Here is a 55,796-nt window from a genome sequence, read left to right as displayed (position 1 = left end):
CTGCAACTGGTCGCAGGCGTCGTCGAGCGCCGACAGACCTTGCCGGTGCTCTCCAACGTATTGCTGGTAGTCGAAGGCCAGCAATTGTCTTTGACCGGTACCGACCTGGAAGTCGAGCTGGTGGGTCGCGTGCAGCTGGAAGAGCCTGCGGAGCCGGGCGAGATCACTGTGCCGGCGCGCAAGCTGATGGATATCTGCAAGAGCCTGCCCAACGACGCCCTGATCGACATCAAGGTTGATGAGCAGAAGCTGGTGGTCAAGGCGGGTCGCAGCCGTTTCACCCTGTCTACTTTGCCGGCCAATGATTTCCCGACGGTTGAAGAAGGTCCAGGGTCGCTGACGTGCAGCCTGGAGCAGAGCAAACTGCGTCGTTTGATCGAGCGCACCAGCTTCGCCATGGCCCAACAGGACGTGCGTTACTACCTTAACGGCATGCTGCTGGAAGTTTCCGAAGGCATCATCCGCGCCGTGGCCACCGACGGTCACCGTCTGGCCATGTGCTCGATGCGTGCCGATATCGGCCAGCCGGATCGCCACCAGGTGATCGTGCCGCGCAAAGGTATCCTTGAATTGGCGCGCCTGCTCACCGAGCCGGACGGCAACGTCAGCATCGTGCTGGGCCAGCACCACATCCGCGCGACCACCGGCGAGTTCACCTTCACGTCGAAGTTGGTTGATGGCAAATTCCCGGATTACGAACGCGTACTGCCTAAAGGCGGCGACAAGACGGTGATCGGTGATCGCCAAGCCCTGCGTGAAGCGTTCAGCCGTACCGCAATTCTGTCGAACGAAAAGTACCGTGGTATTCGTCTGCAACTGGCCAACGGTCAGCTGAAAATCCAGGCAAACAACCCGGAGCAGGAAGAGGCTGAAGAAGAAGTGGGCGTTGACTACAACGGCGGCTCGCTGGAGATTGGTTTCAACGTGAGCTACCTGCTCGACGTGCTGGGTGTGATGACCACCGAACAGGTTCGCCTGATTCTGTCGGACTCCAACAGCAGCGCCCTGGTGCAGGAATCCGACAACGACGACTCGGCTTACGTTGTTATGCCGATGCGTTTGTAATCATGCTCAGCAGAAGCTAGATGTCCCTCAGTCGCGTCTCGGTCACCGCGGTGCGCAATCTGCACCCGGTGACCTTCTCCCCCTCCCCCCGCATCAATATCCTCCACGGCGCCAACGGCAGTGGCAAAACCAGCGTGCTGGAAGCCATTCACTTGCTGGGGCTTGCTCGTTCGTTTCGCAGCGCCCGCCTTTTACCGGTTATCCAGTACGAACAATTGGCGTGCACGGTGTTTGGCCAGGTTGAACTGGCTGAAGGTGGGCACAGTGCCCTGGGCATATCCCGTGATCGCGGCGGCGAGTTCCAAATTCGCATTGATGGGCAAAATGCTCGCAGTGCAGCACAGCTAGCAGAAATTCTGCCGTTGCAACTGATCAACCCTGACAGCTTTCGGTTGTTGGAAGGCGCGCCGAAAATCCGCAGGCAATTCCTCGATTGGGGAGTGTTCCACGTGGAACCACGGTTTATGGCCACTTGGCAGCGCCTGCAGAAGGCCCTGCGGCAGCGGAACTCGTGGCTGCGGCATGGTACACTTGACGCCGCTTCGCAAGCGGCCTGGGACCGGGAACTGTGCCTGGCCAGCGACGAAATTGATGAATACCGCCGCGCCTATATCAAAGCCTTGAAACCAGTCTTTGAGCAGACCTTGAGTGAGTTGTTGGATCTCGAGGGCCTGACGCTGAGTTACTACCGTGGTTGGGACAAAGAGCGCGAGCTAAGTGCTGTGCTCGCCACGTCTCTGCAGCGGGATCAGCAAATTGGCCACACCCAGGCCGGACCCCAACGGGCTGATTTGCGTCTTAGATTGGGCGCACACAATGCCGCGGACATTTTGTCCCGGGGTCAGCAGAAGTTGGTGGTGTGCGCACTGCGTATTGCCCAAGGCCACCTGGTTAGCCAGGCCAGGCGTGGTCAGTGTATTTATCTGGTGGATGACCTGCCGTCCGAACTCGACGAGCAGCACCGTCGCGCGTTATGCCGCTTGTTGGAAGACTTACGCTGCCAGGTGTTTATCACCTGTGTAGACCACGAATTATTGAGGGAAGGCTGGCAGACGGAAACGCCAGTTGCTTTGTTCCACGTGGAACAGGGCCGTATCACCCAGACCCACGACCATCGGGAGTGAAGGCATGAGCGAAGAAAACACGTACGACTCGACCAGCATTAAAGTGCTGAAAGGTTTGGATGCCGTACGCAAACGTCCCGGTATGTACATTGGCGACACTGATGACGGTAGCGGTCTGCACCACATGGTGTTCGAGGTGGTCGACAACTCCATCGACGAAGCTCTGGCCGGTCACTGCGACGACATCAGCATCATCATCCACCCGGATGAGTCCATCACTGTGCGCGACAACGGCCGCGGTATTCCGGTAGACGTGCATAAAGAAGAAGGCGTTTCGGCGGCAGAGGTCATCATGACCGTGCTCCACGCCGGCGGTAAGTTCGACGACAACTCCTATAAGGTTTCCGGCGGTTTGCACGGCGTGGGTGTGTCGGTGGTGAACGCTCTGTCCGAAGAGCTGATCCTGACTGTGCGCCGTAGCGGCAAAATCTGGGAACAGACCTACGTGCATGGTGTGCCACAAGAGCCGATGAAAATCGTTGGCGACAGTGAATCCACCGGTACGCAGATCCATTTCAAGCCATCGGCTGAAACCTTCAAGAACATCCACTTCAGCTGGGACATCCTGGCCAAGCGTATTCGTGAACTGTCCTTCCTCAACTCCGGTGTGGGTATCGTCCTCAAAGACGAACGCAGCGGCAAGGAAGAGCTGTTCAAGTACGAAGGCGGTTTGCGCGCATTCGTTGAATACCTGAACACCAACAAGACTGCGGTCAACCAGGTGTTCCACTTCAACATTCAGCGTGAAGACGGCATTGGCGTGGAAATCGCCCTGCAGTGGAACGACAGTTTCAACGAGAACCTGTTGTGCTTCACCAACAACATTCCTCAGCGCGATGGCGGTACTCACTTGGTGGGTTTCCGTTCCGCACTGACGCGTAACCTGAACACCTACATTGAAGCCGAAGGGTTGGCCAAGAAGCACAAAGTCGCCACCACCGGTGACGACGCGCGCGAAGGCCTGACTGCAATTATTTCGGTGAAAGTGCCGGACCCTAAATTCAGCTCCCAGACCAAAGACAAGCTGGTGTCTTCCGAAGTGAAGACCGCAGTGGAACAGGAGATGGGCAAGTACTTCTCCGACTTCCTGTTGGAAAACCCGAACGAGGCCAAGCTGGTTGTCGGCAAGATGATCGACGCAGCCCGTGCCCGTGAAGCGGCGCGTAAAGCCCGTGAGATGACCCGCCGTAAAGGCGCGCTGGATATCGCTGGCCTGCCGGGCAAACTGGCTGACTGCCAGGAGAAGGACCCTGCCCTCTCCGAACTGTACCTGGTGGAAGGTGACTCTGCTGGCGGTTCCGCCAAGCAGGGTCGTAACCGTCGCACCCAGGCCATCCTGCCGTTGAAGGGTAAGATCCTCAACGTCGAGAAGGCTCGCTTCGACAAGATGATTTCTTCTCAGGAAGTCGGCACCTTGATCACGGCACTCGGCTGCGGTATTGGCCGTGACGAGTACAACATCGACAAGCTGCGCTACCACAACATCATCATCATGACCGATGCTGACGTCGACGGTTCGCACATCCGTACCCTGCTGTTGACCTTCTTCTTCCGTCAGTTGCCGGAGTTGATCGAGCGTGGCTACATCTACATCGCTCAGCCGCCGTTGTACAAAGTGAAAAAAGGCAAGCAAGAGCAGTACATCAAAGACGACGACGCCATGGAAGAGTACATGACGCAGTCGGCCTTGGAAGATGCCAGCCTGCACTTGAACGACGAGGCCCCGGGCATTTCCGGTGGTGCACTGGAACGCTTGGTTAACGACTTCCGTATGGTGATGAAGACCCTCAAGCGTCTGTCGCGCCTGTACCCGCAGGAGCTGACCGAGCACTTCATCTACTTGCCGGCCATCAGCCTGGAGCAGTTGGGCGATCACGCTCATATGCAGGATTGGCTGGCTCAGTACGAAGTACGCCTGCGCACCGTCGAGAAGTCTGGCCTGGTGTACAAAGCCAGCCTGCGCGAAGACCGTGAACGTAATGTATGGCTGCCAGAGGTCGAACTGATCTCCCACGGCCTGTCGAACTACGTCACCTTCAACCGAGACTTCTTCGGCAGCAACGATTACAAGACCGTGGTTACCCTGGGCGCGCAACTGAGCACTCTGCTGGACGACGGCGCTTATATTCAGCGTGGCGAACGCAAGAAGCAGGTCAAGGAATTCAAGGAAGCCCTTGACTGGCTGATGGCCGAAAGCACCAAGCGTCACACCATCCAGCGATACAAAGGTCTGGGTGAAATGAACCCGGATCAGCTGTGGGAAACCACCATGGACCCGGCTCAGCGTCGCATGCTGCGCGTGACCATCGAAGACGCCATTGGCGCAGACCAGATCTTCAACACCCTGATGGGTGATGCGGTCGAGCCTCGCCGTGACTTCATCGAGAGCAACGCCCTGGCGGTGTCCAACCTGGACTTCTGATCAGGTAGACCTGCTAAAACAAAAAGGCCAACGCTTAGCGTTGGCCTTTTTTATTGCGGGCTGTGGAGCATTTTTAAAATGCTCCACGTGGAACATCGATGTTTTCAGTTGTGTGAGGGCACCGTAACGCTTTCCAGGCGGTAGCCGTATCCGTAGATGGTCAGCAGTTGCCAACCCCGATCTGCGGTCAGCCCCAGCTTATTGCGTAGGCGATAGATGTGCGTATCCAGCGGCCGGGACGAAACCATTTCTTCATGGGTCCAGAAACGCTCGTAGAGGTACTCTCGGGAGAGCGGCCGTGCCAGGTTGGCAAACAGACAACTGGCCAGGCGATACTCGCGCTCGGTCAGGTTGATAGGTTTCCCGGCGCGGGTGACGGTCAGCTCCGCATCGTCGAATGTCAGGTCGTTAAAGCTTTGGACTTCGTGGGTTGCCGACTTGTGCAAACCGTGGCGGCGTAACACCGCAGTCACTCGTGCTTTGAGTTCGTTGGGGCGAAAGGGTTTGCTGACATAGTCGTCGGCGCCGCTGTTCAATGCCGTGACGATATCGCTCTCCGCATCGCGGCTGGTGAGCATGATGACGGCAGGGGGCGACTCCATGTGTTCGCGGGTCCAGCGCAGCAACGCGATACCGGTGATATCGGGCAGTTGCCAATCGAGGATCAGCAGGTCAAACGTTTCCCGGCGCAACTGGCGCAGCAGGTCTTCACCGCGTTCAAAACAATGCAGGGTCCAAGGCTGTTCGGCAGTGCTGGGGATTTGTCGCAGTGTCTGTTCCACCCGTCGTAATTCAGCAGGCTCGTCATCCAGTATTGCGACACGCATGTCGTGGGTCCTTCTACTAAAAATATGGCAGCCGACGGCCATCAATAAACGGCACATACTGCGCAGTTGCCGGCCACTGAATCTGAATAATTGTGGTCAGATTCAACGGCCCCTTGGATCTCTCTATACGCTGAAACCAGCGGGCGGTTAATCCATGAAAGACCTCTACACCCATGTGGGAAAGATACCGGCTCCCGACGGTAAGTAAAAGGATCAGCCGACACATGCGCTGCCGTAATCTCTCGTGCGCCGATATGGAATCGCCAACCTTGATCACTACCCAAGCCCTTTCTACCTCTCGCCTGCGCTACGCCCTCCCCTCGTTGCTGATCGTGGCGCTGAGTACTGCGGATGCATCTGCCAAAATCCGCCCGGCCTATATCGATGACAACCTGCTGTGTCGTGCGCAGCCATTGCCGGCGGTGGTCCAGCATCTCAGTGGCGAGGCCTGGAAGCTCGATCGCCAAGGTCAGGCAAGCGTCTTGAAAGAAGGCATGACCATTGACGAGCAAGAAGGCGTGAAGACCTCGCCGGATGCCTTTGTCAGCCTGCTGTTGGGCGACGGATCACGCGTTGTATTGCCCTCTGGTTCGCAGGTTAGGTTGCACGTGGCGCCTGAACGATCGGTTCCTCAGGTTACCCTCGAACAAGGCCAGGTCGAGGCGTACGTGATCAAGCGCACCAGTGAGCATGATCGCTTCCAGATCGTCACGCCGGTGGGCGTGCTGGGCGTGCGCGGTACGCACTTTCGGGTACACGACGACGGTGGGCAATCGGTGCTCGAGGTATTGGACGGCCAAGTCGCAGTCAAGCGCCAAACCAACGCTCGCCCAGCAGAGGACGAGGTAAAAGTGGGCGCTCGGCAGGGCCTGCTATTCAAGACCCAGGGTGCTCTGCAGCCTGTGGAACTGCTTGCAGCTCCCAAGCTGATTGGCCAGAACGGGCAAAAAGGCGAAGCGCCGGTATGGAGTTTGTACCTGCGGCCGCTGCCCGGTGCGCGGCGTTATCGTGCTCAGGTCGCTACCGATAAAAGCTTTATGAACATCCAACAGGAAAATTTTTCCACCGCGCCGAAATTGAGCTTCACTGGGCTCAAAGCGTCGTTCTATCACGTGCGTGTGTCGGCTTATGATGAGCACGGTCTGGAAGGGGAAACCGGGGTCTATGACATCTTCTACTACCCGCCAACTGCACAGGTGCGTTGAACCATGATGCTTTGGGGCAAGGCCGAAAAACGTCAACCCACGCATGCCCAGCGCCTGTTCCATCGCCTGGTGCGCGAGTGGCTGTGCATCGGCTTGCTGTTATTGCCCTTCACCACCTACCTGTCGTTGAGCCCTGGCCTGGCCTTGAACAACCCGCTGTATGACAGCCTGCGCCGCCTCACACCGCTGCCGGTGGACCCGCAGATCTTGCTGGTCACCATTGACGACGCCAGCCTCAAGAAACTTGGCCAGTGGCCCTGGCCGCGCAGTTTGCACGCTGACCTGATCGACCGCCTGAGCGCGGCGCAACCGGCCGGCATTCTGTTCGATGTGATCTTCAGCGAGCCCGGAGACCCCGCAAACGACAAACGCCTGGCCGACGCGGTGTGCAACGCCGGCAATGTACTGTTGCCACTGGTGCGTGAGGGCCCTGCGAGTTACAGCCAAGCGGGCGCACAAATGCTGCCCCTGCTCAAATGTGCCAAGGGGGTCGGTCATATCAATGTCGAAGCAGACAGCGACGGCGTTGTCCGCAGCCTTTATATGCGTGAAGGCCCGCCCGATGCCACGGCCCCGCAATTGGCGTGGCTGGCCTATGAGATGAGTGGCCAACCTGCAGAGATGCCTGGGGAGCCTCGGCAATCGACCCCGCCAGCCTGGCACCGGGAGCATGCGATTCGTATCCCGTTTATCGCGCCCCATACCCACTTCCCCAGCGTGTCGTATGTCAGTGTATTGCGCGGTGAAGTGCCGCCTGAGCGGCTGCGCAACCGTCTGATTTTGGTCGGCGGCACTGCCTCTGGCATGGGTGATCGTTTTGTCACACCGCTCTCCTCCACGGTCGGCACCACGGCTGGTGTAGAAATCCAGGCCAACGTACTCAATGGGTTGCTGCAGGGGCGCAGCATTGTCGACCTGCCCGGATGGCTGGCGGCATGCCTGGCCACCTCGCTGGTGGCGGTGCTGTTGGGCTTGCTGCTCTATCGCCCACGTTATGCACTGTGGATGACTTTGGGCTGCATGGTCGCGGCGCTGTTCGGCTCATGGATGTTGTTGCGCCTGGGCCACTGGTGGTCGCCTGCTGCCTGCCTGATCGGCCTGCTGCTCAGCTACCTGATCTGGAACTGGCGCCGCCTCAGCGTGATCCTCGCCTACTTTGGCTGGGAACTGGCGCGCCTGGATAACGAACCCAAAGTGCTGCCCGAGCGCCGCCGTGCACCGGCCAGCAAAGGCGATGTATTGCAGGGGCGCATCTTTGCCCTGGAGCAAGCCGTCAGCCGCACACGCGATACCCGCCGCTTTATGGCCGATGGCCTGGAGTGCCTGCCGGTGGCAACGCTGATCACCGATCCCAAGGGCAATATCCTGCTGGCCAACCGGATTGCCCGGGAGGTGTTCGGCAATCAGCTGGTCAACCACAACCTGCTGGAGCAATTGGCCGACCTCGGGTACCCGCCCCTGCACAACGGTGTGCGCCCTGCCCTCTCGGCACTGCAGTTGGTTGAGTTCCGTGATATCCACCAACGCAGCCTGCGCATGGAGCTGGCGCCCTTGCTTCCCGCTGAAGGCGATGTAGCACTGGGCTGGCTGCTGAGCCTCACCGACCTGAGCAAGGAGCGCGAGGCTCAGCAGCATCGGGAAACCATGCTGCGTTTCCTCTCCCATGACCTGCGCGCACCGCATTCGGCGATCCTTGCACTGCTGGATGTGCACAATGGCGAGTCAGCGGTCTTTACCCAGATCGAGCAGCAGGTGCGTCGCGCGTTGAGCCTTACCGAGTCGTTCGTGCAACTGGCGAAGGCCGAGGCCGACGGTTACCAGTTTCAGCCGACGCTGTTCGCCATGCTGGTGATGGATGCGTTTGACCAGGTGGCGGTGATCGCTCAGCTCAAGGGTATCCATCTGGTCCACGACCTGGATGAAGCCGATGAGGGCATGGTGTCAGCCGACCAATCGCTGCTGACCCGTGCGCTGTTCAACGTGTTGGAGAATGCGGTCAAGTATTCGCCCTCTGGCACGACGGTGCGCCTGCGGCATGACACCCTCGACGGCTGGCTGCATTGCCACATCAGCGACCAGGGCCCGGGGATCGCTGAGCAGGATTTGCCGGAACTGTTCAGCCAGTACAAGCGCTTCGATTCTGCTCAGGGCAGCGATGGGCTGGGGTTGGGGTTGACCATGGTCAAGGCGGTTGTGGAGCGCCATGGGGGGCGCATCAGCTGCGAGAGTACGCTGGGCAAAGGCACTACGTTTACCCTGCAGTTGCCTGTGCTGGAGGAGTGAAAAAGCCGACGTTTTCGCTGTGTATAAAAAACCGGTCTCAAGGACCGGTTTTTTAATGCGGAAAAAACTTATGCACCTTTTTCGCGATTTTATCAGCTTGGGAAATATGTAAGTAAATCAGTTTCTTACAAGCCAAAATCAGCAATTCGCCAACAAACCGTACACAGGTTATCCACAGATCCTCAGATCACCGGCGTGTCCACTACAACCGGCTCAGGGGGCAGCGAACCCATGGCTCGCTGCTGCGCTTCGTTCCAGGCCTGGGCACGCTCATTCAGCGCGGCAATGGCGCGGGGGCCCTCGCCTTGAGCGTACATCGGTTCGCCAATCACCACCGTGATGGTGCCTTTACGCTTGGCCCAGCCGGTCTTGGGCCAGAACTTGCCGGCGTTATGCGCAATCGGCAACACCGGCAGGTTGGCATTGACTGCCAACGCGGTGCCGCCGCGCGAGAACTTGCCTACGCTGCCGTACGGTACACGGGTGCCCTCGGGGAAGATCAGCACCCAAACGCCATCCTTGAGCAGCTCGTCACCCTTCTTGGCCACGTGCTTGAGCGCCGCCTTGGGGTTGTCACGGTCAATGGCGATCGGCCGCAACATGGCCATCGCCCAACCGAAGAACGGCACGTACAGCAGCTCACGCTTGAGCACCTGGCTCAGGGGCGAGAAGTACGCCGACAGAAAGAACGTCTCCCACGTGCTCTGGTGGTTCGACAGAATCACGCAGGGCTGCTCAGGCACATTCTCGGCGCCCTTGATCTCGAAACGAATACCGAGGAACACTTTGGACAGCCACAACGCGCAGCGGCACCAATAGACATTGATAAAGCGATAGCGCGCCTTGAACGGCAAAAAGGGCGCGATAAAAAAGCTCAGGGTGCACCAGAGGAAGGAACTGGTGCCCAACAGCAGGTAAAAGAAAAAGGTTCTGATGGCCTGCAAAATCGACATGGCGGCATTTACCGTTGCGGGACAAGGCCCGCCTGTTAAAAGCGCACTCCCGAACACTCCTTGGCCAGGAAGTCGAGGGCGGCTAGTTGTTGATAAGTTCTGCGGCAATCGCCGCTAGATCGTCAAAAATCAAGGTGCCTACCGGCAGGTTTTTCGCCTGGGTCTTTTCGCCTTTCCCGGTCTTTACCAAAACTGGCTGAGAGTCGACGGCTTTGGCCGCCTCCAGGTCACCGAGGCTGTCCCCGACGAACCATATCCCAGCCAAGGGCACCTTGTAATGTTCTGCAATGGTTTTCAACATGCCCGGTTTGGGTTTGCGGCAATCGCAGCCCTCATCCGGTCCGTGTGGGCAATACACCACCAACCCCACCTCACCGCCCTGCTCGGCCACCAACGTGCGCAAGCGCGCGTGCATGGCGTCCAGGGTGGCGATGTCGTAATAGCCGCGGGCGATGCCGGACTGGTTGGTGGCAATGGCCACCGTCCAGCCGGCTTTGCTCAACTGCGCGATGGCCTCGATCGAACCGGGCAGTGGAATCCACTCCGCCACCGACTTGATGTAAGCGTCGGAGTCGTAGTTGATCACCCCGTCCCGATCGAGAATCAGCAGTTTCAACATGGTCAGCTCAGGGTCGAAATGTCGGCGATGTTGACGAACAAGCCGCGCAGACGCGCGAGCATGGCGTAGCGGTTTTTGCGCACGCCGGCATCTTCGGCATTGATCATCACGGCTTCGAAGAAAGCATCCACCGGCTCACGCAGGGTGGCCAGGCGCGCCAACGCTTCGGCATAGTTGCGCTCGGCGATCAGCGGCTTCACGGCGTTTTCAGCCTTGGCGATGGCCGAGTTCAGCGAGAACTCCTTGGCATCGGCAAACAGGCCTGGGTCGACGTCGGCGTTGCCCAGGCCTTCAGCCTTGCTCAGCAGGTTCGACACACGCTTGTTCACGGCGGCCAGGGCGTCGGCTTCCGGCAGTTTGCGGAACGCCTGTACGGCTTGTACGCGCTGGTCGAAGTCCAGCGCCGAACCCGGCTGCAGGGCGCGTACCGACAGGTACACCGACACGTCCACGCCTTCGTCTTCGTAACGCGCACGCAGGCGGTCGAACACGAACTCCAGCACCTGCTCGGCCAAACCGGCTTGCTTGACCTTGGCACCGAACTGGCCGACGGCAAACACCACGGCCTGGGTCAGGTCGAGGTCCAGCTTCTTGTCGATCAGGATGCGCAGCACGCCCAAGGCCGCGCGGCGCAGGGCGTACGGGTCTTTGCTACCGGTAGGCAACATGCCGATACCGAAGATACCGACGAGGGTGTCCAGCTTGTCGGCGATGGCCACGGCCGCACCGGTCAGGGTGGTCGGCAACTCGGCGCCGGCACCGCGCGGCATGTACTGTTCGTTCAATGCCAGGGCGACGTCATCGGCTTCGCCATCGTTGAGGGCGTAGTAGTAGCCGGCAACGCCTTGCATCTCAGGGAACTCGCCGACCATCTCGGTGGCCAGGTCGCACTTGGACAGCAAGCCCGCACGCGCAGCCCAGGCGGCATCACCGCCAATGCGTGGCGCAATGTAGGCGGCCAGCTTGGAAACGCGCACGGCTTTGTCGTAGACGCTGCCGAGTTTTTCCTGGAAAACCACGTTTTGCAGGCGCAGGTTGAAGTCTTCGAGCTTCTGCTTCTTGTCTTGCTTGAAGAAGAACTCGGCATCGGTCAGGCGCGGGCGAACGACTTTCTCGTTACCTTCGATGATCTGCTGCGGGTCCTTGCTCTCGATGTTGGCCACGGTGATGAAACGCGGCAGCAACTTGCCATCCACGTCCAGCAGGCAGAAATACTTCTGGTTGTCCTGCATGGTGGTGATCAGCGCTTCTTGCGGCACGTCGAGGAAACGTTCCTCGAACGAGCACACCAGCGGCACCGGCCATTCAACCAGTGCGGTCACTTCGTCCAGCAGGCTTGGCGGCACGATGGCGGTGCCTTCCTGCAGGCGGGCCAGCTCTTCGGTGCGCTTGCTGATCAGCTCGCGACGCTCGTTGGCATCGGCCAGCACGTAAGCCGCGCGCAGGTCGGCAGCGTAGTTGGCCGGCGAGGTGATGCGCACCGCTTGCGGGTGGTGGAAGCGGTGACCACGGGAATCACGGCCAGCTTTCTGGGCGAGGATGGTGCAGTCGATGACCTGGTCACCGAGCAGCATCACCAACCATTGGGTTGGACGTACGAACTCTTCCTTGCGTGCACCCCAGCGCATGCGCTTGGGAATTGGCAGGTCGTTCAGCGAGTCTTCAACGATGGTCGGCAACAGGCTGGCGGTCGGCTTGCCAGTGATGACCTGGCTGAAACGCAGCTTGGGGCCGCTCTGGTCGATCTCGCTCAGTTCCACGCCGCACTTCTTGGCGAAGCCAAGGGCCGCCTGGGTCGGGTTGCCTTCGGCGTCAAACGCGGCTTGGCGTGGCGGGCCGTCGAGGTTGATGCTGCGGTCCGGCTGCTGGGTTTCCAGCGCGGTCAGCAACACGGCCAGGCGACGTGGCGCGGCGTAGACCTTCTTCGCTTCAAACTTCAGACCCGCACTGTGCAGGCCTTTTTCGATACCGGCCAGAAACGCGTCGGCCAGGGTATTGAGCGCCTTGGGTGGCAGCTCTTCGGTGCCCAGTTCAACCAGGAAATCTTGAGCACTCATTGTGCAGCCTCCAGCTTAGCCAACACTTCATCACGCAGATCCGGGGTTGCCATCGGGAAGCCCAGCTTGGCGCGAGCCAGCAGGTAGGCTTGGGCGACGGAACGCGCCAGGGTGCGTACACGCAGGATGTATTGCTGGCGCGCGGTTACCGAGATGGCACGGCGGGCGTCCAGCAGGTTGAAGGTATGGGAGGCCTTCAACACCATTTCATAGCTCGGCAGCGGCAGCGGCTGGTCGAGTTCGATCAGGCGCTTGGCTTCGCTTTCATAGAAGTCGAACAGTTCGAACAGCTTGTCGACGTTGGCGTGTTCGAAGTTGTAGGTGGACTGCTCCACTTCGTTCTGGTGGAACACGTCGCCGTAGGTGACTTTGCCGAACGGGCCGTCTGCCCACACCAGGTCGTAGACCGAGTCCACGCCCTGCAGGTACATGGCCAGGCGCTCGAGGCCGTAGGTGATCTCGCCGGTCACCGGGTAGCACTCGATGCCGCCCGCTTGCTGGAAGTAAGTGAACTGCGTCACTTCCATGCCATTGAGCCAGACTTCCCAGCCCAGGCCCCAGGCGCCCAGGGTCGGCGACTCCCAGTTGTCTTCAACGAAGCGAATGTCGTGGACCAACGGGTCCAGGCCGACATGCTTGAGCGAGCCCAGGTACAGTTCCTGGAAGTTGTCCGGGTTCGGCTTCAGTACCACCTGGAACTGGTAGTAGTGCTGCAGACGGTTCGGGTTTTCGCCGTAGCGGCCGTCAGTCGGGCGACGACTGGGCTGCACATAAGCGGCGTTCCAGGTTTCCGGGCCGATGGCCCGCAGGAATGTAGCGGTGTGGAAAGTGCCGGCGCCTACTTCCATATCGTAGGGCTGAAGTACCACACAACCTTGCTCGGCCCAGTATTGCTGGAGGGCGAGGATCAAGTCTTGGAAGGTACGCACGGCTGGCGTAGGCTGGCTCACGAAATTCACCTGTTACTTGGGCTGCGATTTAAAGAGCGGGAGTATACCCGATTCGGCCGCGCCACCATCCCCTGGAGCCTTATGCCACGCTGCTTTTGGTGTTCTGAAGATCCGCTGTACATGGCTTATCACGATCAGGAGTGGGGAACGCCGCTGCGCGATGCGCAGGGCTTGTTCGAGTTGCTTTTACTCGAAGGGTTCCAGGCGGGCCTGTCCTGGATCACCGTTTTACGCAAACGCGAGCATTATCGAAAGGTCTTGTTCGGCTTTGATGCGCAGAGGCTTGCGCGGTTGAGCGACGCTGAAATCGAAGCGCTGATGCTTGACCCGGGTATTGTGCGCAATCGCTTGAAGCTCAACGCCACCCGGCGCAATGCCGCCGCCTGGCTGGCGCTGGAGGACCCGGTGGGGTTGCTCTGGTCGTTTGTCGGCGGCGTGCCCAAGGTCAATCACTTCAAGGACCGCAGTGAGGTCCCGGCGATTACGCCGGAGGCCCAAGCCATGAGCAAAGCCTTGAAAAAAGCCGGCTTTACCTTTGTCGGCCCGACCATCTGTTACGCGTTCATGCAGGCCTCGGGCATGGTCATGGACCACACTCAGGACTGCGACCGTTACGCGGACCTGGCCAACGCCGGTTAGAATGCCGGCTTTGCGCACCACACACGATCAGGAGTGACCTGTGGAAAAGTTTAAAGGCGCCTTGCTGGTAGGCGCTCTTAGGTTGTTTGCCCTGCTGCCATGGCGCGCCGTCCAGGCCGTCGGTACGGCCATCGGCTGGATTATGTGGAAGACCCCCAACCGCTCTCGCGACACGGTGCGGATCAACCTCTCCAAATGCTTCCCGGACATGGACCCGGCCGCCCGCGAGCGCCTGGTCGGCCAAAGCCTGATGGACATCGGCAAGTCCCTCACCGAAAGCGCCTGCGCCTGGATCTGGCCAGCCCAGCGTTCCATTGACCTGGTGCGCGAAGTCGAAGGGCTGGACGTGCTGCACGACGCCCTGGCTTCGGGCAAAGGCGTGGTTGGCATCACCAGTCACCTGGGCAATTGGGAAGTGTTGAACCACTTCTATTGCAACCAGTGCAAACCGATCATTTTCTACCGCCCGCCCAAGCTCAAGGCGGTGGATGAATTGCTGCGCAAGCAGCGCGTGCAACTGGGTAACCGTGTGGCCGCGTCCACCAAGGAAGGCATCCTCAGTGTGATCAAGGAAGTGCGCAAAGGCGGCCAGGTGGGCATCCCTGCCGACCCGGAGCCGGCGGAATCCGCCGGGATCTTCGTGCCGTTCTTCGCCACCCAGGCGTTGACCAGCAAGTTTGTGCCCAACATGCTCGCAGGCCACAAGGCCGTGGGCGTCTTCCTGCACGCCCTGCGGCTGCCGGACGGCTCGGGCTACAAAGTGATCCTGGAAGCGGCGCCGGAAGATATGTACAGCACCGACACCGCCACGTCCTGCGCAGCGATGAGCAAGGTGGTGGAGCGTTATGTGGGGGCTTACCCGAGCCAGTACATGTGGAGCATGAAACGCTTCAAGAAACGCCCGCCGGGTGAAGAGCGGTGGTACTGACTTACTGCTGCCTCAAGACCAATACAAAACCAATGTGGGAGGGGGCTTGCCCCCGATGGCGGTGGTTCAGTCAAAGAGGCATCGACTGACACTCCGCTATCGGGGGCAAGCCCCCTCCCACATTTGGTTCAGATCAGGCTTGGCGGTCGAGTTTCTTCAGGAACACCGTCATCTCTTTTTCGGCCTGCTTGTCGCCATGGGCCTGGGCCGCTTCGATGCCCTTTTCCCACGCCTGCCGCGCGGCGGCGCTGTCACCCTGAGCTTGGTGCGCCTTGCCCAGCAACTTCCACGCCGCCGAATATTTCGGGTCGAATTCAACGCACTTCTGCAAATGCTCCGCCGCCTTGGCGTTGTCCTTCAAGTCCAGATAACCCTTGCCCAAGCCAAAGCGCAGCAGTGAATTATCCACACCCTTGGCGAGCATTTTTTCCAGGGAATCGAGCATTTATTGTCACCTTGAGCGAAGTAAGGCTGTTGTGGCGAGGGAGCTTGCTCCCGTTGGGCTGCGCAGCGGCCCCAAGCATTTTACGAGCGCTTCGCACTCGAATGGAGGCAAGCCCCCTCGCCACACTGGAATGTTCACACTTAGAAAAAACTTAGGCCCACGTGGAACAGTTTCTCCACATCGCGGATATGTTTTTTATCCACCAGGAACAGGATGACGTGGTCACCGGTAGCGATCACCGTGTCGTCGTGGGCAATGATCACTTCTTCATCGCGAATAATCGCGCCGATGGTGGTGCCCGGCGGCAGGCCGATATCGCGGATGGCCTTGCCGATCACCTTGCTCGACTTCGAGTCACCATGGGCAATCGCCTCGATGGCTTCCGCCGCGCCCCGGCGCAGGGAGTGCACGCTGACGATATCGCCACGCCGCACGTGGGCCAGCAAGGTCCCGATGGTTGCCAATTGCGGGCTGATGGCGATGTCGATATCGCCGCCCTGGATCAGGTCGACGTAGGCCGGGTTGTTGATGATGGTCATCACCTTCTTCGCCCCCAGCCGCTTGGCGAGCAACGACGACATGATGTTGGCTTCGTCATCGTTGGTCAGGGCCAGGAAAATATCGGCGTCGGCGATATTTTCTTCCAGCAGCAGGTCACGGTCCGAGGCACTGCCTTGCAGCACCACGGTGCTGTCGAGGGTGTCGGACAAATGCCGGCAACGCGCCGGGCTCATCTCGATGATCTTCACCTGGTAACGGCTTTCGATGGCTTCGGCCAGGCGTTCGCCAATCTGCCCGCCGCCGGCAATGACGATACGTTTATAGGTTTCGTCCAGTCGGCGCATTTCGCTCATTACTGCACGAATATTCGCTTTGGCGGCGATGAAAAACACCTCATCGTCGGCCTCGATCACGGTATCGCCCTGGGGCAGGATCGGCCGGTCACGGCGGAAAATCGCTGCGACGCGGGTTTCCACATTCGGCATGTGCTCACGCAGCTGCCGTAGTTGCTGGCCCACCAGCGGGCCGCCGTAATAGGCCTTTACCGCGACCAGTTGCGCCTTGCCGCCGGCAAAGTCGATCACCTGCAAGGCGCCGGGAATCTCGATCAGGCGCTTGATGTAATGCGTCACGACCTGCTCGGGGCTGATCAGCACATCCACCGGAATCGCGTCGTTGTCGAACAGGCCGGCGCGGGTCAGGTACGCGGCTTCGCGCACACGGGCAATCTTGGTCGGGGTGTGGAACAGGGTGTGAGCGACCTGGCAGGCGACCATGTTGGTTTCATCGCTGTTGGTCACGGCGACCAACATGTCGGCATCGTCGGCGCCGGCTTGGCGCAGTACCGTAGGAAACGACGCCCGACCTTGTACGGTGCGGATGTCCAGACGGTCGCCCAAATCGCGCAGGCGCTCGGCGTCGGTGTCGACCACCGTGATGTCATTGGCTTCGCTGGCCAAATGCTCGGCCAGCGTGCCACCCACCTGCCCTGCCCCAAGGATGATGATTTTCATCCGGTCACTCCCTTAAACCCATTCAGCCGCGCGCGGCGGCAATCTTGATCAGTTTGGCGTAGTAGAAGCCATCGTGTCCGCCTTCTTGCGCGAGCAACTGGCGGCCATGGGGCTGCTTGATACCGGCTGCCGTGGCGAGGTCCAGTTCGCGTGCACCGCTGGTGCGTGCAAGGAACGCCTGAATCACCTCGGTGTTTTCGGTGGGCAAGGTCGAGCAGGTGGCGTACAGCAGGGTGCCGCCGACTTCCAGGGTCGGCCACAGGGCGTCGAGCAGCTCGCCTTGCAGCACGGCCAGGGCGGCGATGTCGTCGGGTTGGCGGGTGAGCTTGATGTCCGGATGGCGGCGGATCACACCCGTGGCCGAACACGGCGCGTCCAGCAGGATGCGCTGGAACGGCTTGCCGTCCCACCAGGTGGCGGTGTCGCGGCCATCGGCGGCAATCAGCTCGGCGCTAAGGCCCAGGCGCGCGAGGTTTTCCCGCACGCGCACCAGGCGCTTGGCCTCCAGGTCGACTGCGACCACAGTGGCCAGGTCTTTTTCGACTTCCAGAATGTGACAGGTCTTACCGCCCGGCGCGCAGCAGGCGTCCAGTACCCGTTGGCCGGGTGCCAGGTCGAGCAGGTCGGCAGCCAGTTGCGCCGCCTCGTCCTGCACGCTGATCCAGCCCTCGGCGAAGCCCGGCAGGCTGCGTACGTCGGCGGCCGCTTCGAGCACGATGCCGTCGATGCTGTACACGCACGGTGTGGCGCTGATGCCGGCATCGGCCAGCAATTGCAGATAGGCGTCACGGCTGTGATGGCGACGGTTGACCCGCAGGATCATCGGCGGGTGTGCGTTGTTGGCCGCGCAAATGGCTTCCCACTGCTCAGGCCAGAAGGCTTTCAAGGATTTTTGCAGCCAGCGCGGGTGGGCGGTACGCACCACCGGGTCATGTTCCAACTCAGCCAGCAGCGCCTCGCTCTCACGCTGGGCGCGGCGCAGTACCGCATTGAGCAGGGCTTTGGCCCACGGCTTTTTCAGCTTATCGGCGCAACCGACCGTCTCGCCGATCGCGGCGTGAGCGGGTACGCGGGTGTAGAGCAACTGGTAGAGACCCACCAGCAGCAGCGCTTCCACATCGGCGTCGGCCGCCTTGAATGGCTTTTGCAAAAGCTTGGCCGCCAGCGCCGACAAGCGTGGTTGCCAGCGGGCAGTGCCAAACGCCAGGTCTTGGGTGAAGCCGCGATCACGGTCCTCAACCTTATCCAGCTGGGTCGGCAATGAACTGTTCAGCGAAGCCTTGCCGTTGAGCACGGCGGCGAGTGCCTTGGCGGCGGCCAGACGTGGGTTCATTGAGCGAGCGCCCCGAGAACCGTGCCCGAGGCAAATTTCTCACGACGACTGTTGAACAAATCGCTGAAATTAAGCGCCTTGCCACCGGGCAATTGCAGACGGGTCAGACACAGCGCCTGATCACCGCAAGCGACCAACAGGCCGTCTTTGCTGGCGCCGATGATTTCACCCGCAGCGCCCTTGCCCTCTGCGAGGGTTGCGGCCAACACTTTCAAGGCTTCGCCATTGAGCGTGCTGTGGCAGATCGGCCACGGGTTGAAGGCGCGCACCAGGCGTTCCAGCTCCACGGCCGGGCGGCTCCAGTCGATGCGTGCTTCGTCTTTGTTGAGCTTGTGGGCGTAGGTGGCCAGGCTGTCGTCCTGCACTTGGCCTTCCAGGGTGCCCGCAGCCAGGCCAGCGATGGCCTCGATCACGGCGGGCGGGCCCAGTTCGGCGAGGCGGTCGTGGAGGCTGCCACCGGTGTCAGCGGCGGTGATCGGGGTGGTGACCTTGAGCAGCATCGGGCCGGTGTCCAGGCCTGCTTCCATGCGCATTACGGTCACGCCGCTTTCGCTGTCGCCAGCTTCCACAGCGCGCTGGATCGGCGCTGCACCGCGCCAGCGTGGCAGCAGCGAGGCGTGGCTGTTGATGCAGCCCAGGCGCGGAATATCCAACACCACTTGCGGCAGGATCAAGCCATAGGCCACCACCACCAGCAGGTCCGGTTTCAGCGTGGCCAGTTCAGCCTGGGCCTCGGTGTTGCGCAGGGTCGGCGGTTGCAGCACGGGAATGTTGTGCTCAAGCGCCAATTGCTTGACCGGGCTCGGCATCAGTTTTTGCCCGCGACCGGCCGGACGATCCGGCTGGGTGTACACCGCGACGATGTCGTAAGGGCTGGCAAGCAGCGCCTTGAGGTGTTCGGCGGCAAATTCGGGAGTGCCGGCAAAAACAATGCGCAATGGCTCGGTCATGGGAGTTCTCGGTTAAAAGCAGTCACAAAAGAAAAAGGCTTGCCGCAGCAAGCCTTTGGAAGAGGGCATCAAGCTTGCTGGCGATGCTTTTTTTCCAGCTTCTTCTTGATCCGGTCGCGCTTGAGCGTCGACAGGTAGTCGACAAACAGCTTGCCGTTGAGGTGGTCGCATTCGTGCTGGATGCACACCGCCAGCAGGCCTTCGGCAATCAGCTCAAACGGCTTGCCGTCGCGGTCCAGGGCTTTGATCTTCACGCGCAGCGGGCGCTCGACGTTCTCGTAGAACTCCGGCACCGACAGGCAGCCTTCCTGGTATTCGCCCATCTCCTCGGTCAGCGGTTCGAACTCCGGGTTGATGTACACCATCGGTTCGCTGCGATCTTCCGACAGGTCCATGACCACGACACGCTGATGCACGTTGACCTGGGTCGCGGCGAGGCCGATGCCCGGGGCTTCATACATTGTTTCAAACATGTCATCGACCAACTGACGAACCTTGTCGTCCACTACGGCCACCGGTTTGGCGATCGTGCGCAGGCGCGAGTCGGGGAATTCGAGGATGTTCAAAATAGCCATAAGCGTAATTGCTGCACATGTGAGGTAGAGGCAAATCGGCGTTGGGATGCACCCATAGCGCCGGTGTGAAAGGCTCGAAAGCCGCGAGGGCCCTGGCATTTCACGCGAACGCACATAATAAAGGAGATTGCCCCCATGAGGAAATCGCTACTCGTCTTGCTGCAGTGGGCCCCGTTTGCGGTTGGCCTGCTTCCCCCGCCGGCCAATGGCTCGGCGTCTTCAAGACTGGCGGGGGTGGGCAGTCTGGAGACGGCTCGTCAACGGTAATACATAGCCTGCTAAATAAGTTACCAACAGAGTTATCCACAGCTTGTTCCGATCAAGGATGATCAGATGTATCCGATAAACAGCAACGAAATTTCCCCGGCAGAACTGGAAGCCCGGCTACGCTTGCACAGGCTGCCAGAAGTGGGCCCCAAGCGTTTTCGCCTATTAATGGAAGCATTCGGTAGCGCCTCAAAGGCCATCAGTGCGCCTGCCAGTGCCTGGCGTTCACTCGGGTTGCCAGCCATCAGCGCGGATGCCCGGCGCAGCCAGGAAGTGCGCGACGGCGCCAGCCACGCATTGGCCTGGCTCGCACGTCCGGCCCAGCATTTGCTGATGTGGGACCAGCCTGAGTACCCCGCGCTCCTCGCTGAAACCGACGGTGCGCCGCCGCTTTTATTTGTCGCCGGCGACCCTGCGATCCTGGAAAAACCGCAACTGGCGATGGTCGGCAGCCGTCGCGCTTCCCGTCCTGGCATGGACACCGCGGCGGCTTTTTCGCGCAGCCTGGCGAGCGCGGGTTTTGTGATCACCAGTGGTCTTGCATTGGGCATCGACGGTGCTGCCCATCAAGCTGCGTTGGATGTGGGAGGGCAGACAGTTGGCGTGCTCGGCACCGGGCTGGAAAATTTTTATCCACAGCGCCACAGAACCCTCGCCGCCGCGATGATTGCGCAAGGCAGCGCGGTGGTTTCCGAGTTCCCGCTGGACGCCGCGCCCCAGGCCGCGAATTTTCCACGGCGCAACCGGATCATCAGCTGGCTGTCCCTTGGCGTGCTGGTGGTGGAAGCCAGCATGGCCAGTGGTTCGCTGATCACGGCGAGGCTGGCGGCTGAACAGGGCCGCGAGGTGTACGCGATACCGGGCTCTATCCACCACCCTGGGGCCAAAGGTTGTCACCAGTTGATCCGCGACGGTGCCGTGCTGGTGGAAACCATCGAGCATATTCTGGAGGGGCTGCGCGGCTGGCAGGCCTTGTCGCGCCCGGCGCCGATAGCGGTCACCCACCCGCTGGTGGCGCTGTTGCACGCGGCGCCCCATACCAGCGAGGCCTTGGCGATTGCCAGTGGGCGGCCGCTGTCTCAGGTGCTGGCGAACCTGACCGAGCTGGAGCTTGAAGGCTTGGTGACCTGCGAAAGCGGGCGCTGGCTGGCGCGCTGCCGGCTTTTGTAACTAGGTTTTGTAAAGAACATCGGTAAACTGCGCAGAGCTTTAGTCCGGAGAGTGAGTAATGGTCAACAGGTGGCGTGTGCTGGAAACCGCACGGGAAATTCGCGCAGGCGCAGTGATTGCCTATCCAACCGAGGCGGTTTGGGGCTTGGGCTGTGACCCGTGGAATGAAGAAGCAGTGGACCGTTTGCTCGCGATCAAGAACCGCTCGGTGGACAAGGGCCTGATCCTGGTAGCGGATAACATTCGCCAATTCGATTTTCTTTTCGAAGACTTCCCGCAGGACTGGATCGACCGCATGGCCAGCACTTGGCCTGGGCCCAATACCTGGCTGGTGCCCCATCAGGACCTGTTGCCGGAATGGGTCACCGGCGTGCACGACACGGTCGCGCTGCGAGTGACCGATCACCCATTGGTGCGGGACTTGTGCTCGCTGGTCGGGCCGTTGATTTCCACCTCGGCCAACCCCCAAGGCCGCCCGGCTGCGCGCACGCGGATTCGCGTGGAGCAGTATTTCCGTGGCCAGGTGGACCTGGTGCTGGGCGGCGCCCTGGGGGGGCGCAAGAACCCGAGCCTGATTCGCGACTTGGTGAGCGGCGAGGTGGTGCGGCCTTCTTGAGAGCGCGTCGCGGCCATCGGGGACAAGCCCCCTCCCACACTTGACCGAGTTTCTCCAGTTGGAACCCGATCAAACTGTGGGAGGGGGCTTGCCCCCGATGAGGCCTTTAAGGCAACAGAATTGTAGAGCCAGTAGTCCGCCGCCCCGACAACTCCGTCTGCGCCTTCGCTGCATCCGCCAGCGAATACCGCTGGTTGATATCAATGCGCACCTTGCCGCTCTTGATCATCGAGAACAGGTCGTCAGCCATCGCTTGCAGGTTCTGCGCATTGTTGGCGTAAGTCGCCAAGGTCGGCCGGGTGACATACAGCGAGCCTTTGGCCGACAGAATCCCCAGGTTCACGCCATCCACTGCGCCCGAGGCATTACCGAAACTCACCACCAGCCCGCGTGGCGCCACGCTGTCCAGGGAGGTCAGCCAGGTATCCTTGCCGACACCGTCGTACACCACCGTGACTTTCTTGCCGTCGGTCAATTCCAGCACGCGCTGTGCGACGTCTTCCTTGCTGTAGTCGATGGTTTCCCAGGCGCCGAGGGATTTAGCCAGCGCGGCCTTTTCCGGCGAGCTGACGGTGCCGATCAGCTTCACGCCCAGGGCCTTGGCCCATTGGCAGGCCAGGGAGCCCACGCCACCGGCAGCGGCGTGGAACAGAATGGTTTCGCCACCCTTGAGTTCATAGGTCTGGCGCAGCAGGTATTGCACGGTGAGGCCCTTGAGCATGGCACCGGCGGCTTGTTCGAAGCTGATGTCGTCCGGCAGGTGCACCAGGTTGGCCGCAGGCAGCACATGCAGCTGGCTGTAGGCACCGAGTGGGCCGCTGCCGTAGGCCACGCGATCGCCGACTTTAAATTGCGTGACCTCACTGCCCACCGCATCCACCACCCCGGCACCCTCGGCGCCCAGCCCCGATGGCAGGGCCGGCGGCGCGTACAGGCCGCTGCGGAAATAGGTGTCGATGAAGTTCAGGCCAATGGCCTCGTTGCGCACCCGAACCTGCTGCGGGCCCGGCTCTGCCGGTGTGTAGTCGACATATTCAAGTACTTCAGGGCCGCCGTGGGCGCTGAACTGGATACGTTTGGCCATCTGCATTTCTCCTGGGTTCGAATTGCGTAGCCCCCTATCCCACTCCTAAGCTTGATCTTCGTCAACTGCGGCGCAGCGGGGTGCGGTGGTATCCTGTGCGCCCATTTGCCGCCGACGCCCAATGGCCTCGTGTAGCTTTGCCCGATTCAAGGTGATGCCATGACTACCCGCACCGAGGCTGTAAAGGCCTACCTGCTTGACCTGCAAGACCGCATTTGCAGCGCCCTGGAAACCTTCGAGACGGACACTCGCTTTATCGAAGACGCCTGGACCCGGCCTGCCGGCGGCGGCGGTCGCACCCGTGTGATCGAAAACGGTTCGGTGATCGAAAAAGGCGGGGTTAATTTTTCCCACGTGTTTGGCAGCGGCCTCCCACCGTCCGCCAGTGCTCATCGCCCCGAGCTGGCCGGTCGCGGGTTTGAAGCCCTGGGCGTGTCCCTGGTGATCCACCCGCACAATCCACATGTGCCGACTTCCCACGCCAACGTGCGCTTTTTCATCGCCGAGAAAGAAGGCGAAGAACCGGTATGGTGGTTTGGCGGCGGCTTCGACCTTACGCCCTACTATGGCAATGAGGAAGACTGCGTCCATTGGCACCGCGTGGCCGAACAGGCCTGCGCGCCGTTCGGGGCGGATGTGTATTCACGCTACAAGGCCTGGTGCGACACCTACTTCCACATCAAGCACCGCAATGAGCCGCGTGGTATCGGCGGGCTGTTCTTCGATGATTTGAACGAGTGGGATTTCGACACCTGCTTCGCCTTCATCCGTGCTATCGGCGACGCCTACATCGACGCCTACCTGCCGATCGTGCAGCGCCGCAAAGCCCAGGCTTACAGCGAGCAGCAGCGCCAATTCCAGGAGTTCCGCCGTGGCCGCTACGTGGAGTTCAATCTGGTCTACGACCGTGGCACCTTGTTCGGCCTGCAATCGGGCGGGCGTACCGAGTCGATCCTGATGTCGCTGCCGCCGCAAGTGCGCTGGAGCTACGACTGGAAAGCCGAGGCCGGCAGCGAAGAAGCGCGCCTCACCGACTACTTCCTGCAAGACCGCGACTGGCTCGGCCTGGCTGCGCCCAAGGCGGTTGTCTGATGGACCGTTATGTCGTCTTCGGCAACCCCATCGGCCACAGCAAGTCGCCGTTGATTCACCGGATGTTCGCCGAGCAGACCGGCGAACAACTGGACTACAGCACCTTGCTCGCACCGTTGGAGGATTTCACCGGCTGTGCCCGTGAGTTTTTCGAGCAAGGCCGTGGTGCCAATGTCACCGTGCCGTTCAAGGAAGACGCCTACCGCCTGGCCAACACGTTGACCGACCGCGCCCAACGCGCAGGCGCGGTGAACACCCTGAGCAAGCTGGCCGACGGCACCTTGCTGGGTGACAACACCGACGGCGCCGGCCTGGTGCGCGACCTCACGGTCAACGCCGGGTTGAGCCTGCAAGGCAAGCGCATCCTGTTGCTCGGCGCCGGTGGCGCGGTGCGTGGCGCCCTGGAGCCCTTGCTGGCCGAGCGGCCGGCCTCGTTGATTATCGCCAACCGCACCGTGGAAAAGGCCGAGTTGCTCGCCGAGTTGTTCGACGACTTGGGCCCGGTGTCTGCCAGCGGTTTCGACTGGCTGCGTGAGCCGGTGGACGTGATCATCAATGCCACGTCTGCCAGCCTGTCAGGCGATGTACCGCCGATTGCCGGCAGCCTGATCGAGCCGGGCAAGACGTTTTGCTACGACATGATGTACGCCAAGGCGCCCACCGCGTTTTGCCGCTGGGCCACCGAGCAAGGGGCCGCCGTGGCGATGGATGGTTTGGGCATGCTGGTGGAGCAGGCGGCGGAAGCCTTCTTCCTGTGGCGCGGTGTGCGCCCGGACTCGGCGCCGGTGCTGGCTGAGTTGCGTCGCCAGTTGGCCTGACACAAATCCAATGTGGGCACAGTCAGGGTGGGAGCGGGCTTGCTCGCGAAAGCGGTGGGTCAGTCAGCTCTGTTTAAGCTGATACACCGCTTTCGCGAGCAAGCCCGCTCCCACATTTTTACCCGTATTCAGTCTTGGAAATGGATGGGGCACTTGTCGGCCCCTTCCAGTTTCTTCAGCTCCTCCACCACCTGCGGCCTGGCCCCGCGCAACGTCAAGCTACGCCCTACCCCGCGCAACCGCCGCGCCTCCTGATGCAGCATCTCCACCCCGGAATAGTCGATGAAGTTGATCTGCTGCGCCTCGATCACCACGCGCTCACCCGACAGGCGTTGCAGGCGCACTTGCAGGTAATGGCTGGCGCCGAAAAAGATCGAGCCGCCGACCCGCAACACATCTTCGTCGCCGTCGCGCCATTGCTGCACCCGAGGTTGCGAGGTGCGCTTGAGGTAGAAAAACAACGACGCAAGCACCCCCGCATAAATCGCCGTTTGCAGCTCCAGCAGCAGGGTCGCGACGCAGGTCAGGCTCATCACCACAAACTCGGCGCGGCTCACGCGAAACAGCGCGCGGATGCCGCGATGATCCACCAGCCCCCAGCAAATCAACAGGATGCTGGCGGCCATGCTCGGGATCGGAATATGCGCGATCAAAGCCGCGCCAAACAGGGCGAACAGCGCCACCCACAGCGCGGAAAACACCCCGGCCAAGGGTGAGCAGGCGCCCGCCTCATAGCTGAGGCCCGAGCGGGTAAACGAACCGGCTGACAGGTACCCGGAGAAAAATCCGCCAACGATATTGGATAAGCCCTGCGCGCGGACCTCCTGGTTGGCGTCAAGCAGCTGTTGCGAACGCGCCGAAAGTGAGCGCGCAATCGACAGGCTGGTGACCAGCCCCAGCATGCCCACCGCCACGGCGCTGGGCAGCAAACGCAGAATCATGTCCAAGTCCATCGGCAATGGGCTGAACGGCGGCAGTTTGCCGATAAACGAACTCACCAGCGCCACATGCCCGAACATCGCCGGCCACAGCCACGCCACCAGGCTGCCCAAGGCCAGGGCGATCAACAGTGTCGGCCAGCGGGGCACCAGGTATTTGAGCAAGGCGCCCACCAGCAAGGTGCTCAGACCCAGGGCGAGTGAGGCGTGGTCCCACTCGCCGCCGTGATCCACCAGCGCCAGCAGGCTCTTGATCGCCGTCGCCTGGCTTGGTAAGTCCAGCCCCAGCAGATTGGGCAATTGCCCCAGGGCGATCACCACGGCAGCGCCCAGGGTGAAACCCAGTACCACCGAATGGGAGACGAAGTTGACCAGCGCGCCGAAGCGCAGCATGCCGAGCAGCCACTGAAACACCCCGGCGAGGAAGGTCAGCAGCAGGATCAGCGTGATGTAGTCCTGCGACCCCGGCACGGCCAGCGGGCTGACACTGGCGTAGAGCACGATGGAGATCGCCGCCGTAGGGCCGCAGATCAAATGCCAGGACGAGCCCCAGAGGCAGGCGATCAGCACCGGGATAATGGCCGCGTAGAGGCCGTATTCGGGTGGGAGACCGGCGATCAGCGCGTAGGCAATCGACTGCGGCAAGGCGAGCACCGCGCCACTGAGGCCGACGATCGCATCCCGGCCGACACTGGCGCGGGTCTGGCGCGGGAGCCAGGCGAGGAAGGGGAAGAGAGTATGGCGTGTGGGCCGGGGCATCGCAGACTCGGGTTGAAAGGTTTGGTAGGCAGGTTATCAGCACACCCAGGCTCATGCGCACTTGTGGCGAGCGGGCTTGCCCGCGTTGGGCGGCGAAGCAGCCCCAATTCAAGCAACACGTTTTTTCAGGCACAACGCGTTCGCTGGGTTTGGGGGCGCTTCGCACCCCAACGCGGGCAAGCCCGCTCGCCACGGTGTGGGGCTCCTACAGGGTTGGGTATGGGGCCTTAGAGCTTGGCTTTTACGGCGGCCAACGCATCCTGGCCATCCACGGTTTTTACGCCGTCCAGCCATTTGTCCAGCACCGCCGGGTTCGCCTTGATCCACGCCTTCGCCGCCGCCGCATTGCTGACCTTGTTGTTGGCCACCTCAGCCATGATGCTGTTCTCCATCTCCTGGGTGAAGCTCAGGTTGGTCAGCAGCTTGCCGACATTCGGGCAGGCCTGTGCATAACCCTTGCGGGTCAAGGTGTAGACGCTGCCGGTGTCGCCGAAATACTTCTCGCCGCCCTTGAGGTAATGCATTTTCAACTGCACGTTCATCGGGTGCGGCGTCCAGCCGAGGAAGGTGACGAATTTCTGTTTCTTCACCGCCCGCGACACTTCGGCCAGCATCGCCTGCTCACTCGACTCCACCAGTTTCCATTGGCCAAGGTCGAAGTCATTTTTCTTGATGATCTCCTGCAACGAGATATTCGCCGGCGCGCCGGAGCCGATGCCGTAGATCTTCTTGTCGAACTTGTCGGCAAACTTGTTCAAGTCGGCAAAGTCATGCACGCCGGCGTCCCATACATAATCCGGCACGGCGAGGGTGAACTCGGTGCCGTCCAGGTTCTTGGCCAACTGCACTACATCGCCATTGGCCACGAACTTGTCGTAGAAGCCCTGCTGCGCCGGCATCCAGTTGCCGAGGAACACATCCACCTGGCCATCCTTGAGCCCGCCAAAGGTGATCGGCACCGCCAGGGTGTCGACCTTGGCTTTGTAGCCCATGCCCGTCAGCAGAAAACCGGTGATGGCGTTGGTGGCGGCAATGTCGCTCCAGCCCGGATCGGCCATCTTCACCGTGTCGCAGCTGGGGTCCGCATACGCATTGGCGCTGCTCAGCACCAGTATGCCCACTACCGCAGTTAACTTTTGCATGGCCTTCCCTCTGTATTTATTGGTTTTGGCAGGGTTGTGGATAACGTGCCTTGCGCTCCAGGTCGTCGAGGTCGATATGGTTGCGCATGTATTGCTGACTGGCGTCTACCAGTGGCTGGTGATCCCAGCTCTTCAGCTTGCCTTGGGTCAGTGCTTCAAACACCAGACGACGGCGGCGTTGACTGGCGAGCACCTGCTGGTGGATCGCCGGGATGTCCCATTTGGCCCGCGCCTCACTCAAAAACGCCTCGAACAGTGGCCGGTGTTCCGGTGACTGGCTGAGGTCTTCCCGCTCGTGCGGGTCGTTGTGCACATCGAACAGTAGACAAGGGTCGTCTTCGCTGTAGATGAATTTGTAGGCGCCTCGGCGAATCATCATCAGCGGGCTGATGGTGCCTTCGGCCATGTATTCGCCGAACACTTCGTCGTGCCCGCCCTGCCCTTGCAAGTGCGGGACCAGCGAGCGGCCGTCCAGCGGCAGTGTGGGGTCCAGCTCGCCGCCGGCCAGTTCCACCAGGGTGGGCAACAGGTCGGCGGTGGACACGGCCTTGGCCACGCGACCCGCCGCAAACTGCCCCGGCGCACTGACCAGCAGCGGCACGCGGGCGGCCATTTCAAACCAGTGCATTTTGTACCAGAGGCCGCGTTCGCCGAGCATGTCGCCGTGGTCGCCGGAGAAGATGATGATCGTGTCGTCAGCCAGGCCGGTGTCATGGAGGGTTTGCAGGAGTTTGCCGACGTTGCTGTCGATATAGCTGCACGCGCCGAAGTAGGCGCGGCGCGCATCGCGGATTTTATCCACCGGCAGCGGCTTGTCCCACAGGTCGTAGACCTTGAGCAGACGCTGGGAGTGCGGGTCGAGATCGCCTTGCGCGGGTGTGGCAGGCAAAGGGATGTCGCTGTCGTCGTACAGGTCCCAGAACGGCTTGGGAATGGTGTACGGGTCGTGTGGATGCGTCATCGACACGGTGAGGCAGAACGGCTGGTCGCCGTCTTCGCGGATATGGTCGAACAGGTATTGCTGGGCCTTGAACACCACCTCTTCGTCGAAATCCAGCTGGTTGGTGCGCACGCAAGGGCCAGCCTGCAGCACCGAGGACATGTTGTGATACCAGCTGGGGCGTACGTCCGGTTCGTCCCAGTTCACCGCCCAGCCATAGTCGGCGGGGTAGATGTCGCTGGTCAGGCGTTCCTCGTAGCCGTGCAGTTGGTCGGGGCCGCAGAAGTGCATCTTGCCCGACAGTGCGGTGCGGTAGCCGAGGCGGCGCAGGTAGTGGGCATAGGTCGGTACGTCGGCGGGCAAATCCGCCGCGTTGTCGTAGGCGCCGATCTTGCTCGGCAACTGGCCGCTGACCAGGGTGAAGCGCGAGGGCGCGCACAGCGGGCTGTTGCAATAAGCGGCGTCGAACACCACGCCCTGTGCGGCGAGGCGGCTGAGGTTGGGCAACTTGATGGGGGAAGGTCCGTAGAACGGCAGCATCGGCGCGGCCATTTGATCGGCCATGATGAAAAGAATGTTCTTGCGCTTCATGATCTATCGGCATTCCATAGGCGGTGTTTATGCGAATGAGCATGCAGCCCATGGAAAATGGGGTAAAGCCCATGAAAAGCAATGTCTAGGATAAGCGCAGCTTATGTATGAAGCCCTTGGTGATGTGTCCCTCGACCTGCTCCGCGCGTTCGAGGCTGCCGCGCGCCACCGCAGCTTTACCGCCGCCGCGATGGAGCTGGGCACTACCCAGCCGGCCATCAGCCAGCAGATCAAGCGCCTCGAAGAACAGTTGGCGATTCGCCTGTTTGACCGGATCTACCGGGGCATCGAGCTGACGGACGCCGGCGCGCTGCTGTTCGAGCATGTGCAAGGCGGTTTGCAAGCCATCAACCACGGCCTCAGCGCAATCACCCAGCAGGATCAGCATGAAGTGCTGCAAGTGGCCACCGACTTTGCGTTCGCCGCCTACTGGCTGATGCCGCGCCTGCATCGTTTTCACCAGGCCAACCCGCAGGTGGACGTGAGCCTGGTGACCAGCGAGCGCAACCACGCCACCCTGCGCAGCGACATCGACGTGGCGGTACTGTTCGGTGATGGTCGCTTCAAGCAGGGCGACAGCCTGTGGCTGTTCAATGAGGAAGTCTTCCCGGTGTGCAGCCCGCAATGGCTCAAGGCCCAGAGCCCGCCGCTGACCCTGCAGACCTTGCATGACGTGCCCTTGCTGCACCTGCGCCAAGAAAACAACAGCCAGTGGTTCGACTGGAGCGGCGTGTTTCGTGAGTTGGGCATCAGCACCGCGCCCACCCCCGGCCAGTTGCGTTTCGACAACTACACCCTGCTGATCCAGGCTGCGATTGCCGGCCAGGGCGTGGCCATTGGCTGGCGTCACCTGGTGGACAACCTGCTGGAGCAGAACTGGCTGTGCCGGCCGATCAGCGACACGGTGATCTCGCGCTATGGCTACTACGTAGTGCAGCCCCAGCGCAAACGTCGCGGGCAATTGGTCGAACGGTTCGTCGATTGGCTGCTGGCGGAACAGGCCAGCAGCGCGCAGTCGTTGACCGGGCTGGCCCTGCCATCGATTGCGGTCTAGGATTTGGCGCATCTTGGTTCCGGAGCCTGCCATGCAACGTATCAAGGGCTACCACGCCCATATCTACTTTGACGCCAGCACGATCGATCAGGCGCGCACCTTGTGCGAAGACGGCGCCAAACTGTTCCCGCTGCGCATGGGCCGTGTGCATGAACGGCCCGTAGGCCCGCACCCCGACTGGAGCTGTCAGCTCGCATTCGATGCCGAATACATCGGCGTGGTGCTGCCGTGGCTGGCGCTCAATCGCAATGGTCTGGTGGTGTTCCTGCACCCCGATACCGGCGATGACCTCAAGGATCACACCGATTACGCGATCTGGATGGGCGCGATGCGCGAGCTGAACCTGTCGGTTTTTTAACCCGTGTTGAACAGAGTCCCGTCGCCTTGGCACAAGGCGACGGGATTTTTATGCTTTAACCCAATATATGGGACTGTTATTTATATATTGAGATATCGCCAGGCATAGGTTTATATTCGCCCATCTGCTTTTTTCAGCACCCACTCAATTCAGGTGAAGCGATGCAGGCGCAATTGATCGCGCTCGATTGGGGGACCAGCTCCCTTCGTGCTTACAAACTGGGCCCCGCAGGCGTCGTGCTGGAACAGCGCTCGCTGGCATTTGGCATCATGCACCTGCCCAGCGAGCCGCGGGACATCGCCGGCGTACGCTGCAGCGAAGGTTTCGAATTGGCGTTCGATGCGGCTTGCGGGGACTGGCTCGACGCCCAGCCAAGCCTGCCGGTGATCGCCTGCGGCATGGTCGGCAGCGCCCAGGGCTGGAGCGAAGCGGCCTATCGCAATACGCCCGTTGACGTCGCCAGCCTGGGCCAAGCCGTGCATAGCGTACGCAGCCTGCGGGGTGTGGCGGTGCACATCGTGCCCGGCGTGATCGAGCAGGTCGGGTTACCCAATGTGATGCGCGGCGAAGAAACCCAGGTGCTCGGCGTGCTGCAAAGCCTGCCGGCCACCGATAAAGTATTGATCGGCCTGCCCGGCAGCCATTCCAAATGGGTCGAGGTGGTCGAAGGCCGCATCACCCATTTCGACACCTTCATGACTGGCGAGGTGTTTGCGGTGCTGAGCAAGCACAGCATCCTGGGGCGCACCCAAAAAGCATCCGCAGAGTTCCAGGCTGATGCGTTTGATCGCGGCGTGCGCGTGGCGCTATCGCAAGACGGCCAGCGTGGCGTGCTGTCGACGCTGTTCAGTGCACGCACGCTGGGGCTGACCGCCGAACTGGCGGCGGACCAACAGCCCGACTACCTCTCCGGCCTGCTCATCGGCCATGAACTCGCCGGCTTGCCGGCCAACGCCAAGCAGCAGTCGATCATCCTGGTCGGCGCCGGTGCCCTCTGCACCCGCTATCAACGCGCCCTCGCCCTGTGCGGTTTCGCCCACGTCAGCCTGGCGCAGGAAGCCACCGAGCGCGGCCTGTGGCAACTGGCGGTCGCGGCCGGGCTCACTCAACCAGTAACGGAGGCCTGACATGCTCAAGCAAGCACTCGCACACAACGGTTTGATCGCAATCCTGCGTGGCGTGACGCCGGGCGAAGCCCAGGCAGTTGGTCAAGTTTTGTACGACGCCGGGTTTCGCGTGATCGAAGTACCGCTGAATTCGCCGGACCCCTACACCAGCATCCGCACCCTGCGCGACAGCCTGCCCGCCGATTGCCTGATCGGTGCCGGCACGGTGTTGACCCCGGAGCAGGTCGAGCAGGTCAAGGCCGCCGGCGGCCAAGTGATCGTCATGCCCCACAGCGACCCCAAGGTACTGCGCGCGGCGAAGGCTGCCGGCCTGTACCTGTCGCCGGGGGTGGCCACGCCCACCGAAGCGTTCGCCGCGCTGGCCGAAGGCGCCGACGTATTGAAGCTGTTCCCGGCCGAGCAAATGGGCCCGGCGGTGATCAAGGCATGGCTCGCGGTATTACCGGCGGGCACCTTGCTGCTGCCGGTGGGCGGCATTACCCCGGACAACATGCAGGTGTTTGTCGACGCCGGCGCCAAGGGGTTCGGGCTGGGTTCCGGGTTGTTCAAACCGGGTTTGACAGTGGATCAGGTCGCGAGCCGCGCCCAGGCGTATGTCGCCGCCTGGAAAGCCCTGGGCTGATATCAAGTTCCGCGCCTACCGGCGCCGCATCTATAAGAGAGATAACAGATGAAAATCACCAAACTGACGACCTTTATCGTCCCGCCGCGCTGGTGCTTCCTCAAGGTCGAAACCGACCAGGGCGTGACCGGCTGGGGTGAGCCCGTGGTCGAAGGCCGCGCTCACACCGTGGCCGCTGCGGTTGAAGAACTGTCCGACTACCTGATCGGCAAAGACCCACGCAATATCGAAGACATCTGGACCGTGCTCTACCGCGGCGGTTTCTACCGTGGCGGCGCGGTGCACATGAGTGCGCTGGCCGGTATCGACCAGGCGCTGTGGGACATCAAGGGCAAGGCCCTCGGCGTCTCCGTCAGCGACCTGCTCGGTGGCCAGGTGCGTGACAAGATCCGCGTGTACTCGTGGATCGGCGGCGACCGCCCTGCCGACACCGCCCGCGCCGCCAAAGAGGCCGTGGCGCGTGGGTTCACTGCGGTGAAAATGAACGGCACCGAAGAGCTGCAGTTCGTCGACAGCTTCGAAAAAGTCGACCTCGCCCTGGCCAACGTGGCCGCCGTGCGTGATGCGGTCGGGCCGAACGTCGGCATCGGCGTGGACTTCCATGGCCGGGTGCACAAGCCTATGGCCAAGGTGCTGATGAAAGAGCTGGACCCGTACAAACTGATGTTTATCGAAGAGCCGGTGCTCAGCGAAAACTACGAAGCGCTCAAGGAATTGGCGCCGCTGACCAGCACACCGATCGCGTTGGGCGAGCGCCTGTTCTCGCGTTGGGACTTCAAGCGCGTGCTCAGCGAAGGCTACGTCGACATCATCCAGCCGGATGCCTCCCACGCCGGCGGCATCACCGAAACCCGCAAGATCGCCAACATGGCCGAAGCCTACGACGTGGCCCTGGCGCTGCACTGCCCGCTGGGCCCGATTGCCTTGGCGGCCTGCCTGCAACTGGACGCGGTGTGCTACAACGCGTTTATCCAGGAGCAAAGCCTGGGCATTCACTACAACGAGAGCAACGACCTGCTCGACTACGTGCGCGACCCGGGCGTATTCGACTATGACCAGGGCTTCGTGAAGATCCCCAACGGGCCGGGCCTGGGCATCGAGATCAACGAGGAATACGTGATCGAACGCGCCGCCATCGGCCACCGCTGGCGTAACCCGATCTGGCGCCATGCCGACGGCAGCTTTGCCGAGTGGTGATTACCCCCTGACTGAAACAATGCGGTCAAAAATGTGGGAGGGGGCTTGCTCCCGATAGCGGTCTATCAGAAACAGTTGTGCTGGCTGACACACTGCTATCGGGAGCAAGCCCCCTCCCACATTTTTTAACCCGGTTTCTTCAGTCAGCTCAGTTCCAGACCTCAATAAACATAACAAGAGGCACCCCCCATGCACCCTGAGTCCTTCACCGGGCAGGCTTCTTTAGTCACGCCCAGCAGAAAGCGCTTCTTCATCATGGCGCTGCTGTTTATCACCGTGGTGATCAACTACCTCGACCGCAGCAACCTGTCGATTGCCGCCCCGGCGCTGACCAGCGAGCTGGGCATCGACCCGGTGCATGTCGGGCTGATTTTCTCTGCATTCGGCTGGACCTACGCCGCCATGCAAATCCCTGGCGGCTGGCTGGTGGACCGGGTGCCGCCGCGCATCCTCTACACCGCTGCCCTGCTGCTGTGGTCGATTGCCACTGTAATGCTGGGTTTCGCCGCCAGCTTCATCGCGTTGTTTGTGTTGCGTATGGCGGTAGGGGCGTTGGAAGCACCGGCTTACCCGATCAACAGCCGCGTGGTCACCACCTGGTTTCCCGAGCGCGAGCGCGCCACCGCGATTGGCGTGTACACCTCCGGGCAGTTTGTCGGGCTGGCATTTCTGACGCCAGTGCTGGCTTGGCTGCAACATGCGTTCGGCTGGCACATGGTGTTTGTCGCCACCGGAGGCGTGGGCATTGTGTGGGCGCTGATCTGGTACGCGGTGTACCGCGAGCCCAAGGATTTCAAAGGCGCCAACGCCGCTGAAATCGAATTGATCCGCGCAGGTGGCGGGTTGGTGGACATGCAAGCGCAAGCCACCAAGGCGCCGTTCAGTTGGGTCGACCTGGGCATTGTGTTGAGCAAGCGCAAGCTCTGGGGCATCTACCTGGGTCAGTTCTGCCTGAACTCCACGCTGTGGTTTTTCCTGACGTGGTTTCCGACCTACCTGGTTAAATATCGCGGCATGGACTTCATCAAGTCTGGCCTGCTGGCGTCGCTGCCCTTCCTCGCGGCGTTTGTGGGCGTACTGTGTTCGGGGATTTTCTCCGACTGGCTGATTCGCCGGGGCGCGTCGGTGGGCTTTGCGCGTAAATTGCCGATCATTGGCGGCCTGCTGATTTCCACGGCGATCATTGGCGCCAACTATGTGGATTCGACGGCATGGGTGATCGCGTTTCTGGCGCTGGCGTTTTTCGGCAATGGCCTGGCGTCGATTACCTGGTCGCTGGTATCAACCCTGGCGCCCGCGCGTCTGCTGGGGCTGACGGGCGGGGTGTTCAACTTCATCGGCAACCTGTCGGCGATTGCCACGCCGATCGTGATTGGCTTTTTGGCCAGCGGCGATACGTTTGCGCCGGCGATCACCTACATCGCGGTGCTCGCTCTGCTGGGCGCGCTTTCCTACGTGCTGCTGGTAGGCAAGGTCGAACGCATAGAGCTTTAGATGATGCTTTCGTGGCGAGCGGGCTTGCCCGCGTTGGGCTGCGTAGCGGCCCCAAAAAAAACGGGAGCGCTGCGCACTCCAGCGCGGGCAAGCCCGCTCGCCACATGAGCGTGTTCAGCGGCGCTTAGTTGAGTACGCTGTGCTTGCGCTGGCGATCACCCACATCGCGGTGCTCGCTCTGCTGGGCGCGCTTTCCTACAGGCTGCTGGTAGGCAAGGTCGAACGAATAGAGCTTTAGATGATGCTTTCGTGGCGAGCGGGCTTGCCCGCGTTGGGCTGCGTAGCGGCCCCAAAAAAAGCGGGAGCGCTGCGCACTCCAGCGCGGGCAAGCCCGCTCGCCACACAAGTGTGTTCAGTACATGAGCCCACTCTCCACTGGAGCAGCGCTTTAGTTGAGTACGCCGTCCAGAATCTCGTAGACGATGCCCGTGCCCACGGCGATCAACACCACGTCCGGGCCCGAGCGGCGCCATTCGTAACCCGGGTACACCGGCAGGCGTGCCAGGGCGCGGTTGTCCAAGCGTTCGCCGTAGTAGCCGCGTGGCAGCGGCTGGCCACGCACCAGGCGTACGTTCGGCGGTGGTGGTGCGCCGCGTGAGAACTGGCCGTGGTTGTCGTGGATGATCTGACGCACCGGGCCAAAATCCTGGGGCGGGCCGCCGCGACGGTTGTCCTGCGGGCCGCGATGGTCGTCGCCACGTTGCTCGTGCTGGCCTTGCGGACCGCCACGGTCGTCACCACGCGGGTCCGGCGGTGCGGCTTGCACCAGGGCGCTGGCGCCAAGCACCAGTACGCCAAGGCCGGCAATCACGGATTTAGGCATTTTCATCGGGTATTCCTCAGGTCACACACACAAAAAAGGGATCGCGAACGAGGTTCGAAATCCCTTGGTCTTGCTGCTTAGGCCGTGCGTGTGCGCGTTGATTCCTCTGTATCAGGAACTTTACCTCCTGCTACAGGGCGCTTACTTACGGGCGTTACGCACGCCTTCCGACAGCGCCGCGCAGAGGCTCAGCACACCGTCGATGGCTTGCTGATCATTCTTGGCATTGGCGATGTGGTCGATCAACGCCGAACCCACCACCACACCCTCGGCCAGGCGCGCGATGGCCGCCGCTTGTTCCGGCGTACGGATACCAAAACCGATGCTGATCGGCAGGTCGGTATGGCGACGCAGGCGGGTCACCGCCTCTTCGACGTGTTCCAGGGTGGCGGCGCCGGCACCGGTCACACCGGCTACCGACACGTAGTACACAAAGCCCGAGCTGCCGTTCAGCACGGTCGGCAGGCGCGCGTCATCGGTGGTCGGCGTGGTCAAGCGGATAAAGTCGATGCCCGCAGCCTGGGCCGGGTCGCACAGCTCGCCGTTATGCTCGGGCGGCATGTCGACCACAATGAGGCCGTCTACACCGGCTTCTTTCGCGTCCGTGATGAACTGTGGCACGCCGTATTTGTGAATCGGGTTGAAGTAACCCATCAGCACCAGCGGGGTGTCGTTGTTGTCTTTACGGAACTCGCGGACCATCTGCAGGGTTTTTGCCAGGTTCTGCTTGGCTTCCAGCGCACGGATGTTGGCCAACTGGATGGCCGGGCCGTCGGCCATCGGGTCGGTGAAGGGCATGCCCAACTCGATCACATCGGCACCGGCGGCAGGCAAGCCCTTGAGGATCGCCAGCGAGGTGTCATAGCCAGGGTCGCCCGCGGTAACGAAGGTCACCAGGGCGGCACGGTTTTGTTCTTTCAGCTGCGCAAAGCGGGTGTGCAGGCGGCTCATTTAGTGTTTCTCCTGCTGGGCATGCTCTTGTTGAGAAAGGTCCATATGGTGCATCACGGTCTGCATGTCTTTGTCGCCACGGCCGGACAGGTTGACCACCATCAGGTGATCTTTCGGCAGGGTCGGTGCGCGTTTGAACACTTCGGCCAGGGCGTGGGCGCTTTCCAGTGCAGGAATAATCCCTTCCAGGCGGCAGCATTTGTGGAACGCGTCGAGGGCTTCGTCGTCGGTCACCGAGGTGTACTGGACGCGGCCGATGTCATGCAACCAGGCGTGTTCCGGGCCAATGCCCGGGTAGTCGAGGCCAGCGGAAATCGAGTGGGCGTCGATGATCTGGCCGTCGTCGTCCTGCAGCAGGAACGTACGGTTGCCGTGCAGCACGCCCGGTACGCCGCCGTTGAGGCTGGCGGCATGCTTGCCGGTTTCGATGCCGTGGCCGGCAGCTTCAACGCCGATGATCTCGACGCTGGTGTCATCCAGGAACGGGTGGAACAGGCCCATGGCGTTGGAACCGCCGCCGATGCACGCGACCAGGCTGTCTGGCAGGCGGCCTTCCTGGGCTTGCAGCTGGGTGCGGGTTTCTTTGCCGATCACGGCCTGGAAGTCGCGCACCATCGCCGGGTACGGGTGTGGGCCGGCCACGGTGCCGATCAGGTAGAAGGTGCTGTCGACGTTGGTCACCCAGTCACGCAGGGCTTCGTTCATCGCGTCCTTGAGGGTGCCGGTGCCGGCGACCACCGGAATCACTTCGGCACCCAACAGCTTCATGCGGAACACGTTGGCCTGTTGGCGCTCGATGTCGGTGGTGCCCATGTAGATCACGCATTGCAGGCCGAAGCGCGCAGCCACGGTGGCCGTGGCCACGCCGTGCATGCCGGCGCCGGTTTCGGCGATGATGCGTTTTTTGCCCATGCGCCGCGCCAGCAGGATCTGGCCGATGCAGTTGTTGATCTTGTGCGCGCCGGTGTGGTTCAGCTCTTCACGCTTGAGGTAGATCTTGGCGCCACCGCAGAACTCAGTCAGGCGCTCGGCGAAGTACAGCGGGCTTGGGCGCCCTACGTAGTCGCGCTGGAAGTAGGCCAATTCTTCATTGAATGCCGGATCGATCTTGGCCGCTTCGTATTCGCGGGCCAGGTCGAGGATCAACGGCATCAGGGTTTCAGCGACGTAGCGGCCGCCGAACGCGCCAAACAGGCCGTTGGCGTCGGGGCCGTTGCGTAGATCGGTCTGGGACTGAGTCATGGGGCGCTCCAGGAAAAGAAGGTGAGGAGAGGCAATGACGGCCACTCTACCCCTGACACCCGACGCTGAAAACCGATAAGATCGCCACAACCTGTCAGGAAAACTCACAGATGAGCCGAGACCTTCCGCCCCTCAATGCCCTGCGCGCCTTTGAAGCGGCTGCGCGGCTTAATAGCGTCAGCCAGGCCGCTGAGCAACTTCACGTGACTCACGGTGCGGTCAGCCGCCAACTGAAAGTACTGGAAGAACACTTGGGCGTTGGCCTGTTCGTCAAGGACGGACGCGGCCTTAAACTCACAGATGCCGGTGTACGGCTGCGCGATGCCAGTGGCGAGGCTTTCGAGCGTCTGCGCGACGTCTGCGCCGAACTCACCCAGGCCAGCGCCGATGCGCCGTTCGTGTTGGGTTGTTCGGGCAGCTTGCTGGCGCGCTGGCTGATCCCGCGCCTGGGTCGCTTGAATGCGGACCTGCCGGATTTGCGTCTGCACCTCTCGGCCGGCGACGGCGACCTCGACCCGCGCCGTCCCGGCCTGGACGCTCTGCTGGTATTTGCCGAACCACCGTGGCCGGCGGATATGCAGGTGTTTGAGCTGGCCAGCGAGCGCATCGGCCCGGTGATGAGCCCGCGTTTTGCTGGTTACGAGCGCCTGCGCCAGGCGCGGGCCTCGGCCTTGTGTGACGAGGCCCTGTTACACACCACCTCACGCCCGCAAGCTTGGCCCAGTTGGGCGCAGCAATACGGCATCGCACCCGACGCGCTGAAGCACGGTCAGGGTTTTGAGCATTTGTATTATTTGCTGGAAGCGGCGGTGGCCGGTTTGGGCGTGGCGATTGCGCCAGAGCCGCTGGTGGCAGAGGACCTGCGAGCGGGTCGCCTGGTGGCGCCGTGGGGTTTCAGTGAAACCCCGGCGCACCTGGCGTTGTGGCTACCCAAGCGCGCCGCAGACGGGCGCGCGGGTCAGCTGGCGCAGTGGCTCAAGGCTGACCTGCTGCACCCGCCGATATAACGGGTAACAATCAGTCGCCGCGTTTGCACAGCAGGTAAGCCGCCAGCAGGCCCAATGCACCTACAGCGACGCCAGCTGTAGTCCATGGGTGCTCTTGTGCGTAGTCCCGGGTTGCAACACCGGTTTCGCGGATTTTGACTTTGCTTTCTTCGTAGGCATCGCTGATCAGGTGACGGGAGTGCTTGAGGGCATTCTCGGCATTGCTTTTCAGGGCCTTCAGCGTTTTGCGCGACTCATCCGACGCATCATCCTTGAGGCTCTCAAGGGACTTGAGCAGGCTCGAAATCTCGGCTTCCATGCTTTCCAGCGACGCTTTGCGTAAAGAAGTGTTGGCCATGTGGACTCTCCTGAAGTGATTGAGTGGCATGTGTAGATACCGACTCCAGCGTTTTCAGAAAGTGCAGTAAATCTGAACTTTCGGGTAGGAACAGTCGCCAGAAGCAGTACGAACATTGACTGCTACGCTTGCTTAACGACCCTTAGGAGAACTGCCATGAGTGATCATCACACCTACAAGAAAGTCGAACTGGTCGGCTCGTCCACCACCAGCATTGAAGACGCGATCAATAACGCCCTGGCCGAGGCCAGCAAGAGCATCAAGCACCTGGAGTGGTTCGAGGTGACGGAAACCCGTGGTCACATCAAGGACGGCAAGGCCGCGCACTTCCAGGTCACCCTCAAGGTAGGGTTCCGAATTGCCAGTAGTTGATCGCGTCGGTTGAACTTTGCTGACTGGCCGATTGCCATAACCTGCGCTACAACCAATGGGTGCCGATGCGAAAGCGTCGGCACGCTTTTTTCGATCAGCGCAAGGAAAGTAACGGATGAAGAAGTTCCTGTTAGCGGTAGGTTTGTTGAGCATTGCGGGCACAGCCCTGGCAGCAGGCAAGCCTTGTGAAGAGCTGAAAAGCGAAATCGCAGCGAAAATCGACGCCAACGGCGCTTCGGGCTATTCGCTGGAAGTGGTGGATAAAGGCGCTTCGACCGACGCTGAAGTGGTCGGCAGCTGCGAAGGCGGCACCAAGGAAATCGTCTACAAACGCGGTTAATCCCGTGTTCCAGGCATGAAACGACGCACTTGTGGCGAGGGAGCTTGCTCCCGCTGGAGTGCGCAGCGCTCCCATTTTTTTGGGGTCGCTACGCAGCCCAGCGGGAGCAAGCTCCCTCGCCACAGGTGCGTCGTTTTTTTCGCGCGGGCTTTAGCCCTTCATCAACTGTGCCAGCAGCTCGTAGGAATGAATCCGGTCAGCGTGCTCGTACAGGTCGCAGGTAAAGATCAGCTCATCGGCGCCGGTTTGCTCGATCAGCACCTCCAGTTTGGCGCGGATTTTCGCCGGGCTGCCGACCATGGCCAGGCCGAGGAAGCTGCCGACCGCGTCTTTTTCATGGGGCAGCCACAGGCCGTCCATGGTTTTGACCGGCGGGCGCTGCACCAGGCTCTGCCCGCGCATCAGCGCCAGAATGCGTTGATACACCGAGGTGGCCAGGTACTCGGCCTGCTCGTCGGTGTCCGCGGCGACCAACGGGATGCCGAGCATCACGTAGGGTTTGTCCAGCACGGCCGAAGGCTTGAAGTGGTTGCGGTACACGCGAATCGCTTCATGCATGAGGCGCGGTGCGAAATGCGAGGCAAAGGCGTAGGGCAAACCGCGCTCGCCGGCCAGCTGCGCGCTGAACAGGCTGGAACCGAGCAGCCACACCGGCACGTTGGTGCCGGTGCCCGGTACGGCGATGATGCGTTGGTCAGGCGTACGTGGGCCCAGGTAAGCCATCAGTTCGGCCACGTCTTCCGGAAACTCATCGGCGCTGCCGGAACGCTCACGGCGCAGGGCGCGGGCGGTCATCTGGTCGGAACCCGGCGCGCGGCCCAGGCCCAGGTCGATACGGCCGGGGTAGAGGCTTTCGAGGGTGCCGAACTGCTCGGCAATCACCAGCGGCGCGTGGTTGGGCAGCATCACGCCACCGGAGCCGACGCGAATCGTCGAGGTGCCGCCGGCCAGGTAGCCCAGCAATACCGAGGTGGCCGAGCTGGCGATGCCGTCCATATTGTGGTGTTCAGCCACCCAGAAGCGGTTGTAGCCAAACTTTTCAACGTGCTGGGCCAAGTCCAGGGAATTGCGCAGCGACTGCGCCGGGCTGCCGTTGGCCCGCACGGGCACCAGGTCGAGGGTTGAGAATTTAACGTCGGACAGCGATTTCATAAGCCTGCTTCTCCAATGGGGGCGCAGGCTTTATAGACGAACCAAAACCTGCCGCTTCATGTGCATGCTCTATGCAATGAGGGCATATACCCGAGATTCAATAGCCAGCCGGTAAATTTCCTACTGGATCACTAGGTTTCTCCGACAAGATGAACTTTGCCATGCCGTCTATCCTCAGAACCCTTACTGACGCAAAACCACCGTTCGAGGAGACAGCTATGAGTATTGTTAAAAAAGCATCCGCGCATTGGGAAGGTGACCTCAAGACTGGCCTGGGTTCCATCTCTACGGAAACCGGCGTACTGCGCGAAGCGCCTTACGGCTTCAAGGCCCGTTTCGAAGGCGGTAAGGGTACCAACCCGGAAGAACTGATCGGTGCGGCCCATGCTGGCTGTTTCTCCATGGCGTTTTCCATGATTCTCGGCGATGCCGGGCTCAAGGCTGACAGCATCGACACCCAGGCTGAAGTGACGCTGGACCAAGTTGATGGCGGTTTTGCGATTACCGCTGTGCACCTGATCCTCAAGGCCAAGATCCCCGGCGCCAGCCAGGCGCAGTTCGATGAACTGAGCAAGAAAGCCAAGGAAGGGTGCCCGGTGTCCAAGGTGCTGAACGCGAAAATCAGCCTGGATGCCACGCTCGTCAACTAACAGACGCAGCAAGTGCAATGTGGGAGGGGGCTTGCTCCCGATGGCGGTGGGTCAGGCCTTACTCGGCTGGCTGATACTCCGCTATCGGGAGCAAGCCCCCTCCCACCTTTGGTTTTGCGTTAAATCAGAACCTGCGTTTACAAATTGTGGTCGAATAGCTATTGCAGCCTAGCCGCACACCCGTGCGCATGCATTCAGGGAGCTTCACACATGAAACGTTTTGCCTTGGCTATCCTCTGCGGTGTGTTGGCCACTTCGGCCGTGGCCGCGCCAAAAGACTGCGAAGAGCTCAGGAAAGAGATCGAGGTCAAGATCCAGGCTAACGCGGTGCCCTCCTACACCCTTGAGATCGTCAGCAAGGAAGAAGCCGACAAGCACGACAGCGCCATGGTCGTCGGCAGCTGTGAGAATGGCACCAAAGCCATTGTCTATCAGAAGAACAACGACTGATCAGATGCAGTTCACGCTCCGCTCCTGTGCCAGCAGCTGGCGCGCCGAGTCATACAGCCGGATGTTGGGCGTAAAGGCCAGCGAGCGCCCTTCCAGCACATAGCGCTGGCCGGCCTGGAAGTGGTCGTATTGCAGGGTCATGAAGCACGTGCGGTACATCATTTGGCTGAGGCCGCCGAGGCCGCCGCCGGGCACTTCAAAGTCAAAGCGCACCATCAGTTCGTGAGGGCCGGGCGGCATTTGAAAAAAACGCCCGTCGTCGAGGTTTTTCCCGTCCAGTCGCTGTGCCATTACCAGCTTGGCGCCCGGTGTCGGCGTGGCAAAATCGACCCAAGCCTGTTGCGGGTCGACCGGCGGAATCGGGTTCGACGCACAGGCGCCGAGAAATAGGGCGGTGATGGGAAGCAATAGCTGGCGCATGGCGGGCACTCGACGGTAGGGGAAATATGAGCCGGGCAGCAGGCTCCCTATGAGTATAAACACGCCGCGCCATGGAAAAATTCCGTACAGGCAGGATAGTCTGGCAAACAAATCACCCAGGAGCGGTTGGGGCATGGTCAGGCTTTTTCTTGCAGGGTGGTTGATTGTGCTGCTGAGCGGCTGCTCCAGCATCCGTTATTACAGCCAGTTGGCGGGCGGCCAATGGCAATTGTTGCAAGCCCGAGAGCCGATTGCCGAGGTGATTGCGGACCCCTCCCGCCCGCAGTTACTGCGTGACCATCTCGTTGAATCGCAGAAAGCGCGAACCTTCGCCAGTCAGCACCTGCACCTGCCCGACAACCAGAGTTACCGGCTGTACGCTGACATTGGTCGACCCTATGTGGTCTGGAATGTCTTTGCCACGCAGGAATTTTCCCTATCGCCTGAAACCCATTGCTTCCCCATCGCCGGATGCGTGGCCTATCGCGGCTATTACAGCCAAGGCGCCGCGCGAGGTGAGTCGGCGTTGTTGAAGCAACGGGGCATGGATGTGGCCATCGGTGGCGTCGAAGCCTATTCGACCCTGGGCTGGTTCAACGACCCGATCATGAATTCGATGATGAACTGGGGTGACGAGCGCCTGGCGACACTGATCTTCCACGAGCTGGCGCACCAGCGCTTCTATGTGAAGGATGACACCGAGTTCAACGAGTCATTTGCCACCTTCGTCGAGCAGGAAGGCACGCGCCAATGGCGTGCGGCGCGGGGTTTGGCAGCGGATAGTCTGTCGACGTCGAAGCAGCGTGATCAATTTATCCAGTTAGTCCTCGATACCCGTCAACGTTTGGAAACGCTCTACACCCAACCGTTGGCAACTGATGCAATGCGCCAGGCCAAGGCGGCTCAGTTCGAGCGTTTGCGCGCCGAGTATCGACACATGCGTGATACCCAGTGGGGCGGGGATAAGCGTTATGACGCTTGGGTCAATCAGCCTATGAACAATGCGCGGCTGTTGCCGTTTGGGCTGTATGACCAGTGGGTGCCGGCGTTTGCGGCGTTGTTTGCGCGGGAAGGTGGGGATTGGGTGAGGTTTTATGCGGCTGTGGAGACGCTGGGAGGGTTGCCGGTGGGGCAGCGCAAAGCGGCGTTGAGGCAGTTGGAAGGGGGTGGCCTTTAGGGCCTCATCGGGGGCAAGCCCCCTCCCACATTTGAACGGCGTATACAGATCAACTGTGGGAGGGGGCTTGCCCCCGATGGCAGTCTCAAGGCCGCTGCAAGAATGCCTGGTGCATCTGTGCCAGCGTCTCGAAATGCCAGGTCGGCGACTCGGCATTCAACTCTTCAAAACTGCCAAACCCATACCCCACCGCCGCCGAGTCCAGCCCATTGCTGCGCGCCCCGATCAGGTCGTGTTTGCGGTCACCGATCATCAGGGTGGTGGCCGGGTCCAGGCCTTCTTCGCTGATCAAATGCGCGATCAGCTCGACCTTGTTGGTGCGCGTCCCATCCAATTCGCTGCCGTAGATCACCTTGAAGTGCTTGGCAAAATCGAAATGCCGGGCGATCTCGCGGGCAAACACCCAGGGCTTGGAGGTGGCGATATACAACTGGCGGCCCTGGCTGCTGAGGTCTTCCAGTAACGGCATCACGCCGTCGAACACGCGGTTTTCGTACAGCCCGGTGACCTTGAAACGCTCGCGGTAGAAATTCACCGCCTCCCAGGCCTTGGCTTCGTCGAAGTCGTAGAACTGCATGAAGGCTTGCAGCAACGGCGGGCCGATGAAGTGTTCGAGCTTGGTCAGGTCCGGCTCGTCGATGCCCAGCTTGGCGAGGGCGTACTGGATCGAACGGGTGATGCCCTCGCGTGGGTCGGTGAGGGTGCCATCCAGGTCGAACAGGACGGTTGGGTAGTTCAGGGTCATCGGTCGAATCCTTCAGCCAAGTGCAGGTCTTTGAGCTTCACGTAGTTGGCCGCGCTGTAGGTGAAAAAGGCGCGTTCCTTGTCAGTCAGCGCGCGGACTTGTTTAACCGGGCTGCCCACATACAAAAAGCCGCTTTCGAGTTTCTTGCCCGGCGGTACCAGGCTGCCGGCGCCGATGATCACGTCGTCTTCCACCACGGCGCCGTCCATCACGATGCTGCCCATGCCGATCAGGATGCGGCTGCCCACCGTGCAGCCGTGCAGCATGACTTTGTGGGCGATGGTCACGTCATCGCCGATCAACAGCGGGAAACCGTCCGGGTTGAACGGCCCGGCATGGGTGATATGCAGCACGCAGCCGTCCTGCACGCTGGTGCGTGCACCGATGCGGATGCGGTGCATGTCGCCACGAATCACGGTCAGCGGCCATACCGAGCTGTCGGTGCCGATTTCGACATCGCCGATCACCACCGCCGAAATATCGACAAAAGCCCCGGCGCCCAGGGTTGGCGTGTGGTTCTGATAGGTGCGAAGGGTCACGATAGCCTCTCTCTTATCTGCTGATAGCTGCGGTGGGTGTTGATTGTAATTAAGATGGCCCCATCTTTGTCTTATCAGTTTCTTCAGCCAAGGTGCCAACCGTGAGCGCGAACAACCCTCTTCTGCAGTCCTACGACCTGCCGCCGTTCTCGGCGATCCGTGCCGAGCACGTGCAACCGGCCATTGAACAGATCCTCGCCGACAACCGCGTTGCCATCGAAGGCATCCTGCAAAGCCAGGGTAAAAATCCGACATGGGCCGGGTTGGTACTGGCCATGGACGAGCTGAATGACCGCCTCGGCGCCGCCTGGAGCCCCGTCAGCCACCTCAATGCTGTGTGCAACAGCGCCGAACTGCGCGAAGCCTACGAGGCTTGCCTGCCGGCATTGAGCGCCTATTCCACCGAGATGGGCCAGAACCGTGAGCTGTTCCAGGCCTTCGAAGCCCTGGCCAACAGCCCGGAAGCTGCCGGTTTCGACGTGGCGCAAAAAACCATTCTGGAGCACTCCCTGCGCGACTTCCGCCTGTCGGGTATCGATCTGCCGCCCGAGCAGCAAAAGCGTTACGCCGACGTGCAAAGCAAACTCTCCGAGCTGGGCAGCAAGTTTTCCAACCAGTTGCTGGACGCCACCCAGGCCTGGACCAAGCACGTCACCGATGAAGCGACCCTTGCCGGCCTGACCGACTCGGCCAAGGCGCAAATGGCCGCCGCCGCCCAGGCCAAAGGCCTCGACGGCTGGCTGATCACCCTGGAATTCCCCAGCTACTACGCGGTGATGACCTACGCCCAGGACCGTGCCCTGCGTGAAGAGGTCTACGCGGCCTACTGCACCCGTGCCTCGGACCAAGGCCCGAATGCCGGCCAGAACGATAACGGCCCGGTGATGGAACAGATCCTCGACTTGCGTCAGGAATTGGCGCAATTGCTCGGTTTCGCGTCCTTCTCGGAACTGAGCCTGGCCACCAAAATGGCTGAGTCCAGCGACCAGGTGCTGAGCTTCCTGCGCGACCTGGCCAAACGCAGCAAGCCGTTTGCTGCCCAGGACTTGCAGCAGCTCAAGGCTTATGCCGCCGAACAAGGCTGCGCCGACCTGCAGAGCTGGGACAGCGGTTTCTACGGCGAAAAACTCCGTGAGCAGCGCTACAGCGTGTCCCAGGAAGCCCTGCGCGCCTACTTCCCGATCGACAAAGTGCTCGGCGGGCTGTTCGCCATCGTGCAGCGCCTGTACGGCATCGAAATCGCCGAGCAGAAAGGCTTCGACACCTGGCACCCGGATGTTCGCCTGTTCGAGATCAAGGAAAACGGCCAGCACGTCGGCCGCTTCTTCTTCGACCTTTACGCCCGCGCCAACAAGCGCGGCGGTGCCTGGATGGACGGCGCCCGCGACCGTCGGCGCACCGTCGACGGTGTACTGCAAAGCCCGGTGGCTAACCTGGTGTGCAACTTCACCCCGGCCGACAGCGGCAAGCCTGCCCTGTTGACCCACGATGAAGTGACCACGCTGTTCCACGAATTCGGCCATGGCCTGCACCACCTGCTGACCCGCGTTGAACACGCTGGCGTGTCCGGCATCAACGGCGTGGCGTGGGATGCGGTAGAGCTGCCGAGCCAGTTCATGGAGAACTGGTGCTGGGAGCCGGAAGGCCTGGCGCTGATCTCCGGTCACTACGAAACCGGCGAGCCATTGCCCCAGGACCTGCTGGAAAAAATGCTCGCGGCGAAGAACTTCCAGTCCGGCCTGATGATGGTCCGCCAGTTGGAATTCTCGTTGTTCGACTTTGAAATGCATGCCACCCATGGCGATGGCCGCAGTGTGGCGCAAGTGCTCGAAGGCGTGCGTGACGAGGTCTCGGTAATGCGCCCGCCGGCCTATAACCGCTTCCCCAACAGCTTTGCGCACATCTTCGCCGGCGGATACGCGGCGGGTTACTACAGCTACAAGTGGGCTGAGGTACTGTCGGCGGATGCCTTCTCCAAATTTGAAGAAGACGGCGTGCTCAATGCCGAGACTGGCCGAGCATTCCGCGAAGCGATCCTGGCGCGTGGCGGCTCGCAAGCACCGATGGTGCTGTTCGTCGACTTCCGCGGACGTGCGCCGACGATTGACGCACTCTTGCGCCACAGCGGCCTGAGTGAGGACGCGGCAGCATGAGCGAAGGGCCTGTGATCACCAAAAAACAATTTATCGCCGGGGCGGTCTGCCCGGCGTGCAGCGAGCCGGACAAGCTGAAAATGTGGACCGAGGACAACGTGCCGCACCGCGAATGCGTGGCTTGCGGGTACACCGACACCCTGAATGATCAGGGCTTGTCAGTGCCCAAGGAGCTCGGCACGCGGGTGAACACCTCGGCATTGAAAGCGCCGGCGGACCCCAAGGTGCAGGCGGTGCAGTTCTTCCCCAATCCGAAACTCAAGAAAGACTAACAGCCCTACGCACACCCAATGTGGGAGGGGGCTTGCCCCCGATAGCACAAGGTCAGTCAGCCTCCAATTGGCTGACCCAGCGCTATCGGGAGCAAGCCCCTTCCCACATTTTTTTGCCTGGGTTTATTCGACTTAGGTCGCTGAATCCATTCTCTACATGCTTAGCCTGCTATCATTTGTAACCATTGATTGCCAAATACGCACGAGCTGCTCCCAAGAAGCGGCCGAACAAACCCGTGACCACATGATGAGGTGCACCCATGTCTGATCAAGATCAAGACAACCCCCGGCGTGACTTTCTGCGCAAATCCTTGACCTTGATCCCGGTGGTCACGGTTGCCAGTACCGGCCTTGGTGGCTCAATGCTGATTGCTACGCCAGAGCCGGCCCAGGCCGCGCCAGCCCAGCCGGCGGTGAGCGACAAGGCCTATGAGCCGACCTATTTCACGGCTGAGGAATGGGTGTTCATCAACGCCGCCGTCGAGCGCCTGATTCCCGCCGACGCGCAAGGCCCCGGTGCGCTGGAAGCCGGCGTGCCGGAATACATCGACCGTCAGATGAACACGCCGTACGCCAGTGGCGCCCTGTGGTTCATGCAAGGCCCGTTCAATGCCGACGCCGCGCCGGAGATGGGCTGGCAGAGCAAATTGGTGCCCAAAGAAATTTATCGTCTGGGCATTGCTGCTACGGATGCCTGGTCGAAGGCGTTCAACGGTAAAACTTTTGCTGCGCAAGACAGCGCTACCCGAGACGATATGTTGCACCGTCTGGAGGCTGGCGGCAGTGAAGTCACCGCACATTTCGACGCGGTGCCGGCCAAGATCTTCTTCAACCTGCTGCTACAAAACACCAAGGAAGGCTTCTTCTGCGACCCGATCCACGGTGGCAACAAAGGCATGGTCGGCTGGACCATGATCGGCTTCCCCGGCGCCCGCGCCGATTTCATGGACTGGGTGGAACGCAACGAGCAATACCCCTTCCCGGCTGTTTCCATTCGCGGCGAGAGGGCATAAACGTGGCGACCATCATGAAAAAAGTCGACGCAGTGATCGTTGGCTTCGGCTGGACTGGCGCGATCATGGCCAAGGAGCTGACCGAAGCAGGCCTCAACGTGGTAGCGCTGGAGCGCGGCCCTATGCAGGACACCTACCCGGACGGCAACTATCCCCAGGTCATCGACGAACTGACCTACAGCGTGCGCAAAAAACTCTTCCAGGACATCTCCAAGGAAACGGTGACCATTCGCCACAGCGTGAATGACGTCGCCCTGCCCAACCGTCAACTCGGCGCTTTTTTGCCGGGTAACGGCGTCGGCGGCGCGGGCCTGCACTGGTCGGGCGTGCATTTTCGCGTCGACCCGATCGAGTTGCGTATGCGCAGCCACTACGAAGAGCGCTACGGCAAAAACTTTATTCCAAAAGACATGACCATCCAGGACTTCGGCGTCAGCTATGAAGAGCTGGAGCCGTTTTTCGACTACGCGGAAAAAGTCTTCGGCACCTCCGGCCAGGCCTGGACCGTAAAAGGTCAGGTGGTGGGCGAAGGCCGTGGCGGCAACCCCTATGCGCCGGATCGCTCCAACCCGTTCCCGTTGGAGGCGCAGAAAAATACTGTTTCCGCACAGCTGTTTCAGAAAGCGGCTGCGTCAGTGGGTTATAAACCCTACAACCTGCCGTCAGCCAATACCTCGGGGCCATACACCAACCCCTACGGTGCGCAAATGGGCCCGTGCAACTTCTGCGGTTTTTGCAGCGGCTACGTGTGCTACATGTATTCCAAGGCCTCGCCGAACGTGAACATTCTGCCGGCCCTGCGCCAAGTGCCGAATTTTGAGCTGCGGCCCAACTCCCACGTGCTCAAGGTCAACCTCGACAGCACCAAGAGCAAGGCCACCGGCGTGACCTATATCGACGCCCAGGGCCGCGAATGCGAGCAACCGGCGGACCTGGTGATCCTTGGCGCGTTCCAGTTCCATAACGTGCGGCTGATGCTGCTCTCCGGTATCGGCAAGCCTTACGACCCGATTACCAATGAGGGCGTGGTGGGCCGCAACTTCGCCTACCAGAACATGGCGACCATCAAGGCGTTCTTCGATAAGGGCACCCACACCAACAATTTCATCGGCGCCGGCGGCAATGGCGTGGCGATGGATGACTTCAACGCCGACAACTTCGACCACGGGCCCCACGGCTTTGTGGGCGGCTCGCCGATGTGGGTCAACCAGGCGGGCAGTCGGCCGATTGCCGGTACGTCCAACCCGCCTGGCACTCCTGCGTGGGGCAGTGCGTGGAAGCGCGCCACCGCCGATTACTACACCCACCAGGTGTCGATGGATGCCCACGGCGCCCATCAATCCTACCGAGGCAACTACCTCGATCTGGACCCGGTGTACCGTGATTCCTACGGCCTGCCGCTGCTGCGCATGACGTTCGACTGGCAGGAAAACGACATCAAGATGAACCGCTTCATGGTCGAGAAAATGGGCAAGGTCGCCGAGGCGATGAACCCCAAGGCGATTGCCGTGCTTGGCAAAAAGGTCGGTGATCACTTCAACACTGCGTCCTACCAGACCACCCACCTCAACGGTGGCGCCATCATGGGCACCGACCCGAAAACCAGTGCGTTGAACCGCTACTTGCAGTGCTGGGATGTACACAACGTGTTTGTCCCAGGCGCGTCTGCTTTCCCACAAGGCTTGGGTTACAACCCGACCGGCCTGGTGGCGGCGCTGACCTACTGGTCGGCCCGGGCAATCCGCGAGCAGTACCTGAAAAACCCCGGCCCACTGGTTCAGGCATAAGGAGCGATGACCATGAAAGCACTTGTTATCGCAACGTTCGCGCTCTTCAGCAGCTGCTCGGTAAGCGCCGCCGAAACCGACCAGGTCAAGCAGGGCGAGTACCTGGCCCGCGCCGGTGACTGCGTGGCGTGCCACACCGCCAAGGGCGGCAAACCCTTCGCTGGTGGCTTGCCGATGGAAACCCCGATCGGCGTGATCTATTCCACCAATATCACGCCGGACAAGACCGGCCTGGGTGACTACAGCTTCGAGGATTTCGACAAGGCGGTGCGCCACGGCGTCGCCAAGAGCGGTAGTACGCTTTACCCGGCGATGCCCTACCCGTCTTACGCGCGTGTGAGCGAGAGCGATATGCAGGCGCTGTATGCGTACTTTATGAAGGGTGTGGAGCCGGTGGCTCAGGAAAACAAGGCCAGCGACATTCCCTGGCCTCTGAGCATGCGTTGGCCATTGGCTGCATGGCGATGGATGTTTGCCCCTGACGTGGCGGATTACCAGGCGGCGGCGGATGCCGACCCCGTGATCAGTCGTGGTGCCTACCTCGTAGAAGGCCTTGGCCACTGCGGCGCCTGCCACACGCCACGGGCCCTGACCATGCAGGAAAAAGCCCTGAGTGCCACGGATGGCAATGCGTTCCTGTCGGGCAGCGCGCCCCTGGAAGGCTGGATCGCAAAGAACCTGCGTGGCGACCACAAGGACGGCCTCGGCAGTTGGAGCGAGGAGCAACTGGTGCAATTCCTCAAGACCGGTCGCAGTGATCGCAGCGCGGTATTCGGCGGCATGAGCGATGTGGTGGTTCACAGCATGCAGTACATGTCGCAAGACGACCTGACAGCGATTGCCCGTTACCTCAAAAGCCTGCCGGCGGTGGACCCCACGGACTCACCGCATCAATACGACAAGCAGGCGGCCGAGGCGCTGTGGAAAGGCGATGACAGCAAGCCGGGCGCCTCTGTGTACATCGACAACTGCGCCGCCTGCCATCGTACCGATGGCCATGGCTATACGCGGGTATTCCCGGCGCTGGCCGGCAACCCGGTATTGCAGACCGCAGATGCCACATCGCTGATCAACATCGTGTTGAACGGCGGCACCTTGCCAGCGACCCATACCGCACCGTCGACCTTCACCATGCCAGCATTTGCCTGGCGGTTGTCGGACCAGGAAGTGGCGGACGTGGTCAACTTTATACGCAGTAGCTGGGGCAATAATGCGGCACTGGTTAAAACCTCGCACGTTGCTGAACTGCGTCAAGAAATAGAAGCTCATACAACTTCCGACACTGCGAACAAGTAAATATAACTGCCCGACTTGTATGGTTGATTATATAAGTCGGGCAGGGTTTTATTTGCGCGTACAGGTTGTTGCGAAGGTATTGACCAAGTTCAGGAACATGGCTTTGTCTACTTCATCAAAGTCGCCATCGCCGTCCAGGTCGGTGGGGCTGGACGTTGTGTCGTAGTGCCCGTCCTTCATCGAGGAGGAGGCGTACATGGCATACGCAAGTTCGCCATCGGTAAACCGTTCCAACAGGATTTCCGGGCTGTTGTCTTTTTCGAAGTCTTCACACGTTAAACGCAGTTCGTCCTGAGACATAAATATCCTTGGGTGCATGGGTGAATTGGAGCGTGATCATAGAGGCGTTCCAAAACTTAAATCCATGGTTCATGTGTGGCGACTTGTTTCATGTTGATTATAAGTAAGAAGTTATACTTTTTATTGTCAGATACGCTATTGGACGGTGGTCCGCCCAACGGTGCTCGCAAGAAGCGGAATTCTCGAATACTGTATATAGATACAGCTATCGAGAACACAGCATGAACGCTCCCCTGCCTCCTCGCGGACGGGGTACCGCCACCAACCCTCACAATCGCTTTGCGCCCAGCGTGTCGGTGGTGGAGGACGACGGCTGGTTTCAGGAAGTGCCGCCGACCCAGGGCACTGAAGTGCGTATCGAAACGGCCAAGACCATCATCACCCGCAACAACTCGCCGGACCTGCCGTTTGATCGCTCGATCAACCCCTATCGTGGCTGCGAGCATGGCTGGATATGTTATGTGAAAGGTTCCACATCAAAATTGAGTTGAGGCTTGTGTCTTGCGGCTAGGCCACTGCAAGGTGCAGAGTGTGGCTATATGACAGCCTGAGGATGAGGAATGGCCGGGTTAGTAGAAGAACTACAAGCAGATGCACTCGATGAATCGATACACATCATGGCACTTATGAGAAAGGCCAAAGCCGTTTCGGTGAAGCTAAACGCTCCGAGTATTTCGACTTGGATCGACAATGAGCTGCAAGGCTACAGGTCAAGTGACGACATACCAAATTACCGGCATGTAAGAGGTAGCCTCGTTTGTTATAACGATATTCATGGACACATTCCGCTAACTATTGACAATCCGCATATATTAGAAACTGTAACCACTCGGAAAATATCACAGCCGCTCGGGAGGTTATGTGAACATGCTGCCAATAATGATCGTGTCGTATTACCCTTTCCAGCTAAGCTAGAGGAAAAACTTCTCGCTGGTATGAATCTTCGAATGACTCCAGGGTTACAGATCGAGTCTAGTAGCTTAAAAAACATAATTTACGGAGTGCGGGATAGGGTATTACAGTTCGCATTAGAATTGGAATCTCAGGGAATTCACGGAGAAGGTATGGGTTTTTCAAAGGAAGAAAAGGCAGCTGCCGCATCTATTACTTACAACACTATTACTATTGGTAGTATGCACAATTCGCAAATTCAACAGGATAGTGATAATTCTAATCAGTATTACGGAACAGCCGATTTCAAGAAAGATCTGGAAAAATTTGTTTCAGAGTTAAAAAACGACGTAAACCAACTAAAAGGGGATGACGAAGCCAAACAATCGCTAAGAGCTGATCTCGACACTATCAAAGCACAGCTTAGTTCCTCATCGCCTAAGAAAACGATTTTGCGTGAGTGCCTTATATCCGTAAGGAATATTCTTGAAGGGGCAACCGGTGGCGTTCTCACTAATTATGTGCCGTTAGCCGCTCAATTAATCGCAGCGTGCAGTTAACGAAACGAATGACTCCATCACTGTTCTGCCGATGCCAAAGGTTTCGTATCGTTATTGTTGAGATTTTGAATATGGATTATTACGACAGCGATTTTGCACGACGCAAAATGGAACCGATGTATTGGTTTAATAAATCCTCTGAAATGAGGAATTCTGCTGGTGCTTTGTGGTTTTCACTCTCAAATACTGAACAGGTAAGCGAATGGCTAAAGTCAAACTGTAACATTCAAAGCGGAGCCGATTACTCGGTTTTTGATATGCTCTGTGGTTTGTCACTAGAGTTAATTTATAAAGCCGTAATAGTTTCAAAAAAACAACCTCCGCCCGATAATACACACGAACTTAATAAGTTAAGAGTTCGAGCAGGTATCGACGCAAGTAAAAAAGAAATAGCCATCCTTGATATATATACTCATTCAATTTATTGGCAAGCAAAATACCCTGTTGCGAAAAAAAGCGAACACCACCGAAATTACGTAAAACTGGTAGACGATAACCTTTATGAGTCTATACCCGGACTTAACCCCAAAATTAGAAAGCCGAATAATGCGATGGGTTGGGAGCTTTTTTATAAACTCTGGGCTGATGGTGCTGAGAGTTTCGAGAAAGCTAATCCCAACTTGTTTGGTTAGAGAAGGGATAAACAAACCGATGGCTATTTTCTGCGATAGGTTCCACAGCGAGGTCAGTTTTCGTGCTTGAACTTGTTCAAGTGGGAAAATTGACCAGATTAGGGTTGGACGCTAATCAAAATGGGCTCCTTGGCATCTCGCCAAGGCGTCAGTCAAATTTAACAGTTTGGTAAAAATAGCGTTGAACCGTATTGGGCTATTAGAGTTGAATGGTAAATATATTTTCAAACTGCTATTGACATGAAATTATGTTGTATTTAAGCCAAAATACTACTGTCAAATTAAGTGGGGATAGAAAAATATCATGTATTTTTTAAAAAAATAACAAGTGGTTTTTTAAAGGGAGCACGGTATTGCCGTTTTTTTACGTTGAAATATTTTAGCGTGACCCCCTAAGGATAAATTGGAGGGTTTACAAAAATGGCATTTAAACATGCTGCTGACTTGAGGGCTAAGTTGTTTTTTGACCTTTAAGCGAAGCGTATAATCAGAATTAGCTTTTGAGTTAATATGCAGAACGTATTGGGGGGAAAAATAATAGCCTCATGCAGGCTATTATCTGATATGGCTTTTTCCGTTTTTATTTTTTCCAGTTTCGAATTGTTCTATCTGTTACATTTAGAGTTGCTATAATTTCCATAGAAGTACAGCCATTCGTAAGCATTTGAATGCCCATATCTCTTTTTGCCTTTCCCTTCAATGAACCTCTTGCAGACTGAATATCAGAAAATATTTCGTTATCAAAGTGCGTGTACGTCCATTTTGATACACTTTTAGAGATGTTTTTTATCTCGTTGATGTTTAAAGGTGACGCAAGTTCTAGATTAAGGTTTAGAGCATAACTGAAGCACGACTCGTAAAATCCCGCATAGTTAGGATAGTTCATTCGGATTTCTTTGTATGACCAATTTCTTAGGTCTTCAAATAAATTGCAGTTTCTCCCTAGGCCGTAATTCTCTAGCTGCTCTTTTTTTGTAACTGGTTTTTCAAGTTTGACGTAATCACTCAATTCATCTAGCGAGTAGGGCTCATCTCTCCAGACCTTTGTCTTCCAGTGAGGGTTTAAAGGGTTCTTACTTATAGTCCCAGAGAATCCCGCATCAGCCATCAGCTTTTTCCTCATTGCTGTTTGAATTGATGCTGCGTATCGAATAGGTTTTATGTTCGCCTCAAGTGCCGTTCTAACTGGTGTTTCCAAGTTGTAGAAATAATGGCAGTGGCCGTTTTCCGGGTTCATGACCGATATATTTGGGGCTGCCATGTTTGTTTGCTCCCAAAGCATTCCAGAGTCTTGGTGGTCGATGTCAAATACTAGCCATCTTAAATGCGTCGGGCCATTAGCTTGGATATGTAGTTTTTTAACGGCTATTGATTTTGTTCTTGGTGAAATACCACGGAAGTAATCATCACAACAATAAGGCTTTTTAGGTAAGGTGCTTTCAAAAAGGGTTAAACATCCCATAGTTCCTCTATTAATTAAAGTTAATTAAAAGAAAAACCAACGGAGGCATTGACTATTTGTATAATAT

At 59.8% G+C, this 55,796-nt stretch carries 54 protein-coding genes and 1 pseudogene (1 of these 55 running past the window's edge); 31 read left to right on the top strand and 24 right to left on the bottom strand.

What is annotated here, in order from left to right; translation table 11 throughout:
- The 3 genes in view from dnaN to gyrB are tightly spaced (at most 20 nt apart) and all read left to right on the top strand, a layout consistent with a single transcriptional unit that may run on beyond the window.
- Window positions 1-1,065 carry the 3' portion of a DNA polymerase III subunit beta gene (gene dnaN / locus GIW02_RS05375; RefSeq protein WP_122675238.1) on the top strand. 39 nt of this gene lie to the left of the window's left edge, so only the last 1,065 of its 1,104 coding nucleotides appear in the window; the start codon falls outside the window, past its left edge; it ends in the stop codon at window positions 1,063-1,065.
- A gap of 20 nt (window positions 1,066-1,085) precedes the next feature.
- Window positions 1,086-2,189, top strand: a complete 1,104-nt coding sequence (recF, locus tag GIW02_RS05370; protein WP_101265038.1) for a DNA replication/repair protein RecF — start codon at window positions 1,086-1,088, stop codon at window positions 2,187-2,189.
- Window positions 2,190-2,193: 4 nt separating this feature from the next.
- On the top strand, window positions 2,194-4,611 hold the full coding sequence (gyrB, locus tag GIW02_RS05365) for a DNA topoisomerase (ATP-hydrolyzing) subunit B (RefSeq protein ID WP_236410587.1): 2,418 nt from the start codon (window positions 2,194-2,196) through the stop codon (window positions 4,609-4,611).
- A gap of 104 nt (window positions 4,612-4,715) precedes the next feature.
- Here the strand turns inward: gyrB and GIW02_RS05360 are convergent, their stop codons facing one another.
- On the bottom strand, window positions 4,716-5,438 hold the full coding sequence (locus GIW02_RS05360; RefSeq protein ID WP_236410588.1) for a response regulator transcription factor: 723 nt from the start codon (window positions 5,436-5,438) through the stop codon (window positions 4,716-4,718).
- 254 nt (window positions 5,439-5,692) lie between these two features.
- Here GIW02_RS05360 and GIW02_RS05355 point away from each other — a divergent pair, with 254 nt between their 5' ends.
- A complete protein-coding gene (locus GIW02_RS05355; RefSeq protein WP_456361623.1) occupies window positions 5,693-6,643 on the top strand; it encodes a FecR family protein in 951 nt (316 codons plus the stop codon).
- Window positions 6,644-6,646: 3 nt separating this feature from the next.
- Window positions 6,647-8,926 carry a CHASE2 and HATPase_c domain-containing protein gene (locus tag GIW02_RS05350; RefSeq protein WP_236410590.1) on the top strand — a complete coding sequence of 760 codons (2,280 nt, stop codon included), beginning with the start codon at window positions 6,647-6,649 and terminating at the stop codon, window positions 8,924-8,926.
- 182 nt (window positions 8,927-9,108) lie between these two features.
- On the opposite strand, the gene GIW02_RS05345 is transcribed toward GIW02_RS05350, so the two are convergent.
- The 4 genes from GIW02_RS05345 to glyQ form a co-directional block, all read right to left on the bottom strand.
- Complete coding sequence (locus GIW02_RS05345; protein ID WP_236410591.1) at window positions 9,109-9,879, bottom strand: lysophospholipid acyltransferase family protein; 771 nt, start codon at window positions 9,877-9,879, stop codon at window positions 9,109-9,111.
- Window positions 9,880-9,961: 82 nt separating this feature from the next.
- A complete protein-coding gene (gmhB, locus tag GIW02_RS05340) occupies window positions 9,962-10,498 on the bottom strand; it encodes a D-glycero-beta-D-manno-heptose 1,7-bisphosphate 7-phosphatase (RefSeq protein ID WP_163821492.1) in 537 nt (178 codons plus the stop codon).
- 2 nt (window positions 10,499-10,500) lie between these two features.
- Window positions 10,501-12,555 (bottom strand): glycine--tRNA ligase subunit beta, encoded by a 2,055-nt coding sequence (glyS, locus tag GIW02_RS05335; RefSeq protein WP_236410592.1) that lies wholly within the window; start codon window positions 12,553-12,555, stop codon window positions 10,501-10,503.
- On the bottom strand, window positions 12,552-13,505 hold the full coding sequence (gene glyQ / locus GIW02_RS05330) for a glycine--tRNA ligase subunit alpha (RefSeq protein WP_003187265.1): 954 nt from the start codon (window positions 13,503-13,505) through the stop codon (window positions 12,552-12,554). Before glyQ ends, glyS begins: the two co-directional genes overlap by 4 nt.
- An 81-nt stretch (window positions 13,506-13,586) precedes the next feature.
- On the opposite strand from glyQ, the gene GIW02_RS05325 reads away from it, so the two are divergent.
- Together GIW02_RS05325 and GIW02_RS05320 are read left to right on the top strand one after the other, a co-directional pair.
- Window positions 13,587-14,144, top strand: a complete 558-nt coding sequence (locus tag GIW02_RS05325) for a DNA-3-methyladenine glycosylase I (protein WP_236410593.1) — start codon at window positions 13,587-13,589, stop codon at window positions 14,142-14,144.
- 40 nt (window positions 14,145-14,184) lie between these two features.
- Window positions 14,185-15,072, top strand: coding sequence for a lysophospholipid acyltransferase (locus GIW02_RS05320; protein ID WP_236410594.1), 888 nt, complete (start codon window positions 14,185-14,187; stop codon window positions 15,070-15,072).
- 133 nt (window positions 15,073-15,205) lie between these two features.
- Here the strand turns inward: GIW02_RS05320 and GIW02_RS05315 are convergent, their stop codons facing one another.
- From GIW02_RS05315 to def, 5 genes are all read right to left on the bottom strand, one after another.
- Entirely contained in the window at window positions 15,206-15,517 is a 312-nt protein-coding gene (locus GIW02_RS05315; RefSeq protein WP_236410595.1) for a tetratricopeptide repeat protein, read from the bottom strand.
- A 140-nt stretch (window positions 15,518-15,657) separates the two neighbouring features.
- Window positions 15,658-17,031, bottom strand: coding sequence for a Trk system potassium transporter TrkA (gene trkA, locus GIW02_RS05310; protein ID WP_236410596.1), 1,374 nt, complete (start codon window positions 17,029-17,031; stop codon window positions 15,658-15,660).
- 22 nt (window positions 17,032-17,053) lie between these two features.
- The gene (gene rsmB / locus GIW02_RS05305; protein ID WP_236410597.1) at window positions 17,054-18,364 is read right to left on the bottom strand and encodes a 16S rRNA (cytosine(967)-C(5))-methyltransferase RsmB; all 1,311 of its coding nucleotides are present in this window, start codon (window positions 18,362-18,364) and stop codon (window positions 17,054-17,056) included.
- Entirely contained in the window at window positions 18,361-19,314 is a 954-nt protein-coding gene (gene fmt, locus GIW02_RS05300) for a methionyl-tRNA formyltransferase (RefSeq protein ID WP_236410598.1), read from the bottom strand. The genes rsmB and fmt overlap by 4 nt, the downstream gene beginning before the upstream one ends.
- A gap of 68 nt (window positions 19,315-19,382) precedes the next feature.
- Window positions 19,383-19,889, bottom strand: a complete 507-nt coding sequence (gene def, locus GIW02_RS05295; protein WP_032885135.1) for a peptide deformylase — start codon at window positions 19,887-19,889, stop codon at window positions 19,383-19,385.
- A gap of 333 nt (window positions 19,890-20,222) precedes the next feature.
- Between def and dprA the strand changes: the two genes are divergently transcribed.
- Both dprA and GIW02_RS05285 read left to right on the top strand, forming a co-directional pair.
- Entirely contained in the window at window positions 20,223-21,326 is a 1,104-nt protein-coding gene (gene dprA, locus GIW02_RS05290) for a DNA-processing protein DprA (protein WP_236410599.1), read from the top strand.
- A gap of 58 nt (window positions 21,327-21,384) precedes the next feature.
- Window positions 21,385-21,942 (top strand): L-threonylcarbamoyladenylate synthase, encoded by a 558-nt coding sequence (locus tag GIW02_RS05285; RefSeq protein ID WP_236410600.1) that lies wholly within the window; start codon window positions 21,385-21,387, stop codon window positions 21,940-21,942.
- Between the two features lie 106 nt (window positions 21,943-22,048).
- Here the strand turns inward: GIW02_RS05285 and GIW02_RS05280 are convergent, their stop codons facing one another.
- Window positions 22,049-23,026 (bottom strand): quinone oxidoreductase family protein, encoded by a 978-nt coding sequence (locus GIW02_RS05280; protein WP_236410601.1) that lies wholly within the window; start codon window positions 23,024-23,026, stop codon window positions 22,049-22,051.
- A gap of 159 nt (window positions 23,027-23,185) precedes the next feature.
- Between GIW02_RS05280 and hemF the strand changes: the two genes are divergently transcribed.
- Both hemF and aroE read left to right on the top strand, forming a co-directional pair.
- Window positions 23,186-24,118: an oxygen-dependent coproporphyrinogen oxidase gene (hemF, locus tag GIW02_RS05275; RefSeq protein ID WP_236410602.1), complete on the top strand. Its 933-nt coding sequence runs from the start codon at window positions 23,186-23,188 to the stop codon at window positions 24,116-24,118.
- Entirely contained in the window at window positions 24,118-24,936 is an 819-nt protein-coding gene (aroE, locus tag GIW02_RS05270; protein WP_236410603.1) for a shikimate dehydrogenase, read from the top strand. The genes hemF and aroE overlap by 1 nt, the downstream gene beginning before the upstream one ends.
- A gap of 128 nt (window positions 24,937-25,064) precedes the next feature.
- On the opposite strand, the gene GIW02_RS05265 is transcribed toward aroE, so the two are convergent.
- The 3 genes from GIW02_RS05265 to betC all read right to left on the bottom strand — a co-directional run bounded on the left by GIW02_RS05265 (window position 25,065) and on the right by betC (window position 29,306).
- A complete protein-coding gene (locus tag GIW02_RS05265; protein ID WP_236410604.1) occupies window positions 25,065-26,633 on the bottom strand; it encodes a SulP family inorganic anion transporter in 1,569 nt (522 codons plus the stop codon).
- A 227-nt stretch (window positions 26,634-26,860) separates the two neighbouring features.
- Entirely contained in the window at window positions 26,861-27,775 is a 915-nt protein-coding gene (gene choX / locus GIW02_RS05260) for a choline ABC transporter substrate-binding protein (protein WP_236421790.1), read from the bottom strand.
- Between the two features lie 16 nt (window positions 27,776-27,791).
- On the bottom strand, window positions 27,792-29,306 hold the full coding sequence (gene betC, locus GIW02_RS05255; protein WP_236417807.1) for a choline-sulfatase: 1,515 nt from the start codon (window positions 29,304-29,306) through the stop codon (window positions 27,792-27,794).
- Between the two features lie 103 nt (window positions 29,307-29,409).
- Here betC and GIW02_RS05250 point away from each other — a divergent pair, with 103 nt between their 5' ends.
- The 6 genes from GIW02_RS05250 to GIW02_RS05225 all read left to right on the top strand — a co-directional run bounded on the left by GIW02_RS05250 (window position 29,410) and on the right by GIW02_RS05225 (window position 35,158).
- Complete coding sequence (locus GIW02_RS05250; protein ID WP_236417809.1) at window positions 29,410-30,360, top strand: choline sulfate utilization transcriptional regulator; 951 nt, start codon at window positions 29,410-29,412, stop codon at window positions 30,358-30,360.
- Between the two features lie 31 nt (window positions 30,361-30,391).
- Complete coding sequence (locus tag GIW02_RS05245) at window positions 30,392-30,718, top strand: DOPA 4,5-dioxygenase family protein (protein WP_236417810.1); 327 nt, start codon at window positions 30,392-30,394, stop codon at window positions 30,716-30,718.
- A gap of 161 nt (window positions 30,719-30,879) precedes the next feature.
- Complete coding sequence (locus GIW02_RS05240) at window positions 30,880-31,845, top strand: 2-dehydro-3-deoxygalactonokinase (RefSeq protein ID WP_236417811.1); 966 nt, start codon at window positions 30,880-30,882, stop codon at window positions 31,843-31,845.
- 1 nt (window position 31,846) lies between these two features.
- Window positions 31,847-32,467 carry a 2-dehydro-3-deoxy-6-phosphogalactonate aldolase gene (locus tag GIW02_RS05235; protein ID WP_236417812.1) on the top strand — a complete coding sequence of 207 codons (621 nt, stop codon included), beginning with the start codon at window positions 31,847-31,849 and terminating at the stop codon, window positions 32,465-32,467.
- Between the two features lie 48 nt (window positions 32,468-32,515).
- Window positions 32,516-33,664: a galactonate dehydratase gene (gene dgoD / locus GIW02_RS05230; protein ID WP_003170741.1), complete on the top strand. Its 1,149-nt coding sequence runs from the start codon at window positions 32,516-32,518 to the stop codon at window positions 33,662-33,664.
- A gap of 189 nt (window positions 33,665-33,853) precedes the next feature.
- On the top strand, window positions 33,854-35,158 hold the full coding sequence (locus GIW02_RS05225; protein ID WP_236417813.1) for an MFS transporter: 1,305 nt from the start codon (window positions 33,854-33,856) through the stop codon (window positions 35,156-35,158).
- Between the two features lie 388 nt (window positions 35,159-35,546).
- On the opposite strand, the gene GIW02_RS05220 is transcribed toward GIW02_RS05225, so the two are convergent.
- From GIW02_RS05220 to trpB, 3 genes are all read right to left on the bottom strand, one after another.
- A complete protein-coding gene (locus GIW02_RS05220; RefSeq protein WP_236417814.1) occupies window positions 35,547-35,987 on the bottom strand; it encodes an anti-virulence regulator CigR family protein in 441 nt (146 codons plus the stop codon).
- Between the two features lie 135 nt (window positions 35,988-36,122).
- A complete protein-coding gene (trpA, locus tag GIW02_RS05215; RefSeq protein ID WP_236417815.1) occupies window positions 36,123-36,932 on the bottom strand; it encodes a tryptophan synthase subunit alpha in 810 nt (269 codons plus the stop codon).
- On the bottom strand, window positions 36,933-38,174 hold the full coding sequence (gene trpB / locus GIW02_RS05210) for a tryptophan synthase subunit beta (RefSeq protein ID WP_236417816.1): 1,242 nt from the start codon (window positions 38,172-38,174) through the stop codon (window positions 36,933-36,935).
- A gap of 110 nt (window positions 38,175-38,284) precedes the next feature.
- Here trpB and GIW02_RS05205 point away from each other — a divergent pair, with 110 nt between their 5' ends.
- Window positions 38,285-39,181, top strand: a complete 897-nt coding sequence (locus GIW02_RS05205) for a LysR family transcriptional regulator (protein ID WP_236417818.1) — start codon at window positions 38,285-38,287, stop codon at window positions 39,179-39,181.
- Between the two features lie 10 nt (window positions 39,182-39,191).
- Here the strand turns inward: GIW02_RS05205 and GIW02_RS05200 are convergent, their stop codons facing one another.
- Window positions 39,192-39,518, bottom strand: coding sequence for a DUF883 family protein (locus tag GIW02_RS05200; protein ID WP_003170746.1), 327 nt, complete (start codon window positions 39,516-39,518; stop codon window positions 39,192-39,194).
- Between the two features lie 156 nt (window positions 39,519-39,674).
- Here GIW02_RS05200 and GIW02_RS05195 point away from each other — a divergent pair, with 156 nt between their 5' ends.
- Together GIW02_RS05195 and GIW02_RS05190 are read left to right on the top strand one after the other, a co-directional pair.
- Window positions 39,675-39,890, top strand: coding sequence for a dodecin (locus GIW02_RS05195; RefSeq protein WP_003214895.1), 216 nt, complete (start codon window positions 39,675-39,677; stop codon window positions 39,888-39,890).
- Between the two features lie 115 nt (window positions 39,891-40,005).
- Complete coding sequence (locus GIW02_RS05190; protein ID WP_236417821.1) at window positions 40,006-40,230, top strand: DUF1161 domain-containing protein; 225 nt, start codon at window positions 40,006-40,008, stop codon at window positions 40,228-40,230.
- 150 nt (window positions 40,231-40,380) lie between these two features.
- On the opposite strand, the gene GIW02_RS05185 is transcribed toward GIW02_RS05190, so the two are convergent.
- On the bottom strand, window positions 40,381-41,382 hold the full coding sequence (locus tag GIW02_RS05185) for an LLM class flavin-dependent oxidoreductase (protein WP_101265098.1): 1,002 nt from the start codon (window positions 41,380-41,382) through the stop codon (window positions 40,381-40,383).
- Window positions 41,383-41,600: 218 nt separating this feature from the next.
- Here GIW02_RS05185 and GIW02_RS05180 point away from each other — a divergent pair, with 218 nt between their 5' ends.
- Both GIW02_RS05180 and GIW02_RS05175 read left to right on the top strand, forming a co-directional pair.
- Entirely contained in the window at window positions 41,601-42,032 is a 432-nt protein-coding gene (locus GIW02_RS05180; RefSeq protein WP_010207768.1) for an OsmC family protein, read from the top strand.
- A gap of 210 nt (window positions 42,033-42,242) precedes the next feature.
- On the top strand, window positions 42,243-42,482 hold the full coding sequence (locus GIW02_RS05175; RefSeq protein ID WP_236417065.1) for a DUF1161 domain-containing protein: 240 nt from the start codon (window positions 42,243-42,245) through the stop codon (window positions 42,480-42,482).
- Here GIW02_RS05175 and GIW02_RS05170 read toward each other — a convergent pair whose 3' ends face one another.
- Window positions 42,483-42,902, bottom strand: a complete 420-nt coding sequence (locus tag GIW02_RS05170) for a PA0061/PA0062 family lipoprotein (protein WP_236417063.1) — start codon at window positions 42,900-42,902, stop codon at window positions 42,483-42,485. It abuts the gene before it with no gap.
- A 133-nt stretch (window positions 42,903-43,035) separates the two neighbouring features.
- Here GIW02_RS05170 and GIW02_RS05165 point away from each other — a divergent pair, with 133 nt between their 5' ends.
- Window positions 43,036-44,079 carry an aminopeptidase gene (locus GIW02_RS05165; RefSeq protein ID WP_236417062.1) on the top strand — a complete coding sequence of 348 codons (1,044 nt, stop codon included), beginning with the start codon at window positions 43,036-43,038 and terminating at the stop codon, window positions 44,077-44,079.
- 85 nt (window positions 44,080-44,164) lie between these two features.
- On the opposite strand, the gene GIW02_RS05160 is transcribed toward GIW02_RS05165, so the two are convergent.
- Window positions 44,165-44,824 (bottom strand): HAD family hydrolase, encoded by a 660-nt coding sequence (locus GIW02_RS05160; protein ID WP_236417059.1) that lies wholly within the window; start codon window positions 44,822-44,824, stop codon window positions 44,165-44,167.
- Window positions 44,821-45,363, bottom strand: coding sequence for a gamma carbonic anhydrase family protein (locus GIW02_RS05155; RefSeq protein WP_236417057.1), 543 nt, complete (start codon window positions 45,361-45,363; stop codon window positions 44,821-44,823). The genes GIW02_RS05160 and GIW02_RS05155 overlap by 4 nt, the downstream gene beginning before the upstream one ends.
- 101 nt (window positions 45,364-45,464) lie before the next feature.
- On the opposite strand from GIW02_RS05155, the gene prlC reads away from it, so the two are divergent.
- The 5 genes from prlC to GIW02_RS05130 all read left to right on the top strand — a co-directional run bounded on the left by prlC (window position 45,465) and on the right by GIW02_RS05130 (window position 51,884).
- Window positions 45,465-47,516: an oligopeptidase A gene (gene prlC, locus GIW02_RS05150; RefSeq protein WP_236417055.1), complete on the top strand. Its 2,052-nt coding sequence runs from the start codon at window positions 45,465-45,467 to the stop codon at window positions 47,514-47,516.
- The gene (locus GIW02_RS05145) at window positions 47,513-47,788 is read left to right on the top strand and encodes a YheV family putative zinc ribbon protein (RefSeq protein ID WP_010207776.1); all 276 of its coding nucleotides are present in this window, start codon (window positions 47,513-47,515) and stop codon (window positions 47,786-47,788) included. Before prlC ends, GIW02_RS05145 begins: the two co-directional genes overlap by 4 nt.
- Window positions 47,789-48,048: 260 nt before the next feature.
- Complete coding sequence (locus tag GIW02_RS05140; protein WP_236417053.1) at window positions 48,049-48,801, top strand: gluconate 2-dehydrogenase subunit 3 family protein; 753 nt, start codon at window positions 48,049-48,051, stop codon at window positions 48,799-48,801.
- Window positions 48,802-48,803: 2 nt separating this feature from the next.
- Window positions 48,804-50,588: a GMC family oxidoreductase gene (locus GIW02_RS05135; protein WP_236417048.1), complete on the top strand. Its 1,785-nt coding sequence runs from the start codon at window positions 48,804-48,806 to the stop codon at window positions 50,586-50,588.
- Between the two features lie 12 nt (window positions 50,589-50,600).
- Entirely contained in the window at window positions 50,601-51,884 is a 1,284-nt protein-coding gene (locus tag GIW02_RS05130) for a cytochrome c (RefSeq protein WP_236417046.1), read from the top strand.
- A 48-nt stretch (window positions 51,885-51,932) separates the two neighbouring features.
- Here GIW02_RS05130 and GIW02_RS05125 read toward each other — a convergent pair whose 3' ends face one another.
- Entirely contained in the window at window positions 51,933-52,184 is a 252-nt protein-coding gene (locus GIW02_RS05125) for a hypothetical protein (protein ID WP_236417035.1), read from the bottom strand.
- Window positions 52,185-52,405: 221 nt separating this feature from the next.
- Between GIW02_RS05125 and GIW02_RS05120 the strand changes: the two are divergent.
- The 3 genes and pseudogenes from GIW02_RS05120 to GIW02_RS05110 all read left to right on the top strand — a co-directional run.
- Window positions 52,406-52,657, top strand: a pseudogene (locus GIW02_RS05120) (PA0069 family radical SAM protein); the annotation flags it as partial.
- An 87-nt stretch (window positions 52,658-52,744) separates the two neighbouring features.
- A complete protein-coding gene (locus tag GIW02_RS05115; RefSeq protein ID WP_236417033.1) occupies window positions 52,745-53,635 on the top strand; it encodes an AbiTii domain-containing protein in 891 nt (296 codons plus the stop codon).
- 71 nt (window positions 53,636-53,706) lie between these two features.
- Window positions 53,707-54,267, top strand: coding sequence for a hypothetical protein (locus tag GIW02_RS05110; protein ID WP_236417024.1), 561 nt, complete (start codon window positions 53,707-53,709; stop codon window positions 54,265-54,267).
- Window positions 54,268-54,847: 580 nt separating this feature from the next.
- Here GIW02_RS05110 and GIW02_RS05105 read toward each other — a convergent pair.
- Window positions 54,848-55,729 (bottom strand): replication initiation protein, encoded by an 882-nt coding sequence (locus GIW02_RS05105; RefSeq protein ID WP_236417022.1) that lies wholly within the window; start codon window positions 55,727-55,729, stop codon window positions 54,848-54,850.
- Between the last annotated feature and the right edge of the window lie 67 nt (window positions 55,730-55,796).

Source organism: Pseudomonas syringae (assembly GCF_021606685.1).
Classification (GTDB): domain Bacteria; phylum Pseudomonadota; class Gammaproteobacteria; order Pseudomonadales; family Pseudomonadaceae; genus Aquipseudomonas; species Aquipseudomonas syringae_R.
The sequence above is the reverse complement of the archived record's forward strand: the minus strand, read 5'-3'. Positions and strand labels throughout refer to the sequence as shown.

Excerpts from the sequence above, each read along its gene's own strand:
- glyS (WP_236410592.1), bottom strand. The coding sequence starts at position 12,555 with ATGAGTGCTCAAGATTTCCTGGTTGAACTGGGCACCGAAGAGCTGCCA.
- fmt (WP_236410598.1), bottom strand. The coding sequence starts at position 19,314 with ATGACCGAGCCATTGCGCATTGTTTTTGCCGGCACTCCCGAATTTGCC.
- GIW02_RS05235 (WP_236417812.1), top strand. The coding sequence starts at position 31,847 with ATGCTCAAGCAAGCACTCGCACACAACGGTTTGATCGCAATCCTGCGT.
- GIW02_RS05205 (WP_236417818.1), top strand. The coding sequence starts at position 38,285 with ATGAGCCGAGACCTTCCGCCCCTCAATGCCCTGCGCGCCTTTGAAGCG.
- choX (WP_236421790.1), bottom strand. The coding sequence starts at position 27,775 with ATGCAAAAGTTAACTGCGGTAGTGGGCATACTGGTGCTGAGCAGCGCC.
- GIW02_RS05190 (WP_236417821.1), top strand. The coding sequence starts at position 40,006 with ATGAAGAAGTTCCTGTTAGCGGTAGGTTTGTTGAGCATTGCGGGCACA.
- GIW02_RS05360 (WP_236410588.1), bottom strand. The coding sequence starts at position 5,438 with ATGCGTGTCGCAATACTGGATGACGAGCCTGCTGAATTACGACGGGTG.
- GIW02_RS05170 (WP_236417063.1), bottom strand. The coding sequence starts at position 42,902 with ATGCGCCAGCTATTGCTTCCCATCACCGCCCTATTTCTCGGCGCCTGT.
- GIW02_RS05350 (WP_236410590.1), top strand. The coding sequence starts at position 6,647 with ATGATGCTTTGGGGCAAGGCCGAAAAACGTCAACCCACGCATGCCCAG.
- GIW02_RS05105 (WP_236417022.1), bottom strand. The coding sequence starts at position 55,729 with ATGGGATGTTTAACCCTTTTTGAAAGCACCTTACCTAAAAAGCCTTAT.
- GIW02_RS05280 (WP_236410601.1), bottom strand. The coding sequence starts at position 23,026 with ATGGCCAAACGTATCCAGTTCAGCGCCCACGGCGGCCCTGAAGTACTT.
- rsmB (WP_236410597.1), bottom strand. The coding sequence starts at position 18,364 with ATGAACCCACGTCTGGCCGCCGCCAAGGCACTCGCCGCCGTGCTCAAC.
- dgoD (WP_003170741.1), top strand. The coding sequence starts at position 32,516 with ATGAAAATCACCAAACTGACGACCTTTATCGTCCCGCCGCGCTGGTGC.
- GIW02_RS05265 (WP_236410604.1), bottom strand. The coding sequence starts at position 26,633 with ATGCCCCGGCCCACACGCCATACTCTCTTCCCCTTCCTCGCCTGGCTC.
- GIW02_RS05160 (WP_236417059.1), bottom strand. The coding sequence starts at position 44,824 with ATGACCCTGAACTACCCAACCGTCCTGTTCGACCTGGATGGCACCCTC.
- GIW02_RS05145 (WP_010207776.1), top strand. The coding sequence starts at position 47,513 with ATGAGCGAAGGGCCTGTGATCACCAAAAAACAATTTATCGCCGGGGCG.
- trkA (WP_236410596.1), bottom strand. The coding sequence starts at position 17,031 with ATGAAAATCATCATCCTTGGGGCAGGGCAGGTGGGTGGCACGCTGGCC.
- GIW02_RS05165 (WP_236417062.1), top strand. The coding sequence starts at position 43,036 with ATGGTCAGGCTTTTTCTTGCAGGGTGGTTGATTGTGCTGCTGAGCGGC.
- hemF (WP_236410602.1), top strand. The coding sequence starts at position 23,186 with ATGACTACCCGCACCGAGGCTGTAAAGGCCTACCTGCTTGACCTGCAA.
- GIW02_RS05325 (WP_236410593.1), top strand. The coding sequence starts at position 13,587 with ATGCCACGCTGCTTTTGGTGTTCTGAAGATCCGCTGTACATGGCTTAT.
- gyrB (WP_236410587.1), top strand. The coding sequence starts at position 2,194 with ATGAGCGAAGAAAACACGTACGACTCGACCAGCATTAAAGTGCTGAAA.
- GIW02_RS05220 (WP_236417814.1), bottom strand. The coding sequence starts at position 35,987 with ATGAAAATGCCTAAATCCGTGATTGCCGGCCTTGGCGTACTGGTGCTT.
- GIW02_RS05140 (WP_236417053.1), top strand. The coding sequence starts at position 48,049 with ATGTCTGATCAAGATCAAGACAACCCCCGGCGTGACTTTCTGCGCAAA.
- GIW02_RS05315 (WP_236410595.1), bottom strand. The coding sequence starts at position 15,517 with ATGCTCGATTCCCTGGAAAAAATGCTCGCCAAGGGTGTGGATAATTCA.
- GIW02_RS05180 (WP_010207768.1), top strand. The coding sequence starts at position 41,601 with ATGAGTATTGTTAAAAAAGCATCCGCGCATTGGGAAGGTGACCTCAAG.
- GIW02_RS05240 (WP_236417811.1), top strand. The coding sequence starts at position 30,880 with ATGCAGGCGCAATTGATCGCGCTCGATTGGGGGACCAGCTCCCTTCGT.
- GIW02_RS05250 (WP_236417809.1), top strand. The coding sequence starts at position 29,410 with ATGTATGAAGCCCTTGGTGATGTGTCCCTCGACCTGCTCCGCGCGTTC.
- recF (WP_101265038.1), top strand. The coding sequence starts at position 1,086 with ATGTCCCTCAGTCGCGTCTCGGTCACCGCGGTGCGCAATCTGCACCCG.
- gmhB (WP_163821492.1), bottom strand. The coding sequence starts at position 10,498 with ATGTTGAAACTGCTGATTCTCGATCGGGACGGGGTGATCAACTACGAC.
- GIW02_RS05130 (WP_236417046.1), top strand. The coding sequence starts at position 50,601 with ATGAAAGCACTTGTTATCGCAACGTTCGCGCTCTTCAGCAGCTGCTCG.
- GIW02_RS05115 (WP_236417033.1), top strand. The coding sequence starts at position 52,745 with ATGGCCGGGTTAGTAGAAGAACTACAAGCAGATGCACTCGATGAATCG.
- GIW02_RS05345 (WP_236410591.1), bottom strand. The coding sequence starts at position 9,879 with ATGTCGATTTTGCAGGCCATCAGAACCTTTTTCTTTTACCTGCTGTTG.
- GIW02_RS05195 (WP_003214895.1), top strand. The coding sequence starts at position 39,675 with ATGAGTGATCATCACACCTACAAGAAAGTCGAACTGGTCGGCTCGTCC.
- GIW02_RS05110 (WP_236417024.1), top strand. The coding sequence starts at position 53,707 with ATGGATTATTACGACAGCGATTTTGCACGACGCAAAATGGAACCGATG.
- GIW02_RS05185 (WP_101265098.1), bottom strand. The coding sequence starts at position 41,382 with ATGAAATCGCTGTCCGACGTTAAATTCTCAACCCTCGACCTGGTGCCC.
- GIW02_RS05225 (WP_236417813.1), top strand. The coding sequence starts at position 33,854 with ATGCACCCTGAGTCCTTCACCGGGCAGGCTTCTTTAGTCACGCCCAGC.
- GIW02_RS05200 (WP_003170746.1), bottom strand. The coding sequence starts at position 39,518 with ATGGCCAACACTTCTTTACGCAAAGCGTCGCTGGAAAGCATGGAAGCC.
- trpB (WP_236417816.1), bottom strand. The coding sequence starts at position 38,174 with ATGACTCAGTCCCAGACCGATCTACGCAACGGCCCCGACGCCAACGGC.
- def (WP_032885135.1), bottom strand. The coding sequence starts at position 19,889 with ATGGCTATTTTGAACATCCTCGAATTCCCCGACTCGCGCCTGCGCACG.
- GIW02_RS05175 (WP_236417065.1), top strand. The coding sequence starts at position 42,243 with ATGAAACGTTTTGCCTTGGCTATCCTCTGCGGTGTGTTGGCCACTTCG.
- GIW02_RS05125 (WP_236417035.1), bottom strand. The coding sequence starts at position 52,184 with ATGTCTCAGGACGAACTGCGTTTAACGTGTGAAGACTTCGAAAAAGAC.
- trpA (WP_236417815.1), bottom strand. The coding sequence starts at position 36,932 with ATGAGCCGCCTGCACACCCGCTTTGCGCAGCTGAAAGAACAAAACCGT.
- GIW02_RS05285 (WP_236410600.1), top strand. The coding sequence starts at position 21,385 with ATGGTCAACAGGTGGCGTGTGCTGGAAACCGCACGGGAAATTCGCGCA.
- dprA (WP_236410599.1), top strand. The coding sequence starts at position 20,223 with ATGTATCCGATAAACAGCAACGAAATTTCCCCGGCAGAACTGGAAGCC.
- GIW02_RS05355 (WP_456361623.1), top strand. The coding sequence starts at position 5,693 with ATGGAATCGCCAACCTTGATCACTACCCAAGCCCTTTCTACCTCTCGC.
- betC (WP_236417807.1), bottom strand. The coding sequence starts at position 29,306 with ATGAAGCGCAAGAACATTCTTTTCATCATGGCCGATCAAATGGCCGCG.
- aroE (WP_236410603.1), top strand. The coding sequence starts at position 24,118 with ATGGACCGTTATGTCGTCTTCGGCAACCCCATCGGCCACAGCAAGTCG.
- GIW02_RS05245 (WP_236417810.1), top strand. The coding sequence starts at position 30,392 with ATGCAACGTATCAAGGGCTACCACGCCCATATCTACTTTGACGCCAGC.